Origin of the sequence: Pantoea sp. paga (assembly GCF_007558755.1) — a bacterium.
Lineage (GTDB): Bacteria > Pseudomonadota > Gammaproteobacteria > Enterobacterales > Enterobacteriaceae > Pantoea > Pantoea agglomerans.
This window is the reverse complement of sequence record NZ_VLTF01000011.1, coordinates 1-57,452: the sequence shown is the minus strand read 5'-3', so window position 1 is coordinate 57,452 and position 57,452 is coordinate 1. Positions and strand designations below refer to the sequence as shown.

General features: G+C 54.3%; 53 protein-coding genes, 1 pseudogene and 1 riboswitch (1 of these 55 running past the window's edge). Of the genes and pseudogenes, 30 read left to right on the top strand and 24 right to left on the bottom strand.

All coding sequences use genetic code 11. The features are described 5' to 3' along the window. Positions 1–999: the 5' portion of a murein hydrolase activator EnvC gene (gene envC / locus FOV68_RS21670; protein ID WP_064703044.1), read on the bottom strand. The gene continues 303 nt to the left of window position 1, outside the view; 999 of the gene's 1,302 nt are visible here — the first part of the coding sequence; it begins with the start codon at positions 997–999; its stop codon lies off the left edge, out of view. Between the two features lie 252 nt (positions 1,000–1,251). Here envC and FOV68_RS21665 point away from each other — a divergent pair, with 252 nt between their 5' ends. The 5 genes from FOV68_RS21665 (at position 1,252) to cysE (ending at position 4,372) form a co-directional block, all read left to right on the top strand. Next, on the top strand, positions 1,252–1,683 hold the full coding sequence (locus tag FOV68_RS21665; protein WP_010258234.1) for a rhodanese-like domain-containing protein: 432 nt from the start codon (positions 1,252–1,254) through the stop codon (positions 1,681–1,683). A gap of 19 nt (positions 1,684–1,702) precedes the next feature. Continuing rightward, a complete protein-coding gene (grxC, locus tag FOV68_RS21660) occupies positions 1,703–1,957 on the top strand; it encodes a glutaredoxin 3 (protein WP_010258231.1) in 255 nt (84 codons plus the stop codon). A 38-nt stretch (positions 1,958–1,995) separates the two neighbouring features. Then, complete coding sequence (gene secB, locus FOV68_RS21655) at positions 1,996–2,466, top strand: protein-export chaperone SecB (RefSeq protein WP_010258229.1); 471 nt, start codon at positions 1,996–1,998, stop codon at positions 2,464–2,466. Further along, positions 2,466–3,482 (top strand): NAD(P)H-dependent glycerol-3-phosphate dehydrogenase, encoded by a 1,017-nt coding sequence (gene gpsA / locus FOV68_RS21650; RefSeq protein WP_031591863.1) that lies wholly within the window; start codon positions 2,466–2,468, stop codon positions 3,480–3,482. Before secB ends, gpsA begins: the two co-directional genes overlap by 1 nt. Before the next feature lie 68 nt (positions 3,483–3,550). Beyond that, positions 3,551–4,372 carry a serine O-acetyltransferase gene (gene cysE / locus FOV68_RS21645; RefSeq protein ID WP_010258225.1) on the top strand — a complete coding sequence of 274 codons (822 nt, stop codon included), beginning with the start codon at positions 3,551–3,553 and terminating at the stop codon, positions 4,370–4,372. Between the two features lie 104 nt (positions 4,373–4,476). Here the strand turns inward: cysE and FOV68_RS21640 are convergent. From FOV68_RS21640 to cpxR, 3 genes and pseudogenes are all read right to left on the bottom strand, one after another. Next, positions 4,477–4,841, bottom strand: a pseudogene (locus tag FOV68_RS21640) (TrmH family RNA methyltransferase); the annotation flags it as partial. 35 nt (positions 4,842–4,876) lie between these two features. After that, positions 4,877–6,256 carry an envelope stress sensor histidine kinase CpxA gene (gene cpxA / locus FOV68_RS21635; RefSeq protein WP_010258221.1) on the bottom strand — a complete coding sequence of 460 codons (1,380 nt, stop codon included), beginning with the start codon at positions 6,254–6,256 and terminating at the stop codon, positions 4,877–4,879. Next, a complete protein-coding gene (gene cpxR / locus FOV68_RS21630; RefSeq protein ID WP_009088062.1) occupies positions 6,253–6,951 on the bottom strand; it encodes an envelope stress response regulator transcription factor CpxR in 699 nt (232 codons plus the stop codon). The genes cpxA and cpxR overlap by 4 nt, the downstream gene beginning before the upstream one ends. A 148-nt stretch (positions 6,952–7,099) precedes the next feature. On the opposite strand from cpxR, the gene cpxP reads away from it, so the two are divergent. The 7 genes from cpxP to FOV68_RS21595 all read left to right on the top strand — a co-directional run bounded on the left by cpxP (position 7,100) and on the right by FOV68_RS21595 (position 13,548). Further along, positions 7,100–7,609, top strand: coding sequence for a cell-envelope stress modulator CpxP (gene cpxP / locus FOV68_RS21625; RefSeq protein ID WP_010258214.1), 510 nt, complete (start codon positions 7,100–7,102; stop codon positions 7,607–7,609). Between the two features lie 669 nt (positions 7,610–8,278). Then, positions 8,279–8,581, top strand: coding sequence for a TM2 domain-containing protein (locus tag FOV68_RS21620; protein WP_031591859.1), 303 nt, complete (start codon positions 8,279–8,281; stop codon positions 8,579–8,581). Between the two features lie 431 nt (positions 8,582–9,012). After that, positions 9,013–9,168 carry a general stress protein gene (locus tag FOV68_RS21615; protein ID WP_010258211.1) on the top strand — a complete coding sequence of 52 codons (156 nt, stop codon included), beginning with the start codon at positions 9,013–9,015 and terminating at the stop codon, positions 9,166–9,168. Between the two features lie 239 nt (positions 9,169–9,407). Further along, positions 9,408–10,310, top strand: coding sequence for a CDF family cation-efflux transporter FieF (fieF, locus tag FOV68_RS21610; RefSeq protein WP_031591856.1), 903 nt, complete (start codon positions 9,408–9,410; stop codon positions 10,308–10,310). 207 nt (positions 10,311–10,517) lie between these two features. Further along, complete coding sequence (gene pfkA, locus FOV68_RS21605) at positions 10,518–11,480, top strand: 6-phosphofructokinase (protein WP_003851263.1); 963 nt, start codon at positions 10,518–10,520, stop codon at positions 11,478–11,480. Positions 11,481–11,623: 143 nt separating this feature from the next. Continuing rightward, entirely contained in the window at positions 11,624–12,613 is a 990-nt protein-coding gene (locus FOV68_RS21600) for a sulfate ABC transporter substrate-binding protein (RefSeq protein ID WP_069025519.1), read from the top strand. Between the two features lie 161 nt (positions 12,614–12,774). Next, complete coding sequence (locus tag FOV68_RS21595) at positions 12,775–13,548, top strand: CDP-diacylglycerol diphosphatase (protein ID WP_143991529.1); 774 nt, start codon at positions 12,775–12,777, stop codon at positions 13,546–13,548. 27 nt (positions 13,549–13,575) lie between these two features. Here the strand turns inward: FOV68_RS21595 and tpiA are convergent, their stop codons facing one another. After that, positions 13,576–14,343, bottom strand: coding sequence for a triose-phosphate isomerase (tpiA, locus tag FOV68_RS21590; RefSeq protein ID WP_010258199.1), 768 nt, complete (start codon positions 14,341–14,343; stop codon positions 13,576–13,578). A 120-nt stretch (positions 14,344–14,463) separates the two neighbouring features. Continuing rightward, entirely contained in the window at positions 14,464–15,054 is a 591-nt protein-coding gene (locus FOV68_RS21585; protein ID WP_022624917.1) for a DUF1454 family protein, read from the bottom strand. Between the two features lie 98 nt (positions 15,055–15,152). Between FOV68_RS21585 and FOV68_RS21580 the strand changes: the two genes are divergently transcribed. Beyond that, positions 15,153–15,587: a DUF805 domain-containing protein gene (locus FOV68_RS21580; RefSeq protein WP_010258192.1), complete on the top strand. Its 435-nt coding sequence runs from the start codon at positions 15,153–15,155 to the stop codon at positions 15,585–15,587. Here the strand turns inward: FOV68_RS21580 and fpr are convergent. Further along, positions 15,578–16,324 carry a ferredoxin--NADP(+) reductase gene (fpr, locus tag FOV68_RS21575; protein ID WP_033773140.1) on the bottom strand — a complete coding sequence of 249 codons (747 nt, stop codon included), beginning with the start codon at positions 16,322–16,324 and terminating at the stop codon, positions 15,578–15,580. The two genes, FOV68_RS21580 and fpr, sit on opposite strands and share 10 nt — an antisense overlap. A gap of 273 nt (positions 16,325–16,597) precedes the next feature. On the opposite strand from fpr, the gene emrD reads away from it, so the two are divergent. After that, on the top strand, positions 16,598–17,791 hold the full coding sequence (emrD, locus tag FOV68_RS21570; RefSeq protein ID WP_022624918.1) for a multidrug efflux MFS transporter EmrD: 1,194 nt from the start codon (positions 16,598–16,600) through the stop codon (positions 17,789–17,791). On the opposite strand, the gene glpX is transcribed toward emrD, so the two are convergent. The 3 genes from glpX to FOV68_RS21555 all read right to left on the bottom strand — a co-directional run bounded on the left by glpX (position 17,781) and on the right by FOV68_RS21555 (position 21,284). Beyond that, on the bottom strand, positions 17,781–18,791 hold the full coding sequence (gene glpX, locus FOV68_RS21565) for a class II fructose-bisphosphatase (RefSeq protein WP_143991528.1): 1,011 nt from the start codon (positions 18,789–18,791) through the stop codon (positions 17,781–17,783). The two genes, emrD and glpX, sit on opposite strands and share 11 nt — an antisense overlap. Positions 18,792–18,887: 96 nt before the next feature. Continuing rightward, positions 18,888–20,399, bottom strand: a complete 1,512-nt coding sequence (glpK, locus tag FOV68_RS21560) for a glycerol kinase GlpK (protein WP_010258184.1) — start codon at positions 20,397–20,399, stop codon at positions 18,888–18,890. 30 nt (positions 20,400–20,429) lie between these two features. Beyond that, positions 20,430–21,284, bottom strand: a complete 855-nt coding sequence (locus tag FOV68_RS21555) for an MIP/aquaporin family protein (RefSeq protein WP_010258182.1) — start codon at positions 21,282–21,284, stop codon at positions 20,430–20,432. A 405-nt stretch (positions 21,285–21,689) separates the two neighbouring features. Here FOV68_RS21555 and zapB point away from each other — a divergent pair, with 405 nt between their 5' ends. Continuing rightward, positions 21,690–21,929: a cell division protein ZapB gene (gene zapB / locus FOV68_RS21550; protein WP_003851242.1), complete on the top strand. Its 240-nt coding sequence runs from the start codon at positions 21,690–21,692 to the stop codon at positions 21,927–21,929. A 53-nt stretch (positions 21,930–21,982) separates the two neighbouring features. On the opposite strand, the gene rraA is transcribed toward zapB, so the two are convergent. The 6 genes from rraA to priA form a co-directional block, all read right to left on the bottom strand. Continuing rightward, entirely contained in the window at positions 21,983–22,468 is a 486-nt protein-coding gene (gene rraA / locus FOV68_RS21545; RefSeq protein ID WP_009088032.1) for a ribonuclease E activity regulator RraA, read from the bottom strand. Between the two features lie 158 nt (positions 22,469–22,626). Next, on the bottom strand, positions 22,627–23,964 hold the full coding sequence (gene hslU / locus FOV68_RS21540) for an HslU--HslV peptidase ATPase subunit (RefSeq protein WP_031591847.1): 1,338 nt from the start codon (positions 23,962–23,964) through the stop codon (positions 22,627–22,629). A 10-nt stretch (positions 23,965–23,974) separates the two neighbouring features. Then, positions 23,975–24,505, bottom strand: a complete 531-nt coding sequence (gene hslV / locus FOV68_RS21535; RefSeq protein ID WP_010258174.1) for an ATP-dependent protease subunit HslV — start codon at positions 24,503–24,505, stop codon at positions 23,975–23,977. Positions 24,506–24,593: 88 nt separating this feature from the next. Continuing rightward, positions 24,594–25,604 (bottom strand): cell division protein FtsN, encoded by a 1,011-nt coding sequence (gene ftsN, locus FOV68_RS21530; RefSeq protein WP_033766547.1) that lies wholly within the window; start codon positions 25,602–25,604, stop codon positions 24,594–24,596. 152 nt (positions 25,605–25,756) lie between these two features. Then, a complete protein-coding gene (gene cytR / locus FOV68_RS21525) occupies positions 25,757–26,794 on the bottom strand; it encodes a DNA-binding transcriptional regulator CytR (RefSeq protein WP_010672069.1) in 1,038 nt (345 codons plus the stop codon). Between the two features lie 164 nt (positions 26,795–26,958). Continuing rightward, complete coding sequence (gene priA, locus FOV68_RS21520) at positions 26,959–29,154, bottom strand: primosomal protein N' (protein ID WP_122889933.1); 2,196 nt, start codon at positions 29,152–29,154, stop codon at positions 26,959–26,961. 225 nt (positions 29,155–29,379) lie between these two features. Between priA and rpmE the strand changes: the two genes are divergently transcribed. Beyond that, positions 29,380–29,595, top strand: coding sequence for a 50S ribosomal protein L31 (rpmE, locus tag FOV68_RS21515; protein WP_003851227.1), 216 nt, complete (start codon positions 29,380–29,382; stop codon positions 29,593–29,595). 76 nt (positions 29,596–29,671) lie between these two features. Here the strand turns inward: rpmE and FOV68_RS21510 are convergent, their stop codons facing one another. The 3 genes from FOV68_RS21510 to metJ all read right to left on the bottom strand — a co-directional run bounded on the left by FOV68_RS21510 (position 29,672) and on the right by metJ (position 33,667). Further along, positions 29,672–31,273 (bottom strand): filamentous hemagglutinin N-terminal domain-containing protein, encoded by a 1,602-nt coding sequence (locus tag FOV68_RS21510; RefSeq protein ID WP_143991527.1) that lies wholly within the window; start codon positions 31,271–31,273, stop codon positions 29,672–29,674. 72 nt (positions 31,274–31,345) lie between these two features. Then, complete coding sequence (locus tag FOV68_RS21505; protein ID WP_143991526.1) at positions 31,346–33,061, bottom strand: ShlB/FhaC/HecB family hemolysin secretion/activation protein; 1,716 nt, start codon at positions 33,059–33,061, stop codon at positions 31,346–31,348. Positions 33,062–33,349: 288 nt separating this feature from the next. Then, on the bottom strand, positions 33,350–33,667 hold the full coding sequence (gene metJ / locus FOV68_RS21500; protein WP_009088019.1) for a met regulon transcriptional regulator MetJ: 318 nt from the start codon (positions 33,665–33,667) through the stop codon (positions 33,350–33,352). Positions 33,668–33,940: 273 nt separating this feature from the next. On the opposite strand from metJ, the gene metB reads away from it, so the two are divergent. The 3 genes from metB (at position 33,941) to metF (ending at position 38,641) form a co-directional block, all read left to right on the top strand. Continuing rightward, complete coding sequence (gene metB / locus FOV68_RS21495) at positions 33,941–35,101, top strand: cystathionine gamma-synthase (protein WP_031591842.1); 1,161 nt, start codon at positions 33,941–33,943, stop codon at positions 35,099–35,101. 2 nt (positions 35,102–35,103) lie between these two features. Continuing rightward, on the top strand, positions 35,104–37,539 hold the full coding sequence (locus FOV68_RS21490; RefSeq protein ID WP_031591841.1) for a bifunctional aspartate kinase/homoserine dehydrogenase II: 2,436 nt from the start codon (positions 35,104–35,106) through the stop codon (positions 37,537–37,539). Positions 37,540–37,741: 202 nt separating this feature from the next. After that, the gene (gene metF, locus FOV68_RS21485; RefSeq protein ID WP_010258148.1) at positions 37,742–38,641 is read left to right on the top strand and encodes a methylenetetrahydrofolate reductase; all 900 of its coding nucleotides are present in this window, start codon (positions 37,742–37,744) and stop codon (positions 38,639–38,641) included. 67 nt (positions 38,642–38,708) lie between these two features. Here metF and ppc read toward each other — a convergent pair whose 3' ends face one another. Next, entirely contained in the window at positions 38,709–41,360 is a 2,652-nt protein-coding gene (gene ppc / locus FOV68_RS21480) for a phosphoenolpyruvate carboxylase (RefSeq protein ID WP_143991525.1), read from the bottom strand. Positions 41,361–41,714: 354 nt separating this feature from the next. Further along, entirely contained in the window at positions 41,715–42,863 is a 1,149-nt protein-coding gene (argE, locus tag FOV68_RS21475) for an acetylornithine deacetylase (RefSeq protein WP_031591839.1), read from the bottom strand. Between the two features lie 167 nt (positions 42,864–43,030). On the opposite strand from argE, the gene argC reads away from it, so the two are divergent. The 6 genes from argC to FOV68_RS21445 all read left to right on the top strand — a co-directional run bounded on the left by argC (position 43,031) and on the right by FOV68_RS21445 (position 48,527). Continuing rightward, positions 43,031–44,035, top strand: coding sequence for an N-acetyl-gamma-glutamyl-phosphate reductase (argC, locus tag FOV68_RS21470; RefSeq protein ID WP_010672063.1), 1,005 nt, complete (start codon positions 43,031–43,033; stop codon positions 44,033–44,035). 14 nt (positions 44,036–44,049) lie between these two features. After that, positions 44,050–44,826, top strand: coding sequence for an acetylglutamate kinase (gene argB / locus FOV68_RS21465; RefSeq protein ID WP_010258140.1), 777 nt, complete (start codon positions 44,050–44,052; stop codon positions 44,824–44,826). Between the two features lie 24 nt (positions 44,827–44,850). Further along, on the top strand, positions 44,851–46,068 hold the full coding sequence (locus FOV68_RS21460) for an argininosuccinate synthase (RefSeq protein ID WP_143991524.1): 1,218 nt from the start codon (positions 44,851–44,853) through the stop codon (positions 46,066–46,068). Positions 46,069–46,158: 90 nt separating this feature from the next. Next, positions 46,159–47,532 (top strand): argininosuccinate lyase, encoded by a 1,374-nt coding sequence (gene argH, locus FOV68_RS21455; RefSeq protein WP_143991523.1) that lies wholly within the window; start codon positions 46,159–46,161, stop codon positions 47,530–47,532. A 278-nt stretch (positions 47,533–47,810) separates the two neighbouring features. Further along, complete coding sequence (locus tag FOV68_RS21450) at positions 47,811–48,143, top strand: hypothetical protein (protein ID WP_064703057.1); 333 nt, start codon at positions 47,811–47,813, stop codon at positions 48,141–48,143. Positions 48,144–48,194: 51 nt separating this feature from the next. Beyond that, a complete protein-coding gene (locus tag FOV68_RS21445; protein ID WP_167861863.1) occupies positions 48,195–48,527 on the top strand; it encodes a colicin V synthesis protein in 333 nt (110 codons plus the stop codon). 138 nt (positions 48,528–48,665) lie between these two features. Here FOV68_RS21445 and FOV68_RS21440 read toward each other — a convergent pair whose 3' ends face one another. Continuing rightward, complete coding sequence (locus FOV68_RS21440) at positions 48,666–49,400, bottom strand: glutathione peroxidase (RefSeq protein WP_010672060.1); 735 nt, start codon at positions 49,398–49,400, stop codon at positions 48,666–48,668. Between the two features lie 124 nt (positions 49,401–49,524). On the opposite strand from FOV68_RS21440, the gene oxyR reads away from it, so the two are divergent. Further along, entirely contained in the window at positions 49,525–50,442 is a 918-nt protein-coding gene (gene oxyR / locus FOV68_RS21435; protein ID WP_010258132.1) for a DNA-binding transcriptional regulator OxyR, read from the top strand. Here oxyR and sthA read toward each other — a convergent pair. After that, entirely contained in the window at positions 50,425–51,825 is a 1,401-nt protein-coding gene (sthA, locus tag FOV68_RS21430) for a Si-specific NAD(P)(+) transhydrogenase (protein WP_010258130.1), read from the bottom strand. The genes oxyR and sthA overlap by 18 nt on opposite strands. Before the next feature lie 192 nt (positions 51,826–52,017). On the opposite strand from sthA, the gene fabR reads away from it, so the two are divergent. Continuing rightward, positions 52,018–52,665, top strand: a complete 648-nt coding sequence (gene fabR / locus FOV68_RS21425) for an HTH-type transcriptional repressor FabR (protein WP_010258128.1) — start codon at positions 52,018–52,020, stop codon at positions 52,663–52,665. A gap of 14 nt (positions 52,666–52,679) precedes the next feature. Continuing rightward, positions 52,680–53,033, top strand: coding sequence for a YijD family membrane protein (locus tag FOV68_RS21420; RefSeq protein ID WP_010258126.1), 354 nt, complete (start codon positions 52,680–52,682; stop codon positions 53,031–53,033). Positions 53,034–53,071: 38 nt separating this feature from the next. Here FOV68_RS21420 and trmA read toward each other — a convergent pair whose 3' ends face one another. After that, positions 53,072–54,175, bottom strand: a complete 1,104-nt coding sequence (gene trmA, locus FOV68_RS21415) for a tRNA (uridine(54)-C5)-methyltransferase TrmA (RefSeq protein WP_109653795.1) — start codon at positions 54,173–54,175, stop codon at positions 53,072–53,074. Between the two features lie 110 nt (positions 54,176–54,285). Further along, a riboswitch (cobalamin riboswitch) is annotated at positions 54,286–54,469 on the top strand. 68 nt (positions 54,470–54,537) lie between these two features. Here trmA and btuB point away from each other — a divergent pair. Next, positions 54,538–56,415, top strand: a complete 1,878-nt coding sequence (gene btuB, locus FOV68_RS21410) for a TonB-dependent vitamin B12 receptor BtuB (RefSeq protein ID WP_143991522.1) — start codon at positions 54,538–54,540, stop codon at positions 56,413–56,415. Next, a complete protein-coding gene (murI, locus tag FOV68_RS21405; RefSeq protein WP_064703060.1) occupies positions 56,360–57,211 on the top strand; it encodes a glutamate racemase in 852 nt (283 codons plus the stop codon). Before btuB ends, murI begins: the two co-directional genes overlap by 56 nt. Positions 57,212–57,452 lie beyond the last annotated feature (241 nt).

Below are 57,452 nucleotides of genomic sequence, written 5' to 3'. Positions count from 1 at the left end.
GCGCAGTTCACCCTGCAGCTGTTCACCAAAGCGATGTTCAATGCGTCCGCGTACCGGCCACAAGGCCTGCCCGCCGGCACGACCAAGTCCACCGGTGCGCGCCACCAGTTCGCGTTCGCTCTGGGTCGGCTGATAGCTGGAGCCTTTGGCTTTCGCCTGCGCCTGACGCTGACGCACTTTTTCCGCCTCACGCGCTTCACGGGCGGCGCGCTCGCGCGCCTCGCGTTCCGCACGGGCAATCTTATCCTGCAGACGGCTTTCGTTCTGACGCATCTCGACCAGATCGGCCTGATCTTTTTCCAGCGCGCTTTCCAGTTTCGTCAGGGTTTTTTTCCGCGCTTCGCTCGCCTGTTGCAGCTTCTGCTGCTGGCCCTGCTGCTGCGCTAATAAGCCTTTCTGCTGCTGTTGCTTCTGCTCCAGCGTGGCGCGTTGCTGAGCCAAATCCTGACGCGTCTGTTGCAGCGATTCGATATTTTTCTGGCGCGCAGCATTCAGATAGCCGAAATAGGCCAGAATACGCTCGCTGCGCTGGCTCTCTTCACCGCCCATCAACAGCTGTACACCGTTGTGCTTACCCTGACGAAACGCCGCATCAAGCTGCTCTGAAAGCAGGTTTTCCTGTTGGGTTTGCTGTTTTTCAAGGCGGGCGATGGAGGTGGCAAGCTGTTTGATTTCGTCATTCAGGGCGTTGAGGCTATTGCGGGTGTCACGCAACTGACGGCTCGCCTGAGCGATGATTTTTTCCTGACTCTGCAACTGATCCAGTAATTTGCTGCGCTGAAGCTTTTGCGCTTTAACGCTTTTCTCTTTTTCAGCGATGTTTTGCTGAATAGATTGCAACTGAGATTTGCTGTCTTCTGCACTAACGGCGGCGGCAGGCAATAACAGTGCCCCCGCACAAAGCAGGCTAAGGGAGAGGCTGGACAAGTGTGTGAACAACGGCAGGTTATCGCCGTTGGGACGGGTCCTTGTGTGCGAAACGGTTGTTTTTCCCTTCATAGGCCAATGATTATTCCACGATGAACCGCCGCTTACCAGTGCTCCCCACTGGCATTTGCTTTTCCAGTTATGTCCACTTTCACAATGACATGGATTAAGCCTTACGCCATTTTTGCTATTCAGCCACTTTTTTTGGAAAATGAAGCACAAATCGATACTCTGGCCGCATAGCATCTGTACATGCGAAGTGGCGCAGGTATACTCAGAACCCTTGTTTTAGCTTATTAGCCCGGTCTGGAGTCGTTACCCCTCATGCAAGAAATTATGCAGTTTGCAAGCAATCACCCCATCCTGAGTCTGGCATGGGTCGTTTTACTCGTTCTGGTGATTGTGACTACCGTTAAAGGAATGTTCTCTAAGGTAAAAACGATCAGTCGCGGTGAAGCAACCCGCCTGATTAATAAAGAGGACGCGGTAGTTGTAGACGTGCGTTCGCGCGACGATTTCCGCAGAGGTCATATTTCAGGTGCGCTTAATGTCGCAGCCGCTGAGATTAAAAAAGGCAACATCGACGAACTGGCAAAGCATAAAGCGCAGCCCATAATTGTGGTGTGTGCAACCGGACAAAGCGCGGGTGATTCTGCTGCGCATCTCAGCGCGGCCGGCTTTGAGCGGGTTTCAGTGCTGAAAGATGGTATCAGTGGCTGGAGCGGCGAAAATCTGCCGTTAGTTCGCGGCAAATAATCTTACAGAGGTGCTGATCATGGCAAATGTTGAAGTGTATACCAAGGCGACTTGCCCTTACTGCCATCGGGCGAAGGCGCTGTTAACGCAAAAAGGCGTATCGTTTCAGGAGATCCCCATTGATGGAGACATGGCGAAACGCGAAGAGATGATCAAGCGTAGCGGCCGCACCACCGTGCCTCAGATTTTTATTGATGCGCAGCACATTGGTGGCTGCGACGACTTATTCGCACTCGATAATCGCGAAGGTTTAGATCCCTTACTGCAGGCGTAATTTTACGCCGGACAATCTCATACATAGGATTTGGTCACATGTCAGAACATAATACCAACGAAATGCAATTCCAGATTCAGCGCGTATTCACCAAAGACATCTCTTTTGAAGCGCCAAATGCACCACAGGTTTTCCAGAAAGAGTGGGAACCGGACGTTAAACTGGATCTGGACACTGCATCTTCTCAGCTGGCTGACGAAGTTTACGAAGTGGTACTTCGTGTGACTGTAACCGCCACCGTGGGCGAAGAAACCGCTTTCCTGTGTGAAGTTCAGCAGGCCGGTATTTTCACCATCAGCGGTATCGAAGGAACGCAGATGGCACACTGCCTGGGCGCATACTGCCCGAACATCCTGTTCCCGTACGCACGCGAATGCATTACCAGCCTGGTATCACGTGGTACCTTCCCGCAGCTGAACCTGGCACCGGTTAACTTTGATGCGCTGTTCATGAACTACCTGCAGCAGCAGCAAGGTGAAGAAGGTGCTGAACCACATCAGGATGCCTGATGACAACTCACGCTTCGATTAGCGTCATCGGTGCCGGTTCATACGGCACCGCTTTGGCGATTACGCTGGCCCGCAACGGCCATCCGGTGCTGTTGTGGGGACATAACCCGGCGCATCTGGCGCAACTTCAGAGTGACCGCTGCAACACCGCTTTCCTGCCTGATGTCCCGTTCCCCGACAATCTTTCCCTTGAACCTGATCTGACCAAAGCTATTGCTGCCAGCCGCGATTTATTGGTTGTGGTGCCGAGTCATGTCTTTGGCGAGGTACTGCAGCAGATCAAGCCTCATCTGCGATCCGACTCGCGTATTGTCTGGGCGACCAAAGGGCTGGAAAAAGAGACCGGCCGTCTGCTGCAGGATGTGGCGCGGGAAATTGTCGGCGATGACATTCCGCTGGCTGTAATCTCCGGACCGACCTTTGCGAAAGAGCTGGCAGCCGGATTACCGACGGCTATCGCGCTGGCCGCAACGGATGCGCAGTTTGCTGAGGATCTGCAGCAGAAGCTGCACTGCGGTAAGAGCTTCCGCGTTTATAACAACCCTGACTTCATCGGCGTACAGCTGGGCGGCGCGGTAAAAAACGTGATTGCTATCGGTGCCGGGATCTCTGACGGGATTGGTTTTGGCGCGAATGCACGTACCGCACTGATCACCCGTGGTCTGGCTGAAATGAGCCGGCTGGGCGCCGCGCTGGGTGCCGATCCCACCACCTTTATGGGGATGGCGGGTCTGGGCGATCTGGTGCTGACCTGTACCGATAATCAGTCACGTAACCGTCGTTTTGGCATGATGCTGGGCCAGGGCGAGGATGTAGATAGCGCGCAACGCATTATCGGACAAGTTGTAGAAGGCTACAGAAACACCAAAGAAGTCAAAGCATTGGCTGCCCGTTTTGGTGTGGAAATGCCGATCACCGAGCAGATTTATCAGGTGCTGTATTGCGAAAAGCCGGCGAGAGATGCAGCATTGAGTCTGCTGGGACGAACAAGGAAGGACGAAAACAGCACTGGCTAACGCAGGACGCGTAGCATCATCACCTGCAGCGCCCATTCAGGCGCTTTTTTTATCGGGAGAAAACAGCAATGTCGTCTGATGAGTTAGAACTGGTCTGGAATAATATCAAAGCAGAAGCGCGCGCCCTGGCTGATTGTGAGCCGATGCTGGCCAGCTTCTTCCACGCGACATTGCTCAAGCATGAAAATCTCGGTAGCGCACTGAGTTATATGCTGGCCAACAAGCTGGCTAACCCGATTATGCCCGCCATCGCCATTCGTGAAATCGTTGAAGAAGCCTACCGTGAAGATCCGTCGATGATTATGTCAGCGGCGTACGATATTCAGGCGGTGCGCCAGCGTGACCCGGCAGTCGATAAATACTCCACGCCGCTGCTCTACCTCAAAGGTTTTCACGCCTTACAGGCCTACCGCATTGGCCACTGGCTGTGGAATGAAGGCCGGCGCGCGCTGGCGGTTTATCTGCAGAATGAAATCTCCGTCTCCTTTGCCGTCGATATTCATCCCGCCGCCAACATAGGCCACGGCATCATGCTCGACCATGCCACAGGCATTGTGATTGGTGAAACCGCCGTGGTTGAGAATGATGTCTCGATCCTGCAATCGGTTACGCTGGGCGGAACCGGCAAAACCAGCGGTGATCGTCACCCGAAAATCCGTGAAGGGGTGATGATTGGTGCCGGTGCGAAAGTCCTGGGCAATATTGAAGTTGGCAAGGGAGCCAAAATCGGTGCCGGATCCGTGGTGTTACAGCCCGTGCCGCCGCACACCACCGCAGCAGGCGTACCCGCGCGAATCGTTGGTAAGCCAGGCAGTGAAAAGCCGTCGATGGATATGGATCAGCACTTTAATGGCAGCCTGGCGGGTTTTCAGTTTGGCGACGGCATCTAGTCTTTAATCAGCGCGCCCGCATAATCAAGCTGGCGCCACGCTTCATAGACCACCACCGATACGGCGTTCGACAAATTCATACTACGGCTTTCCGCTTTCATCGGGATACGGATTTTCTGCTGAGCCGGTAGCGCCGCTAAGATCTCAGCCGGAAGTCCACGGCTCTCCGGGCCAAACAGCAGATAATCGCCAGCCTGGTACGCTACGGCACTGTGTGCGGGCGACCTTTGGTCGTCAGCGCAAACAGACGCTCAGGCGACTCTGAGGCGATAAATGCCTGATAGTCGGCGTGGAATTTAATGGCAGTGAATTCGTGGTAATCCAGCCCGGCGCGGCGTAAACGCTTGTCATCCCAGGCAAAACCAAGCGGCTGAATCAGATGAAGCTGAAAGCCAGTATTGGCACACAGGCGGATGATATTGCCGGTATTCGGCGGAATTTCTGGTTCAAACAAGACAATGTTAAGCATAAGGCCCCCGATGACAGGGGCCGAAGCATAACAAATTATTGACGAGCGGAGGAGTAGAGCGGCAACCAGAGGGTCAGACGCAGGCCGCCCAATGGGCTGTCATCCGCTTTAACCCAGCCGCGATGTTGCTGCACTGCCGTTTCAACAATCGCCAGGCCAAGACCGGTGCCGCCGGATTCGCGATCGCGTGCTTCATCGGTACGGTAGAACGGCCGGAAAATCTGTTCACGATCTTCCGGACTCACGCCAGGACCATCGTCATCAACGTGTACCGTGATGCCGGAAATATCGACGGAGAAGCTGACGCTGATATGGGTGTGTGAATAGCGCAGCGCATTGCGTACGATATTTTCCAGCGCACTCTCCAGCGCATGGGGGTTACCATAAAGCGGCCACGGGCCAGGCGGATAGGGAATATCCATCTTCTTGCCCATCTGCTCCGCTTCGAAGCGGGCATCTTCCAGCACCCCATTCCACAACTGATTCGCCTTCATCGCTTCGCTGACCAGCGCATTTTTATGCTGGGTGCGCGACAGCACCAGCAGATCGTTAATCATGCCATCAAGACGCTGTGCTTCCATCTCAATGCGGCCCAGCTCTTTGCCTTCACCCTGGCGCCGACGCAGCAGCGCGGTAGCCAGTTGCAAGCGGGTGAGCGGGGTACGAAGCTCATGGCTGATATCCGACAACAGACGTTGCTGACCGGTCATCATCCGCTCCAGCGCACTGACCATCTGGTTAAAGCTGGAACCCGCCGCCAGAAACTCCTGTGGGCCCGATTCCAGTTCCGGATGCTGACGCAGGTTTCCGCTTGCGACTTCGTCGGCAGCATATTTCAGCTTACGTGCCGGACGAGCCAGGCTCCAGGCCAGCCAGAGCAGCAGTGGTGAGCTGATGAGCATGGTGACGATAAGCAGTAACAGGGGACGGTCAAACAGCAGATTGACGAAATCGAGCTGGGAACTGTTGGCGGGACGAATCATGTAAAGCTGGTAGTTATCTTCACCATCCCGAACGGCGAAAGGCCCTACCAGCTCAACACGACCATATTTCTTCTTCTGCGGATGATCGGCATTGTCAGACTGGCCGATAAAATTGCGGATAACCTGCATTTCGTTATGTTGCGCGCCGATCACCCGACCTTCACTGGTCACTAACAGCAGCCGCTGACCCGGCGGTGCCCACTTCTCCACTGCCCGAAACAGACGACGCCACCACATCAGATCGTTAGGGGGATCCTGTGACAGCTCTGCTTCGACGTGTTGCTCAATCATGATTCCCTGCCGCTGTTCACTTTCCAGCAGCGAGGTCATCTGTCGTGAATCGAGCTTGGGCACCATTAGCACCAGCATCAACACCAGCGCCAGCGTCAACCAGAAGATGGCGAAGATACGGGTGGTCAGACTTCCAATCATGATGCCGAAACCATCAGATAGCCGCGGCCACGTAAGGTTTTGAACCAGGGATGGCCGTCACGGCGTTCAGGCAGCTTGCGACGCAGATTGGAGATATGCATATCAATAGCGCGGTCAAAAGGCGTCAGGCGTTTGCCCAGCACTTCCTGACTCAGATGCTCACGCGACACCACCTGGCCCAGATGCTGCGCCAGCAGATAGAGCAGGGTGAATTCCGTGCCGGTCAAATCCAGCGTGACATCATCGAAACTGGCCTCCTGACGGCCGGGATTGAGACGCAGGCAGTCCACTTCCAGCGTGGGCGAGCTATTGTCGTGTTGCTGCTGCTGTTCACTCCAGTTTGAGCGCCGCAGAATAGCGCGGATACGCGCCACCAGTTCACGATCGTTAAACGGCTTAGGCAGATAGTCATCTGCACCCAGTTCGAGGCCCAGTACGCGATCCAGCTCGCTGCCGCGCGCCGTTAGCATGATGACGGGGGTTTGATGTTGCTGACGCAGTTCTTTCAGGGTGTCGATACCGTTTTTCTTCGGCATCATGACATCAAGTAAAAGCAGATCAATTGAGTTATCGAGCAGGTTCAGCGCTTGTTCACCATCGCTGGCTACCACCACTTCAAACCCTTCCATTTCTAACAGTTCTTTTAAAAGCGAAGTTAATTCGCGATCGTCATCTACCAACAGGATTTTATTCATTTTTGTAGCCCTCCGCAGGCAAAATACCGTGTTCCTGGCGCACCTATCCATCGCTTTACGTAGTTTTACACCCCCTGACGGATGTTTGCAGCTGTCGCCGTACACTGGCTCTCGTTGAATCGCAAAACGGAACGAACTGGAGTACACGATGCGCAAATTAACCGCCGTCGTCCTTGCCTCAGCGATGGCTCTGAGTGTCGCCAGCGCAGGTGCTAAAGATGCGACGACGATTGACGAGATGCATCATGGCGGATTGCCGACAGGCAGTATGACGCAAAATCCGCAAAGCCACATGTTCGATGGCATCGAGCTGACTGAAGAGCAACGTCAGCAGATGCGTGACCTGATGCAACAGGCCCGACATGAGCGCCCGGTCGTCCATATTGACGATATCGCAGCACTACATGAGTTAGTGACTGCAGACCAGTTTAACGAAGCGGCCATCCGCGAGAAGGCGGAAGTGATCGCCAGAGTTCAGGTTGAACAGCAAGTCGAGATGGCGCGCGTACAGAATCAAATGTTTCAGCTGCTAACGCCAGCCCAGCAGTCGGCGTTACAACAGAATTACCAGCGGCGACTTAATGAGCTGCGACAGTTTTCGAATTTGCAGTCAGCGTCATCGCTGCAGGCAGTGAGTAGTACCAGCAGTAACCAGTAACATAGTATCCCTGTTTTCCTTGCCATAGACACATCCCTGTCTTCCCCCGCCATGATGGTGGGGGTTTTTTTTATCTGCCGTGTAACAACCTTCTATTATTAATCAGATGTTTAAGGATTTTATAAAGCGAGATCAAGCTTTATGAATTAATCCGAGTGTGGGCGACAGAGAGAGACTTATGGCTTCAGTTTTCCTGCGGGCAGGGTTAACATCATTTTTTTTGAGAAGAGCCAGGCACTGAGTGCGCAGAAATGGTTCAGGAGTAGTGTGAATAACACGAGTGGTGGAAGTGTTTTATCACAGCTTCTGAGTGTAATGCAGGCTTAAGAAATGAGAATGCTGCTCCAATAATCCGTGCCAGCCTGATGCTCATTAAAGGAATTGTGCGTACCAATCATAAGTGCAGCAATATGCTACGAGTTCAGGTGTTATCTTTGCTTAGGATTGCAGAAAATTGAATGGATAAAGTAACGCTTGTCGCCAGTGCGTGGATGACGTGCGGCGGACCTCTTTCTACATTCTGACGGAACGGATATGCATATCAGTCAGTTCTGGCTGCCTGATTGGATACATGTCGTTGAGATGTCTGAGTTGAAACGATTTTTTGTAAGGTTTGGCTCTGGCCTGCCGATAGTTTTGGGACTAAAGCAATTTAATTAAGGAGTGATTATGTCTGGGATGGTTTTTTGTCGTGGATGTGGCAAAGAAATTCATGAATCAGCCAGGGCTTGCCCTAATTGTGGTGCGACTCAATCAGGGTCAGGTCAGGGCAATAAGAACCGAATTGCTGCTGCTCTGCTGGCGCTTTTCCTTGGGGGGTTTGGGGTTCATAAATTTTACCTTGGAAAAATTGGTCAGGGATTTTTGTACCTGATTTTTTGCTGGACATTCATTCCAGCTTTTATCGCTTTTATTGAATTCATTTTGTATCTTTGCCAGTCTGACGACGACTTCGCAAGGAAGTACGGTTAACTTGAAGCGTGAATAAAAAGAAACCTGCCGTAATGGCGGGTTTTTTTTATCTTTTTTTCACTTTTTTTATTTTGACTGGAATCATCACCACGCAATAAAACCCCTGTTTGATTAGCGCTTGTTGAGCTTTAATGGATAAGTCTCGCCGATTCTTTACTATTCAGGTCATGACTTAAATTTAAGCGTACCGGTAAGGGTTTTACCACCTGTTAAATATTATAACTCACTGAAAGTGAATGAATTACAGGCAGGCATAGAAAACTTTAATTATATTTTTCAATGAGATAAATCCCCCGCGTTACGCTTGCCGGTTCAGGCGCACCCTCTACACTTAATCCTGTCACTGCAGGGAAGTTAAGTGTCTTTGCGAAGTCTCAGGGAGCAGCAACCACATTATGTAGTCCTGAATGAATCTATTAACGGAGTAAGTTATGGCAGAGCATCGTGGTGGTTCAGGTAATTTCGCAGATAATCCGCAAAAAGCGTCTGAAGCCGGTAAGAAAGGCGGTCAGAGTAGCGGCGGCGGAAATTTCAAAAACGATCGTGAAAAAGCATCAGAAGCCGGGAAAAAAGGCGGCAAAAAGTAGTCGTCGTCCCTTTCTCAGCCCAGATCAGGGCCTGAATGTGGCCTGGTACTGATGTGTATGACACTTTGCCCCGTCCTCCCACAGAGGCCGGGGCTTGTTTTTTTGTGCCTGTCGCGCTTTTCCAAAAGAGTCCGATCCGTTGAACGACTCGCTAAGCAGTGCCCGCCTCCCGATGTTAAACTTGAGCCATTCATTCATTTTGGTGCGCATCATCACTGATGCCGCACAGGGAATCTGGCATGCAACCCTCTTATGGCAGACTGGTAAAGCGTGCTGCGCTCGGCGCGACCATTCTTGCGTCTGTGCTGTTGCTCGTGAAAATTTTTGCCTGGTGGTACACCGGTTCGGTGAGTTTACTGGCCTCTCTGGTGGATTCACTGGTGGATATCGCCGCCTCGCTGACCAATCTGCTGGTGGTGCGTTATGCGCTGCAGCCTGCCGACGAGGATCATACTTTCGGGCACGGCAAAGCGGAGTCGCTGGCAGCGCTGGCGCAAAGTATGTTTATTTCTGGCTCGGCGCTGTTTCTGTTTCTGACCGGCCTGCAGCATCTGGCGACGCCCAATGAGTTGCGGGCGCCCGGCGTCGGTATTGTAGTAACCGTGGTGGCGCTGAGCTCAACGCTGGTACTGGTGGCCTTTCAGCGATGGGTGGTTCGTAAAACCCGCAGCCAGGCGATCCGGGCTGACATGCTGCACTATCAGTCCGATGTCATCATGAATGGCGCTATTTTGATTGCGCTGGTGCTGAGCAGCTACGGCTTTGCCCGCGCGGATGCCCTGTTCGCGCTGGGCATTGGTATTTTTATTCTCTACAGCGCACTGCGTATGGGCTACGAGGCGGTTCAGTCATTGCTGGATCGCGCGTTACCGGAAGAGGAACGGCAGCAAATCCTGACGCTTGCGACAAACTGGCCGCAGGTGCAGGGCGTTCACGATCTGCGAACCCGTCAGTCCGGGCCGACCAAATTTATTCAGCTGCATCTGGAACTGGAAGATCAGCTGCCACTGGTGCAGGCGCATCGGGTAGCCGATCAGGTTGAGAAGGCGTTACGCAAAGAATTTCCCGGGTCAGACGTAATTATCCATCAGGATCCCTGTTCTGTGGTACCGTTCGAGAGAAAGGATTCTTTAGGTTTTTAACTTAAATGAATCAAATCGATACGGCAGGGATGACGTAACGCTAACATTGCTGCAAAAAATAGTGAAAAGTTGTCTGACCTGAATCAATTCAGCAGCAAGCCTTTGATATACTATCTGCCATCACGTGTCGCGCGAGTCGTAAAATGAGCTTCAGCAGCGATCGACAGGCAGGATTAACCCTTAGTTTTGAACAATCCAGAGGTTGTCATGATCAAAAAAATTGGTGTATTAACCAGCGGCGGTGACGCCCCAGGCATGAACGCAGCTATTCGTGGCGTGGTGCGTTCCGCGCTGAGTGAAGGACTGGAAGTTTTTGGGATCTATGACGGTTACCTGGGATTGTACGAAGATCGCATGATCAATCTTGATCGCTACAGCGTTTCAGACATGATTAACCGCGGCGGCACTTTCCTGGGCTCAGCTCGCTTCCCTGAGTTCCGTAATGAAGATGTGCGTCAGGTTGCCATTGAGAACATGAAAAAGCGCGGCATCGATGCGCTGGTTGTTATTGGTGGTGACGGTTCCTACATGGGGGCTAAGCGCCTGACTGAAATGGGCTTCCCGTGCATTGGTCTGCCAGGCACCATCGATAACGACGTTGCCGGAACGGATTACACTATCGGTTATTTCACTGCGCTGGAAACTGTGGTTGAAGCGATTGACCGCCTGCGTGATACCTCTTCATCGCATCAGCGTATTTCGATTGTGGAAGTGATGGGTCGCTACTGTGGCGATCTGACACTGGCGGCCGCCATTGCCGGTGGCTGTGAGTTCATCGTACTGCCTGAGTTCCCGTATACCCGTGAAGAGCTGGTAGCGGAAATCAAAGCGGGCATCGCCAAAGGTAAAAAGCACGCTATCGTGGCGATTACTGAGCACATCTGCGATATCGACGATCTGGCGCGTTTCATCGAAACAGAAACCAAGCGTGAAACCCGTTCTACCGTTCTGGGCCACATTCAGCGTGGCGGTGCACCTTGTGCGTATGACCGTATTCTGGCTTCACGCATGGGTGCCTACTCCATTGAACTGCTGATGCAGGGTTACGGCGGCCGTTGCGTCGGTATTCAGAACGAGAAGATGGTGCATCACGACATCGTCGACGCCATTGAGAATATGAAGCGTCCGTTCAAACGCGACTGGCTCGACACCGCGAAAAAACTCTATTAATTCCTCTTCGGGGTGTGCGACCTGGCGCGCCCCGGCATCCCGCCTCTATATTCCCCATGGTTATAACAGCTTATTTTTAATTCTTTTAGCTCTGTATTGGTTTATGTCACGCTTAGCCCATAACGACATTGGGAGAGTGCGTAATGAACAAGTGGAGTATCGGCGTTACCCTGTTGCTGGCCTCAACCAGCGTTCTGGCGAAAGACATTCAGCTGTTAAACGTTTCCTACGATCCAACGCGTGAGTTGTACGAACAGTACAACAAAGCGTTCAGTGCGCACTACAAACAGGAAACCGGCGATAATGTCGTGGTCCGTCAGTCGCATGGCGGTTCCGGTAAGCAGGCGACCTCCGTGATTAACGGCATTCGGGCGGATGTGGTCACACTGGCGTTGCAATCGGATATTGATGCCATTGCAGAACGCGGTCGTATTGATAAAAACTGGATTCAGCGTCTGCCGGACAACTCTGCGCCCTACACCTCGACCATTGTCTTCCTGGTTCGTAAAGATAACCCTAAAGGCATCCATGACTGGAGCGACCTGACGAAGCCAGGCGTATCTGTTATTACCCCTAACCCGAAAACGTCCGGCGGCGCACGCTGGAACTATCTGGCGGCCTGGGGCTGGGCGCTGGATCATAACAACGGCGATCAGGCCAAAGCGCTGGCTTACGTCAGAGCGCTGTTTAAAAACGTTGAAGTGCAGGATTCCGGCGCACGCGGCGCAACCAATACCTTCGTTGAGCGCGGGATTGGTGATGTGTTGATCGCCTGGGAAAACGAAGCGTATCTGGCGGTTAACAAGCTGGGCAAAGACAAGTTCGAGATTGTCACCCCGAGCGAATCGATTCTGGCTGAACCGACCGTGTCGGTGGTCGATAAAGTGGTAGATGAAAAGGGGACGCGTAAAGTCGCCGATGCTTATCTGAAATACCTCTACTCGCCAGAAGGCCAGACTATCGCTGCACAGAACTACTACCGTCCGCGTGATGCTGAAATTGCGAAGAAATTCGCCAGCACCTTTGCGCCAGTGAAGCTGTTTACCATTCAGGACAAGTTTGGTGGCTGGACACAGGCTCAGAAAGCTCACTTCGCCGATGGCGGCAGCTATGACCAGGTCATGAAACCGTAATGCGTTGCGGTCAGCGCATCCCTGCGCTGACCGCTTATCCTCTACCATCCCGGTTTTTCTCTTCTCCGCCCAGCCGCTGGGTTATCTGCCAGAATTCCCCGTGACATTTTTTTCTCGCCAGGCGAGGATGCAGGCTGCTAAGCCATTCAGGAAGCGTTGTTATGCCGACACATCGTCGTGCAACCCGCCTGGTTGCGGTTCTGCTCGTACTGGTCATTGCGGGGATGCTGGCTGCCGCACTGCATTTCAAAAAGAACAGTGATGCGTTGTGGCAGATCGTCAGCGAGAAATGTCTGCCTCACCAGCAGAGTGGTGGAGAACCTGCGCCCTGTCAGCGCGTCGATCAGCGGCATCGCTATGCTATGCTAAAAGATATGCACGGGCCGTTGCAGTATCTGCTGATCCCGCTCGACAGGATCACCGGCATCGAAAGCCCGGGGTTACTGCAATCCGCTACACCCAACTACTTTGCCCTTGCCTGGAATGAGCGGACTCTGCTTGCGCAGCGACGCGGCTCACCTATTGATGATCGTGTCCTGTCACTGGCTATCAATTCACAGTATGGCCGCACGCAGAACCAGCTCCATATTCATATCTCCTGCCTGCGACCCGATGTGCGTCAGCAGCTTGATCAGCTGACGCCACAGCTTAGCGGGCGGTGGCAGAGCATCACGCTGCGTAAGCACCGCTACTGGCTGCGTGCATTGACCCTGGACGAGCTGACCCGGCAGAGTGCGTTTATCCGGCTGGCCGATGAGCGGCCAGAGGCACGCAGCGAGATGGGGAAATATGGGCTGGCACTGGCTGAATTAAGTGATGGACGACTGGTGCTGATGGCGATAGAGCGAAACTGGCTGCTGCTGAACAGCGGTTCAGCGGAGGAGGTACAGGATCACGCCTGTCAGCTGATAGCGCCCATAAAAAAGGCGGCTTAAGCCGCCTTTAATCGGTACGTTTACTGCTTAAGCGCTTTTTGCAGCCGCTGCAGCTTTAACGATCACAGCGAAAGCGTCCGCTTTCAGTGAGGCACCGCCAACCAGCGCGCCATCGATGTCGGGCTGGGTGAAGAGCTCAGCTGCATTTTTATCGTTAACTGAGCCGCCGTACTGAATGATGACCTGTTCTGCGATAGCCGCATCTTTCTTCGCGATATGATCACGAATGAATTTATGAACGGCCTGTGCCTGAGCAGGGGTGGCAGATTTGCCGGTACCGATGGCCCAGACTGGCTCATACGCGATGACCGCATCTTTAAACGCTTCGGCGCCCTGAGTTTCCAGAACGGCATCCAGCTGACGAGCGCAGACTTCTTCGGTTTTACCCGCTTCGTTTTCCGCTTCGGTTTCACCAATGCACAGCACCGGTACCAGGCCCACTGACTTCAGCACCGCGTATTTCTTAGCGATGAATTCGTCGCTCTCTTTGTGGTAAGTGCGGCGCTCTGAGTGACCGATAATGATATATTTCGCGCCAATATCTTTCAGCATCTCTGCGGAAACTTCACCGGTAAACGCACCAGACAGGTTAACGTCTACGTTCTGCGCACCCAGTGCGATGTGGCTACCGGAGATGGCGTGTTTTGCCTGCTCGAGATAGAGAGCTGGCGGTGCAATGGCGACGCCACAACCCTCAACGCCAGACAGTTCCTTGCGCAGACCGGCGATCAGTTCAGCTGTGATCTGCTTGCTGCCATTCAACTTCCAGTTACCCATAACCAGTGGATGTCGCATTCTATCCTCCGCATAAAGCGATACATGAAAAATCGCTGCCAGCTGGCAGCGTTGTCTGCCAGACAGTATAGAGATCAAATGTAGCGATGGCTTTGCTTTTCGTCATTTTCGGCCTCATCATCAGGGGCTGGCGAGCGCCAGTTTGACCGGCTCAACGGCGAAGGTCAGCCCCTTGTCGCCGTTGTCAGCCACCACAAAACGCAACGCGCCCTCGACCTGCGCAAAGTAGGGTAAATCCTTACCTTGCTTCAGCAAACCCTCCAGCTTTTTACGTCCCTCATCGGCGCTCAGTCCCGGTACAAAGAAGCGCAACATGGCGGTCATGTAGGCCAGCGCTTTTTGCTGTGAGGCGTTCTGATCCGGGCCTGGCAACGGTAGCCAGGTAATCTGCAGCGTCTTAATTTTGCCGGTACCGGGCTCCAGCGCGGTAGACGCATAGAGAGTTTCATTGATTTTGCTGGCGGCGCGCGTCAGGGTGCTTTTGTCACCCCGATTATCAATGGCGCGATATTCCGGCAGCATCAGCGCCCCGTTGGCCTGATTATACTTTTCGCGGAACTGGCCGATAGTCATATCAAAAGTGGGGGCGCCCGCCAGCAGATAGGGGGCGGTGGGCAACGCATCGGCCCGATCCTGCGGTGGCGGATCGGCGGCAAAGACCGGAACCGTCAGCGCAAACGATAACAGCAGTGCGCCAGGCAAATTCTTCATTTTGTCGATCCTAACCCGTAAACTCAGGCGCAAATTAAAACGGTTTTTATCCGCGAGGTCAAAACCGCAGCGGTTCTCTTCTCTCTGGATGATAATGCATGACGTTACAACAATGGTGTTTTTCCTGGCGCGGCCGGCTGGGACGACGTGATTTCTGGATCTGGCAGGCGGTCTGGTTGCTGACAACAACCCTGTTATTCGCGTTAGCGGCTAACGACTGGCTTGATACTCAGATGGCGGCCTTTGGCGTTGTCTGCCTGCTATGGCCCGCCAGCGCGGTTATCGTTAAACGATTGCACGATCGTAATCGCCGCGGCTACTGGGGATTTCTGGTGATTGTTGCCTGGCTGCTGGTGGCAGGGAACTGGAGCATGCTGGACGGCATACTGCCCTGGCTGTTGGGTCGCGCCATTCCATTTGTGTTACTGGCTGGCCTGCTGCTCGATCTCGGTCTCTTTCGCGGTACCCCCGGCGCTAACCGGTTTGGTACCGCGACTCAGCCGGTGCGATACCGGCAAACGGCTCACCAGTAATGTTCGCTGGTGATATGGCCCGGCTTGCGCTTCAGGTGCTTGCGCATCTCGCGAGTCTCTTTCAGTAATTGCTGGGTATCACGCACCATCTGCGGGTTGCCGCACAGCATCACATGGCTGCTGTCAGCATCCAGGCTTAACCCGGTGGCGCGCTCCAGCTCACCGTTTTCGATCAGCGCCGGGACCCGGCCAGTCAGCGAACCGGCGATCTCTTCGCGACTCACCACCGTCTGGATGTGCAGCTTGCCTTGATAATGTTGTTGCAGCTGCTGCATCAGCGGCAAAAAGCTCAGGTCGGCTGCATAGCGTGCAGCATGAACCAGCACGATGTTTTCAAAGCGATCCAGACCTTCGCCCTGCTGTAGCATCGACAGGTAGGGGCCAATAGCGGTGCCGGTTGCCAGCATCCATAAGGTTTTGCACTCAGGGACTTCATCCAGCACAAAGAATCCTGCCGCTTCTTTGGTGACCATCACCTGATCGCCAGGCTGAAGTGCCTGCAGATGCGGACTCAGTTTGCCCTCTGGCACGGTGACCAGGTAAAACTCCAGCAGATCATCTTTCGGCGCATTGACGTAAGAGTAAGCGCGCTGTACCCGCTCACCGTCGATTTCCAGTGCCAGCTTGGCAAATTGCCCGGCGATAAAGGGATCGATGGGCGCTTTTACCCGGAGACTGAACAGCGCATCCGTCCAGTTTTTTACTTCCTTTACTTCAGCATTGACCCACTCAGCCATAATCACTCCCTGGTTGTTGATTATTCAGGCAGGTCACTATTTTCGCGGCTGCCCGGTGAGATTGCCAGCCTGCGCCGGGGCAAAGGCTCTAATCGACAAACTGTTGCTTTGTCTTTACAGGCTGGCCCATAAACTTGACAGGCGCAAGCCGGGACCTTTTCGCTCACCTCTCGCTTTGTCATCTAATCCTGATATTTTGCCCGCCATAATAAGATGACTGGCGGGTGAACCGCTGTTTTAACCTCCTTTCACAGAAAGAAATTTTGCATAATCATGATGACTAAACTCGAAAATCGCCCGCTGCTGGTGATGCTCATTGTGCTGGTGGCAGTAGGGCAGATGGCACAGACTATCTATGTCCCGGCGATGTCGGTGATGGCGGATGCTCTGAATGTGCGTGATGGCGCGCTGCAGCGCGTGATGGCGGCCTATCTGATGACCTATGGCGGATCCCAGCTGATCTATGGCCCGCTGTCAGACAGCATAGGCCGTCGCCCGGTGATCCTGGCGGGCATGATGATCTTTATGATCGGCGCAATCACGGCACTGATGGCGACATCGCTCGATATGCTGGTGTTCGGCAGCGCTGTTCAGGGACTGGGCACCGGCGTAGCTGGCGTGATGGCCCGCACCATGCCGCGCGATCTCTACGAGGGGCATGCACTGCGCCGCGCTAACAGCCTGCTTAATATGGGCATTCTGGTCAGCCCGCTGCTGGCACCGGTAATTGGTGCACTGCTGACTCAGCTCTTTGGCTGGCACGCCTGCTTTGCCTTTCTGCTGCTGCTCTGTCTGGCGGTAACCGTCTCAATGGCACGCTGGCTACCGGAGACCCGACCGCAAAGCGCGGAAGTGACACCTTTCTTTAAACGCTACGCCCGCCTGCTCAGCGACGCGAATTTCGTTCGCTACATTGTGCTGCTGATTGGCGCGCTGGCCGGGATTGCGGTATTTGAGTCGAGCTGTGGCGTTCTGCTGGGCGGCGTGCTCGGCCTGCATAGCCTGACCGTCAGCATCCTGTTCATCCTGCCGATTCCGGCAGCATTTTTTGGTGCCTGGTTTGCCGGTCGCGAGCAGGGTTCATGGCACAGTCTGATGTGGTGGGGCGTAAATAGCTGCCTGCTGGCGGGCATCCTGATGTGGATCCCGGCATGGTTCGGCGTGATGAATATCTGGACGCTGCTGGTTCCGGCTGCGCTGTTCTTCTTTGGGGCTGGCATGCTGTTCCCGCTGGCGACTTCAGGCGCGATGGAACCTTATGCCTGGCTGGCGGGTAGCGCGGGCGCGCTGATTGGCGGGATGCAGAACCTGGGATCGGGCCTGGTGGCGTGGCTGTCAGCCATGATGCCGCAGCGCGATCAGTTCAGCCTTGGCATGCTGATGTTCTTTACGGCGCTGGTGATGCTGCTCTGCTGGTTACCGCTCTCACGTCAGCCGGAGCGCGGCAACCAGCCGGTTACAGGATAAAGGGATGGAGCGCCGGATCTTTACGGTCGAGATAGTGAATCGACTGAATACGGCGGATGGTGCGTGATTTACCGCGAATCAGCAGGGTCTCGCTGGTGGCGATATTGCCCTGACGCGTAATGCCTTTCAGGAGTTCGCCACTGGTAATGCCGGTGGCGGCAAACACCACGTTGTCATTGCGTGCCATCTCATTCAGCGTCAGCTTTTTGCCCGCTTCGATCCCCATCTCTGCACAGCGCTGCAGCTCCTGTTCACCCAGCAGACGGTTTTCAGCGCTGTCGCCTTTCACGTGGTGACGCGCCAGCAACCGGCCCTGCATATCCCCATCCAGCGCGCGGATCACCGCCGCAGAGACCACGCCTTCCGGTGCGCCGCCGATGCCATACATCACATCGACTTCGCTGTCCGGCATGCAGGTCAGAATGGAGGCGGCGACATCGCCATCCGGGAAGGTAAACACCCGCACGCCCAGCTGCTGCAACTGGCCGATCACTGCGTCATGACGCGGCTTTGCCAGAATCGACACGGTTAGCTGCGACAGCGGCTTATTCATCGCGATGGCGATGTTACGCAGGTTGGTTTCCAGCGGCAGGTCGAGATCGATCTCTCCACGCGCTGTGGGGCCAACAATCAGTTTTTCCATGTACATGTCGGGTGCGTGCAGAAAGCTGCCCTTATCGCCTACGGCCATCACCGCCAGCGCATTAGCCTGGCCAAGCGCCGTCATGCGGGTGCCTTCAATCGGATCGACCGCAATGTCGACCGCATCGCCGCGACCGGTACCGACTTTTTCATCGATATAGAGCATCGGAGCTTCGTCGATTTCGCCTTCACCGATCACAATCTGACCGTCGATTTCAATGGAGTTCAGGACATGACGCATGGCATGGACAGCCGCGCCGTCAGCCGCATTTTTGTCGCCGCGTCCTAACCAGTGATAGCCTGCCAGGGCGGCAGCTTCGGTTACGCGGGAAAATTCAATGGCAAGTTCTCGTTTCATGGCATCTACCTGACAAAAAACAGGCAGGCAGTGTAACACAGCGGGGCAGTGGAGCGGGGAAAAGGCCCGCGACAGCAACGGTCGCGGGCATTGATATTACTCTTGTTCTTCCCACGCCTGGGCGCGGGCTACGGCTTTTTTCCAGCCAGCATAACGGAAGTTACGCTCGGTGGTTTCCAGGCTTGGACGGAATTCACGCTCAATAACCGCTTTAGAGCGGACTTCATCCAGATCCTGCCAGAAGCCGACGGCCAGACCTGCCAGATAAGCAGAACCCAGCGCGGTGACTTCACGCACTTCCGGACGCTCAACACGGGTGCCGAGGATGTCCGACTGGAACTGCATCAGGAAGTTGTTGGAAACCGCGCCACCATCAACACGCAGCGCCTGCAGGCGGGTGTTGGCATCGTTCTGCATCGCTTCCAGCACGTCGCGCGTCTGATAAGCGATAGACTCCAGCGTCGCACGGATGATGTGGTTAGCATTAGCACCACGGGTCAGGCCGAAGATGGCACCACGGGCATACGGGTCCCAGTAAGGGGCGCCCAGGCCGGTGAAAGCAGGCACCATGTAAACGCCGTTGGTGTCTTTCACTTTCATCGCAAAGTATTCAGAGTCAGCAGCTTCACTGATCAGCTTCATCTCATCGCGCAGCCACTGAATAGAGGCGCCACCGATAAATACAGCCCCTTCCAATGCATAGTTCACTTCACCGCGCGGGCCACAGGCGATTGTGGTCAGCAGGCCGTGCGTTGAGGTTACCGCTTCAGTACCGGTGTTCATCAGCATAAAGCAGCCGGTGCCGTAGGTGTTTTTCGCCATGCCAGGCTGAACACAGAGCTGGCCATACAGCGCAGCCTGCTGGTCACCGGCAATACCAGCGATTGGAATACGTGTACCGCCTTTACCGCCGATGTTGGTCTGACCATAAACTTCAGAAGAGGATTTCACTTCTGGCAGCATTTCACGCGGGATATCCAGGATATCCAGCATACGCTGATCCCACTCCAGCTTATGGATGTTAAACATCATGGTACGGGAGGCGTTGGTATAGTCGGTGATATGCACCCGGCCCTGGGTCATTTTCCAGACCAGCCAGGTATCGACGGTACCAAACAGCAGCTCGCCACGTTTTGCACGCTCACGTGAGCCTTCAACGTGATCCAGAATCCACTTCACTTTGGTTCCGGAGAAGTAAGGGTTAATCACCAGACCGGTGGTGTGCTGGATATACTCTTCCAGACCCTCTTTCTTCAGTTTGTGACAGTAGTCGGCGGTGCGGGGATCCTGCCAGACGATGGCGTTATAGATCGGCTTGCCGGTCTCTTTTTCCCAGACGATAGCGGTTTCGCGCTGGTTGGTGATACCGATTGCCGCAATCTCATCAGAGCGGATGTCGGCATGTGCCAGGACTTCAACCAGCGTTGAGCTTTGTGAAGCCCAGATATCCATTGGATCATGTTCAACCCAGCCCGCTTTCGGATAGATCTGGGTGAATTCGCGCTGCGATACCGCGACGATATTAGAGTCGTGGTCGAGAATGACAGCGCGTGAACTGGTTGTGCCCTGATCGAGCGCGACAATATATTTTTTATCTGTGGTAGTCATAAATTCTGTCCTGATGATAAAAGGTGAAACTTACGCTTTACGCTGCTGAGCGCGTGCAACCGGTTTGTCTGCTGGAACGCTTGCAGGTTCCTGGGCGGTACCTGGCAGGTAGCGACCAATCAGTGTGCGATAACCTACTGCACCCAGGCAGGCACCGACCAGCGGGCCAAAAATCGGCACGAGGAAGTAAGGGATGTCACGACCACCGGTAAAGGCAACGTTACCCCAGCCTGCCAGCCATGCGAAGATCTTCGGTCCGAAATCACGAGCCGGGTTAAGGGCGAAGCCGGTCAGAGGACCCATGGAGCCACCGATAACCGCAACCAGCAGGCCAATCAGCAGTGGAGCCAGTGGGCCACGCGGAATGCCGTTGCCGTCATCCGTCAGACCCATAATGACCGCCATTAATACTGCCGTGATGACCATCTCAACCAGGAAGGCCTGGCCGACACCGATATGTGGATTAGGGTAGGTTGAGAAGATGCCTGCCAGGTCGAGACTTTCAACCGTGCCGCGCACCATCTGGTGGCTCTGCTCATAATCAAAAAACAGGCTGTAGTAGAGACCGTATACCAGCGCCGCGGCACAAAAGGCACCGGCAATCTGCGATACGATATAAGGCAGAACTTTACGTCCTTCAAAATTAGCAAACAGGCAGAGCGCAACGGTAATTGCCGGGTTCAGGTGCGCGCCCGAAATGCCTGCGGTGAGGTAGGCGGCCATGGAAACGCCAAGACCCCAGATGATGCAGATTTCCCACTGACCGAAGGCGGCACCGGCGAGTTTCAGTGCAGCCACACAGCCTGCGCCAAAGAAAATAATCAAGCCTGTCCCCAGAAATTCGGCAATACACTGACCTTTGAGCGTGTTAGTTGTCTGACTCATAATAGTGGTTCCTGAAGCGAGGTTAAATTTTATCAGTTTTTGTTCTCATTCCATGAGGCACCCAGCTTTAATGTAGGGCTGGTGTGAATTTATCGTTAACGAACATAAACGAGAAATAGCGAAATCGTTTTTTGTGTACTGCGTCATAAAAATGCGCGTTTTCGCGTATTCTGGCTTTCCTTAGCCAATATTCGCGCCTGATGACGGAGATAACGGACCCGTACCAGAAAGCAGTCGCAGTAAGCGCAGCGTAAATTCAGGGATTGGCTGAAAAGTGTTACAGACTACGCCCGCAGCGGCCGCGTTGCTGGACTTGCGGGGTGAGGCTACATACAATCGGGACAACGTTGCTGGCTTAAGCTGGCATCATCAACGCCTTGCAGGAATTTAGGAGAGGTCAGAAAGATGTCATTTGAAGTGTTTGAGAAACTGGAAGCGAAAGTACAGCAGGCGATTGATACCATCACCCTGTTGCAGATGGAAATCGAAGAGCTGAAAGAGCAGAACAACTCACTGCGTAACGATGCGCAACAAGTCGCGGGCAACCACGATGCGCTGATGCGTGAAAATCAGCACCTGAAAGAAGAGCAACACGTGTGGCAGGAACGTCTGCGTGCATTGCTGGGAAAAATGGAAGAGGTTTGAAGCCTCAGCTGATGTGAAAAACGGGTGCTCAGGCACCCGTTTTCATGTCTGGCCTATTCGAGGTCCAGCGCATCCTCTGACAGAATAATACCGGTGTTGTCGGCATAGAGATGGTCGCCGGAGAAGAAGGTGACGCCGCCGAAATTGACGCGCACATCGCTTTCGCCAATTCCTTCACCCGCAGCGCCTGCCGGAATTGCGGCAATCGCCTGAATGCCAATCTCCAGCTCTTCCAGTTCATCAACCTGGCGTACCGAACCGTAAATCACCAGACCTTCCCACTCGTTGGTTGCCGCCAGACGTGCCAGCTGCGCATCCACCAGTGCACGGCGCACTGAGCCGCCGCCATCAATCACCAGTACCCGACCCCGGCCATTCTCTTCCAGCAGATCGTAGAGTAAGCCGTTGTCTTCAAAGCATTTCACTGTGGTAATCTGACCACCGAATGAAGTGCGCCCACCAAAATTTGAAAAAAGCGGTTCAACAACATTCACTTCTTCATGGTAGATATCGCAGAGTTCAGATGTATCGTATTTCATAAGGGTTTCGTCTGTTTGCCACAGGAAGGGTAAGTATATCGCTATATGCAGATTGTTGGCAAAATCATCAGTATGAAAAAAGCACCGTTCGATCAAGAACATGCATAAAAAAGCCCAGCCGGGTGGGCTGGGCTTCTGAAAAGCGCTGAATCAGTGGATCAGAGAATGAAGCGGCTAAGGTCTTCGTCAGCCACCAGTTCATCCAGATGTTTACCAACATAGTCAGCATCGATGGTAACGGATTCACCGTGACGATCGCTGGCGTCATACGAGATATCTTCCATCAGACGCTCCAGCACCGTGTGCAGACGGCGCGCACCGATGTTTTCGGTGGTTTCGTTGACCTGCCATGCGGCTTCAGCGATCCGGCGAATACCCTCTTCGGTGAACTCAATGTTCACGCCCTCAGTATTCATCAGGGCTTTGTACTGCACGGTAATCGAGGCATTCGGCTCGGTCAGGATGCGCTGGAAATCGTTCACGGTCAGCGCCTGCAGTTCAACACGGATGGGCAGACGACCCTGCAGCTCCGGGATCAGATCGGAAGGGCTGGCAACCTGGAACGCGCCTGAGGCGATAAAGAGAATGTGGTCCGTTTTCACCATACCATGCTTGGTGGAGACGGTGCAGCCTTCAACCAGCGGCAGCAGGTCGCGCTGAACGCCTTCGCGTGAGACATCCGGGCCGCCGGCATTCTGGCCGCCGCGCTTACAGATTTTGTCGATCTCATCGATAAACACGATACCGTGCTGCTCAACGGCATCAATGGCGTCCTGCTTAAGCTCTTCCGGGTTAACCAGTTTGGCCGCTTCTTCTTCGATCAGCAGCTTCATCGCTTCTTTGATCTTCAGCTTGCGGGCTTTCTGCTTCTGGCCGCCGAGGTTCTGGAACATCGACTGCAGCTGGCTGGTCATCTCTTCCATGCCCGGAGGGGCCATGATTTCGACGCCAGGGCTGCTGGCGGCCAGGTCGATCTCAATCTCTTTATCGTCCAGCTGGCCTTCGCGCAGCTTTTTGCGGAACGACTGGCGTGCTGCAGAGGGTTCAGCGCTCTGCTCTGACTGGCCCCAGTTGTTTTTTGCTGGTGGAATCAGCACATCAAGAATGCGCTCTTCCGCCATCTCTTCGGCACGATATTTGTTCTTTTCAATCGCCTGACTGCGCACCATCTTAATGGCCGAATCGGTCAGGTCACGAATGATAGAGTCCACTTCCTTACCGACATAACCGACTTCGGTAAATTTGGTCGCCTCTACTTTGATAAACGGCGCATTGGCCAGCTTAGCCAGACGACGCGCGATCTCGGTTTTACCGACACCGGTCGGACCGATCATCAGGATATTTTTAGGGGTCACTTCATGGCGCAGCTCTTCGTCGAGCTGCATGCGGCGCCAGCGGTTACGCAGTGCAATAGCCACGGCGCGCTTAGCGCTGTCCTGGCCGATGATAAAGCGGTTCAGTTCGCTGACGATTTCGCGAGGAGTCATCTCAGACATATTTATACCCTTACGACTTAGACGTTAATTCTTCGAAATTAACGTTGTGGTTAGTGTAGATGCAGATATCACCCGCGATATTCAGCGACTTTTCGACGATGTCGCGTGCGCCCATCTCGGTATTCTCCAGCAGCGCACGTGCCGCTGCCTGGGCAAAAGGCCCACCGGAGCCGATGGCGATCAGATCGTTTTCAGGCTGGATGACGTCACCGTTACCGCTGATGATCAGTGAAGCTGATTCATCTGCGACGGCCAGTAAGGCTTCAAGGCGACGCAGCATACGGTCAGTACGCCAGTCTTTGGCCAGTTCCACCGCAGCTTTCACCAGATGGCCCTGATGCATTTCCAGTTTACGTTCGAAAAGTTCAAACAGGGTGAAGGCGTCTGCGGTGCCGCCAGCAAATCCGGCAATCACTTTATCGTTGTATAAACGACGCACTTTTTTAACGTTGCCTTTCATCACGGTATTGCCGAGCGTAGCCTGGCCATCACCGCCAATCACTACCTGGCCGTTGCGTCGTACACTTACTATTGTTGTCACGGGCAGACCCCTTGTTGCAGTCGGAAAAGGACTCCGCGCACCGGGCGCGGAGTATCATGCAACAGATATGGGGCGGGTTTGACGGGTTTCAACCCCCGACGGAGAGCGGAATACAGCTGGAGTGTCCGGAACTGCGCAGGCGCTTCAGGGTACTGTCAGCGGAGGCGCGGTCTTTATAAGGACCGATAACCACACGATTCCAGCCGCCACCGGTGGTAATACGGCTTTCAAATCCTTCAAAGGCTAAGCCGGCGCGCACCGATTCAGCCTGGTCAGTGCCTTTAAATGAACCACACTGCACCATCCAGCGCTGCGAAGAGGCTTTTTCTGCCGGTTTCGCCTTCGCGGTCTCCTGCGGTTTTGGCTGCACTTCCGGTTCACGCGTAACAGGTGCTGGCTGCGTCTGGCGCTGTACGTTTTGCTGCTGCTGCTGCTGCTGCTGCTGCTGCTGCTGACGTTGCTGTTGTTGTAATTGCTGCTGTTGCTGGCGCTGTTGTTGTTGCTGCAACTGCTGCTGGCGTTGCTGTTGCTGCTGAGCCTGCAACTGCTGACGTTGCTGCTGAACCTGTTGCTGCTGCTGTTGTTGCTGAACCTGCTGCTGCTGACGTTGCAGTTGTTGCAACTGCTGCTGATGCTGCAGTGTCTGCTGACGTTGCGCCGGCGTCTGTTCGTTCCACGGCACTTCGTTGAGCTGCGTCGGCTGCTGACGCATATCCGCCTGCATCTGCTCCAGCAACTGGCGCTGCTCGTCGGTCAGCTGTGTCTGCGACTTCACTTCGCCACCGGAAGAGGGTTCGATAGGTGTCGGCACGGTGACCTGACGGTTCTCCAGCTCTTTAATATATTTCCAGCGCTCTTCTGGCTTCGGCGGCAGGCCATTGCCGTTGGCTTTATGATCCGTAATGACCGGCACGTCCTCTTTTTTGTGATGCGCCAGGAACCATAAACCACCGGCAAAGGTCACCAACACTGCGACCGCCAGTACAATCATCAGTTTAGATGTTCCCGAACCGCCTTTGCTCTTCTTGCCACGGCTGGGGCTTTTTTTGCGACGCGTCCCTGTTGAACGCCCGCGGCCTACGTAATCTTTTTGTGCCACTCTCGTTCTTATACCCTTCAAAAATAGTGCCAGATGGGCGAAATGATGATTTTTACGCGCCCGGCAAGGAGTCCGCCATGTTACTTAAGGGTCGGAACTTTGACCAGCAGTGTTCGCCTTAAGAATCTACTGAAAAAATCAGACAAATACGCTTATTTTTCACGCTTTTTTGCTCGCGCCGTGCTGCCACGAATGGTTAAACCGGCATCCAGCAGCCGCGATCCGCTGATGACCCGTTTACCATTTAACTCATCCAGCAGCAGCAGCATCGCTTCCCGGCCTATCTGGTAACGTGGCTGCGTGACCGTGGTCAGCGGCGGCTCGCAGTAACGTGATAGCTCAATGTCATCGAATCCGACCACAGAGAGGTCCTCCGGTATCCGCAGTCCGCAGCGCCGGGCCTGATTCATCGCCCCAAGTGCCATAATATCGCTGTGGCAGAAGAGCGCGCGCGGCGGTTGCGGCAGGGTCATCAGCTGATTCATGGCGGCAACGCCCGCTTCAAATGTGAAGTCACCGCGCACAATATAGGTGGGATCGACCGTCAGTCCGCTGCGACGCATCGCCTGGACATACCCCTGCAAACGATACTGGCAGAGCGGCATCTCTTCCGGCCCGGCGATACAGGCGATATGTGTGTGACCCAACTGCAGTAAATGATTTACCGCTTCAAATGCGGCGGTCAGGTTATCGATGTGGACAGTGGGCAGTGACATTTCCGGCGCAAACTCATTCGCCATTACCATAGGCGGCAAGTTGCGTTGCTCATCAATGCTGGCATCAAAAGGCAACTTTGAGCCGAGCAGCACCATGCCATCGATCTGTCGCGTCACCATCAGGTTGAGAAAGGTTCTCTCCTGCTGATTCTGATGCGCGCAGTCACCAATCAGTACCAGATAGCCCTCTTCGGCTGCCGTAACTTCAACGCCTCGGATGATTTCACTAAAGAAGGGATCGCAGATGTCAGGGACAATGACCAGGATGGTACGCGTCTCATTACGACGGGCGTTACGCGTGGGGCCATGTGCCGCGTAGCCGACGGCGGCAACCGCCTGCTCGACTTTCTGGCGGGTGGCCGCAGAAACCTTCTCCGGATTCATCAGCGCACGCGATACGGTGGCGGTTGAGACGCCCGCATGTTCCGCTACATCTTTCATCGTGGCGGCGGGCGGTTGTTGATTCTGCTCCAACACATGCTCCTGACGCGTTATGGCGCGTTCAATTCTGTTTCTGCCTGACCTGAAGGCAAACCGGGCAACATTGTTAACGATTGCCCGGCTGGTTGTTACTTAATTTGCATAAAAATTGTGACTTATGCGACATTTTTCGATCTGGCTCGCAGTGTCAGCTTAAATCAGCTCTCGGTAGGGTCGATATCCAGCGTCCATTTCACTTTGCGCGCCGCGGGTAGTGTTGAAACCAGCGGCAACGAACTGCTCAGCAACTGTTGCAGACGCTGCCGGGAAGGATGCTGTAGCAGGAGTTGCCAGCGCCAGCGTCCACTGCGTTTTGGCTGCAGGGCAGGCAACGGACCCATAAACCACATCGCCTTATCGTTCAGCGGGCTTGCCTCCAGCAAATTACGGAGTTGTTGCAGGAATTCCGCCGCCTGCTGGTTATCCATATCTTCAGCGCGGAACAGCGCATGGCGGCTCCAGGGCGGCAGATGGACTGCCTGTCGCTCCAGCAAGGCCTGCTGGGCGAACGCCGAATAGCCCTGGTGCAACAGCGTCTGTAGCAGCGGATGTTCCGGATGGTGAGTCTGCAGCAACACCTCGCCCTGTTTGCCAGCACGCCCAGCACGCCCGGCGACCTGGGTGTAGAGCTGAGCAAAGCGTTCCGCCGCACGAAAATCGGCTGAGAACAGCGCACCATCGACATCCAGCAGCGACACCAGCGTAACATCGGGGAAGTGGTGGCCTTTGGCCAGCATCTGGGTGCCGACCAGGATTCGTGCGCCTCCGCGATGGACGTCAGCCAGATGCTGCTCCAGCGCACCTTTGCGGCTGGTGGTATCACGATCGATTCGCGACACCGGCACGCCAGGGAAAAGTGTGCCGAGTTGCTGCTCCAGTTGCTCAGTCCCGACGCCTACCGGCAGCAAATGGGTTGAACCACACTGCGGGCATTGATTAGGCAGCGGACGCTGGCTGTCGCAATGGTGGCAGCGTAGCTGACGATGGTGCTGATGCAGCGTGTAGTAGCGGTCACAGCGGGTACACTCAGCAATCCAGCCGCAATCGTGACAGAGCAGGGCGGGCGAAAAGCCGCGGCGGTTAAGAAACAGCAGCACCTGATTATCGGCCTGCAGATGCTGGCGCATTTTACCAATCAGGCCCGGTGCCAGACCGCCGATCAGCTGCACGCCTTTTAAGTCGATAAGCTGTTGCAGTGCCGGTCTGGCATTGCCGGCGCGTTTTGTCAGGTCGAGCTGGCGATACTTGCCGCTGCGGACATTGTGCAGCGTCTCCAGAGCGGGTGTCGCCGATCCCATAACAATCGGGATATTCTCTTCATGTGCGCGGAAGACGGCCAGATCGCGCGCCTGATAGCGCCAGCCCTCCTGCTGTTTATAGGAGCTGTCATGCTCTTCATCGATAATAATTACGCCAGGACGGGCCAGTGGCGTAAACAGCGCCGATCGGGTGCCAATCACAATCGCCGTTTCGCCGCGCCGCGCACGTAACCAGACCGCCAGCCGCTCACTGTCATTTAATGCGGAGTGCAGCACATCGATGGGCGCATCAAAACGTTCGCGAAAACGGGCGATAGTTTGCGGGGTCAGGCCAATCTCCGGCACCAGCACCAGCGCCTGTTTACCGCGTGCCAGCACATTTTCCAGCACGCTGAGGTAAACCTCGGTTTTGCCTGAACCCGTGATGCCCGCCAGCAGCCAGGCTGCGTAATGTTCATCATCTGCCCGAATCGCACCCACGGCCATCGCCTGATCGGTATTCAGTCGCAGACGTTCGCCTTTTACGGCATAAGTGGTACGCCAGTCGTGCATCTGCGGCTGATGCTCATGCAGTTCGCATAACCCTTTGGCGCGTAGCGCCTGCAGCGTCGCATCCGTGAGGTCATGTTCACTGACCTGATGACGATAGAGCGGTTGCTGACGCAGTGCAGCCAGCGCCTGCTGCTGTTTCGGTGCCCGCTTTAAACTCTCCGGCGCAGTCGCCCGACCCTGCTCGGTGATTTCCCAGCGCCATAAGGGATTGTCCTGCGCCGCTTTCCCCTGACGCAGCAGTACCGGAATAGCGTGACTCAGTACCTCTCCCTGCGGCGAATGATAATAGCTGGCGGCCCAGTTAAGGATGCGCCACAGCGACGCTGGATAGAGGGATTCACTATCCAGCACCTCAATCACGCGCTTGAGTTGTGCTTCCGGCAGATCGCTGCTCTCACGAAAGGCGACCACAATCCCGATCATCCTGCGATTGCCAAAGGGCACACTCACGCGACCACCAATGACCGGCTGCGCGCCCTGTGGCGGCAGATAATCAAACAGGCGGGGCAAGGGGACGGGCAGGGCGACCTGGACTACGGGCATAACTCTCTCTTTCCGGCTCAATGATCGGGGAAGCTAGTGTACACGCTGACCCTGATGGCGGGTATCTCAGCAGATATTTGCAGCAATCGAAACTTACCTGTATAATATGCCGCCTTCGGTGAGAAATATCTGGCCGGAGTACACCCTATAATGTTCAATCGCGTGTGGTGCTGTGCAGGTTAAAGCCTGGCACGGAGAGCGACACGGCCTTCAATGAGGTTTCCCATGAAACAAGGTATTCACCCGAAATACGAAGCAGTTACTATCAAATGTACCTGCGGCAACGAGATCCACACCCGTTCAACACTGACTCACGAACTGAACCTGGACGTTTGTGGCAAATGCCACCCGTTCTATACCGGTAAGCAGCGTGAAGTGGCAACTGGTGGCCGTGTTGACCGCTTTAACAAGCGTTTCAGCGTGCCAGGCGCTAAAAAATAAGATTAAAAGGCACCTGAACCTGCGGGTTCGGCGGCAAGAAAAAACCCAGCTTCGGCTGGGTTTTTTTATATCTCAATTACAGGCTGGTGTCTGATGCCACCGCCGCAGGCTTATTCAGTTCAAGTACCTGTGTAGTATAGGTACCATCTAAATCACCAATGGCAGCGATCTTCGGCGCTGTAATGGTGATCTTATCTGCTGACAGGGTGCCTTTACTGCACAATATCCACAATAAGCAGGATGAGTTGCTGATTTTCTCGTCCGTTGCCAGCGTCAGTGTGCCCGCCTTCATGGTGCCCGTATTAGAGATGCCGTTTTTCCCCGACACATTTAACAGTCCACTCGTTTGAATGACACCCTGATTGCTGACCTCGTTAGCCACGACAGACGCATTCTGAGCGGTCAGTGTCGCACCATTAGAGACCTTCGTCGCAGAAACATAGGTTGTACCTTGCGAGATAACGTTTCCGCCAGATAAGAGGCTGACCTCTTTAACGGCGTTCATGCTGAGGTTACCTGCCTGAATTGAACCTGAATTGAGCAGGCTGGTGTTGGCGACAGCCGTGACGACGCCGTCAATGGTGTTATAGCCGGTTTGCATTGCCAGGGTTTTTGGCGTCGTGATTGTTCCTTTATTCTCAATATTACCTGCCAGAGAAACGATGTTTACGGTACCTGCAGCATTAATTTGCGCTTTATCGCTGTTAGAGAATTTGCCCAGGCTGACGATGGTGGCGTAATCAGTGGTTTTAATCGTGCCGTTATTCGTGAACGCGTCTGTTGTCTGCAGGACGGCCTGACTGGCAGAAAGCGTTCCTCTGTTAGTGATGCTGCCGCCAGCAGTGGCGCTCATCAGTCCGGTTTGAATGGTGCCGCTGTTGGTTAACGCGCCATTAGATGCAATATAAAGATTAGTCGCGTTCAGGACGCCGCTATTATTAACGCCCGCACCCGCTTCAGTCGTTTGCAGCTGAATAATACCCGCTGTTGCTCCTCCCAGTGCGCTGACATCAATGCTGTTGCTGCGAAGCTGGCTGGTTCCGGTAGCCGTTGCCTGACCGGAGGCAAGATCATAGGTATAGCTACCCGCAATCGCCTTCAGTTGAGTCGTATCAATCTGCCCCTGGATATTGATTTTCTGTGCCAGCAGGTCGGTGTAATCAGCCCCTTTCAGGCCATTACCACTTACAGTAAGCGTGCCTTTCGCCACATTAAAGCCAGTAAGTGCACCATCGGTAAAAGTAGGCGTACCGGTAGTAAGTGTGGCCCGGCCGGTATTAATGAAGCCACAGCCAGAGCAGGTAATACCATTCGGGTTGGCGATAATGACATCTGCTTTTTGACCGGCTACTTCAATATAACCGTTCAGTGAAGAGGGGCTTCTTGATATAACCTCATTCAGGATAAGGCTGGCTGACTTATCCAGATTGCCGTTTCGCGCAATATTACCATTTTCACGTATTAAATCTGTGGTGCTGTTATTGAGGACCATCCCATCACTGGTAACGTTAAAGCTCTGATACATATTGTGGGAAAGACCATTCGCATCAGCCTGATTAATATTAACAACAGTCGATCCGTTTGCATGGGTGTAACTGTTGAGTGCCGCAAGAGCAGACTGACTGCACAGCGTGGCCACTGTGGCCAGAAATAGTAGCTTAAACTTATGCTTCTTCATTATTTTAATCCTTTAAATGTGTGTGTACGTTTGTCATGTAAACTGCGTTTTTATTAAATTATTTCCTCCTTTTTAATATTTCCATTGCAATGAAAATCCCAGCGTAAGGGGATCGGTATGAAAGGCTTGTGGTTTTTTAAGAGGGGAGCCAGCAAAAAAATCAAAGCGCGTTTTCAGAAGATTTCCCCGCAGGCCGACAACGCTGCCTATGACGGTTTTGCCGTTATAATCCTGCGTCTTGTTATTGCCATAGACCTGGCCTGCATCAACACCGATATAAGGCTGAACCGGTTTGCCGGGGAATATCCAGCTAATATCGTTGCGCCAGTACCACCCTTTATTGTCCTGAAGGGCGTATTCGCCATCGAAACCGCGCACCGTCCAGCGGTTTGCCAGCGAAAATCGGTTCAATGATGAGAGCGTATCAGGCGAGTATTGCAGGCTGAAATGGGGAGAATAGTTCAGCCAGTTATCATAGACACGGAAGTTGACTGAACCCTGCAGATCGAAAGTGATGATCCGGCCTTGCTTATCAATGAGTCCATACGCCTGCTCAACGGTATTGCTGCTGTTAAACCAGGGTATCTTTCTCTGATAACTCAGCGTTGTCGCCAGGCCTGCATTATCGTAATTGAGTTGATGTTGCAATACCGCTTTCCAGCCCGCACTTTTTTTATGCATGCTGACAAGCTCAAAGTCATCCAGAGAGTAACGCGATTCCGCATCGAAAATTTGCAGGCCGACCGTGCTGGTCTGATGCACAGTTCGTGAAATCAGTCGATTGAGCTGCGCACTGTAATAACTGTTCTTGTTATTCAGCGTCCATTTAGCCCAGTTTCCGGTCATATATTGCCGGTAATCACTGCGGCTGGCGTAGAGATCGAGCCACCAGTAGCCCCAGGGGATCGAATAACCTATCGATTTATTACTGTTACCTTTTATGGTGTGCTTCGGCGCGATGTCGTGGCCATAAGAGACAAAGAGGGTGTCGCTCAATGATGTAATATTATTTAAGTAGAGCGCTGCGCCACCCTGATAGCGGCCGGTTGCAACCGAGCCAGCATCATTGAGCCATGCACCGACCTGCCAGTATTTATCCTGTTCGCGCTGAATATAAATGTCGCTTTCGCCTTTGCCACTGCCAGGCACCAGATTGACTTTAACCTGTGATCCCGGTACTCGCTGAAGATTAAGACTCCCCTGTTCCAGATCGCTGAGTTCAAGTACATCACCTGCTTTGAACGGTAACGTGCTGGTCAGATTAATATAATCACCACCTGCTTTATTAAGAACGATTTTCCCCACTTTTCCGGCGTTAATCTCAAATTTTAATTCCCGAACTGAAAGATTCTGTTCGGGTAAATTAACGCGCGTGGTGATATATCCTGCCCGGATGATTTCATTCTGCAGGTTTTTTGCCAGCAATCTTATGCCTGCGATGCCCAGACACTTCCCTTCTGCCTGAGACGTAAAATACCTTAATCTTTCGAGGTGGAGTTCTTTGCTATCCTGACTTAAAACAACCTTGTCTATGAAATAGCAGTTTTCTTCATGGGGGAACGGAATCTCTTCTGGCCTGAATCGCTGTTTTTCAGACGTCGCTCGCTGCGGTTCGGGCATTAATTGCTCTTTGCGGACCCGATCCTGTTGCAGCGCATTGATATTGTCACTTTGCTCTGTGAGAGCGGATGCCGCTATCACTTGGGCAGAAGAGAAAATGATTGTAATGGTGATAAAGATAATAAAAAAAGAGGATGCAGATGATTTTATTTTATATTCAATGCTCATTTTCTTTCCGTGAAATAGTCGCTCTGACAAATTTTACGGAGGCAGGTAATTGTGGACAATAGTAATTATTCTATTGTCTGATTGAAAAAAACACTCTTATTGCAACAGAAATAGCGGAATAATATGAGAATAGGGTGGATTTTTATGAGAATTCTGAACGGCAATATTCAGGAGAGTGAATCAGGCTGCGTAAATCAGGATAACCAGGTGCAAATGGATCAGGAAAGCGGCTCCCTGAGCGGAGCCTGCTTCCTTTGAAGCGGGGTTAAGCGAAACCGGCCTGAGGAATTAATACTCCCAGGTATCCGGATCGACACCCATCTGGCGCATGATTGCTTTTGCTTCTTCCGGAATCTCATCACTACGCTCTTTGCGCAGGTCGACGTCATCCGGCAGCGGTTGGCCCGTAAAGGCATGTAAAAAGGCTTCGCAAAGCAGCTCGCTGTTGGTGGCGTGACGCAGGTTGTTCACCTGACGACGGGTGCGCTCATCCGTTAAAATCTTCAGCACGCTCAATGGGATAGATACTGTGATCTTCTTGACCTGCTCGCTCTTCTTACCGTGCTCAGCGTACGGGCTGATATATTCGCCGTTCCATTCAGCCATGAGTTACCTTAATTAATAAACGTTAAATGTGAGGAAATCAGCGGATTATGCCTGATTTTTTCCTGCCTGACCCCTGATATGGCGGGTTTTCTTCGCTCACTGCCTCTGTCTCACAGAGGGGAACGCCAGGCGATGACGCATAATTTTAGCGGTTATTGCGGTTTTGCTCAATCTATACGCAAAGACATTTAGATGTCCAGATGTATTGACGTCTAATTAGAGGGTGATATCCTGTGGCCTACATTTTATTCACTCTTCAGGAACAATTCGCTCATGACGCGTAAACCGGCAACCATCGCAGTGCGCAGCGGTTTGAATGATGACGAGCAATATGGCTGCGTTGTCCCGCCAATCCACCTCTCTACCACCTATAACTTCCTGGATTTCAATGAGCCTCGTGCGCATGACTACTCCCGTCGTGGCAACCCCACTCGTGATGTCGTACAGCGTACGCTGGCAGAACTGGAAGGGGGAGCAGGCGCGGTATTAACCAATACCGGGATGTCGGCGATTCACCTGGTCACGACGGTGTTTCTGAAGCCTGGCGATCTGCTGGTCGCGCCACATGACTGTTATGGCGGCAGCTATCGGCTGTTTGACAGCCTTAGCAAGCGCGGCGCCTATCGGGTGAAATTTGTCGATCAGGGTGATCCGGTAGCGCTGCAGGCAGCTCTGGATGAAAACCCAAAACTGGTGCTGATTGAAAGCCCCAGCAATCCGCTGCTGCGCGTGGTAGATATCAGCGCAATTTGCGCCGCTGCGCGTGCTGCGGGTGCCATCAGCGTGGTGGACAACACCTTTATGAGTCCTGCGCTGCAGAACCCTCTGGCGCTGGGTGCGGACCTGGTTATCCACTCCTGTACCAAATACCTCAATGGCCACTCCGATGTCGTGGCGGGCGCGGTCATCGCCAAAGATCCGCAACTCGCTACCGACCTGGCCTGGTGGGCGAATAACATTGGTGTGACCGGTGCAGCGTTTGACAGTTATCTGCTGCTGCGCGGAATTCGTACACTTTCGCCGCGGATTGCAGCCGCACAACGCAACGCACTCGCGATTGTAGAGTATCTGAAGCAGCAGAAACTGGTGAAAAAGTTGTATCATCCTTCGCTGCCGGAAAACGCCGGACACGAACATGCCGTACGTCAGCAGCGCGGCTTTGGCGCCATGCTGAGTTTCGAGCTCGACGGTGATGAGGCGCTGCTGCGTCGCTTCCTGAAAGCACTGCAGCTATTTACGCTGGCGGAATCGCTGGGCGGAGTAGAGAGTCTGATCTCCCATACCGCCACCATGACGCACGCGGGGATGTCGGCAGAAGCACGCGCGGCAGCGGGCATTTCCGATACGCTGCTACGGGTTTCTGTCGGTATTGAAGATCACGAAGATTTAATTGCCGATCTGGATAATGCATTCCGGGTCGCAGCCGAGGGTTAAGCATGACGATTTCAGCAGGCGCGGGAACGCCGAACATCAGGCAGTTGCATAAGTTTGGCGGCAGCAGCCTGGCCGATGCGCGCTGCTATCAGCGCGTTGCCGGTATTATGGCGGACTACAGCCAGCCGGGCGACCTGATGGTGGTCTCTGCGGCAGGCTCAACCACCAACCAGCTGATTAGCTGGCTGAAGCTGAGCCAGAGCGATCGGCTCTCTGCGCATCAGGTGCAACAGGCTTTACGGCGCTACCAGAGCGAACTGATCAGTGCGCTGCTGCCTGCTGAGGTCGCAGAACCTTTAATCACCGCGTTTATCCGTGACCTGGAAAAGCTGGCCGCACTGCTGGATGCGCCGATTACCGATGCGGTCTATGCCGAAGTGGTCGGTCACGGTGAAGTCTGGTCGGCACGCCTGATGTCAGCGGTACTGAGCCAGCGTGACCTTCAGGCTTGCTGGCTGGATGCGCGTGAGTTTCTGCGCGCTGAACGTGCCGCACAACCGCAGGTAGATGAAGGGAAGTCCTGGCCACTGCTACAGACTTTACTGGCGCAGCATCCGCACAAGCGCATCGTGGTGACCGGATTTATCAGCCGCAACGACGCCGGTGAAACCGTCCTGCTTGGCCGCAACGGCTCCGACTATTCTGCCACGCAGATTGGCGCACTGGCGGGTGTCGGACGGGTGACCATCTGGAGCGATGTGGCGGGTGTCTACAGTGCCGATCCCCGCAAAGTCTCTGATGCCTGCCTGCTGCCGCTGTTAAGGCTGGATGAAGCCAGCGAACTGGCGCGCCTGGCTGCACCGGTTCTCCACACCCGGACTCTGCAGCCGGTTTCAGGCAGCGATATCGACCTGCAACTGCGCTGCAGTTATCAGCCGGAGCAGGGATCAACCCGCATTGAGCGCGTGCTGGCCTCCGGGACGGGCGCGCGTATCGTCACCAGCCATGATGATGTTTGCCTGATTGAGATTCAGCTGCCAGAGCAGCATGACTTCGCCATCCTGCACAAAGAGATAGACCTGTTGCTGAAGCGCGCGCAGCTGCGTCCGCTGGCGTTTGGCGTTCATCCCGATCGTCAATTGCTGCAGCTCTGTTACACCGCTGAAGTGGTTAACAGCGCTTTTACGCTGCTTCAGGATGCCGGTTTACCGGGCCATCTGCAGCTGCGCGACGGCCTGGCGCTGGTGGCGCTGGTTGGCGCAGGCGTTACCCGCAATCCGCTGCATACCCATCGCTTCTGGCAGCAGTTAAAGGATCAGCCAATTGAGTTCATCTGGCAGTCAGAAGAGCACATCAGCGTGGTCGCAGTGTTGCGCGTCGGTCCGACTCAGCATCTGATTCAGGGATTGCATCAGTCGCTGTTCCGGGCAGAAAAGCGCATCGGTCTGATGCTGTTTGGCAAAGGCAATATCGGTTCACGCTGGCTGGAGCTGTTTGCCCGCGATCAGGAAACGCTGTCAGCGCGTACTGGCTTTGAATTTGTGCTGGCGGGCGTCGCGGACAGCCGTCGCAGCCTGCTGAGCTATGAAGGGCTGGAAGCCAGCCGGGCACTCGCCTTCTTTGATGATGAAGCGGTAGAGCGCGATGAAGAGTCGCTGTTCCTGTGGATGCGTGCTCACCCGTTTGATGACCTGGTGGTGCTGGATGTCACTGCCAGCACACCGCTGGCGCAGCAGTATCTCGACTTTGCCAGTCACGGTTTTCACGTTATCAGCGCCAATAAGGTCGCGGGAGCGTCTGACAGTCAGACCTGGCGCCAGATCCGCGATGCCTTTACCAAAACCGGGCGTCACTGGCTCTATAACGCCACTGTTGGCGCAGGTCTGCCGATCAATTACACGGTGCGCGATCTGCGCGACAGCGGCGATACCATCCTGGCGATCAGCGGGATCTTCTCCGGCACGCTGTCGTGGCTGTTCCTGCAGTTTGATGGCACGGTGCCCTTTACCGAGCTGGTGGATCAGGCCTGGCAGCAGGGTTTAACTGAGCCCGATCCGCGCGCCGATCTCTCGGGTCAGGATGTGATGCGCAAGCTGGTTATCCTGGCGCGTGAGGCAGGCTACAACATCGAGCCGGATCAGGTGCGGGTGGAATCGCTGGTGCCCAATAATTGTCAGCAGGGATCTGTCGACCACTTCTTTGAAAATGGCGAAGAGCTGAATGAGCAGATGCTGCAGCGGCTCGAAGCCGCGCAGGAGATGGACCTGGTGCTGCGTTACGTTGCCCGCTTTGATGCCAACGGCAAGGCGCGCGTGGGTGTTGAAGCGGTGCGTCCGGAGCATCCGCTGGCCTCACTGCTGCCATGTGACAACGTCTTTGCGATTGAGAGCCGCTGGTACCGCGATAATCCGCTGGTGATCCGCGGACCGGGCGCAGGCCGGGATGTCACCGCAGGCGCTATCCAGTCAGATATTAATCGTCTCGCACAACTGCTGTAACTCCTCCTCCTCAGGCGCTTCGGCGCCTGTTTTCAATATGTTATCTCCCCCCTGTTGAATCGCCTTCATGTTGATTGAAAATTGATCACGACTGTTGACCATTTTTAAGTTGACGGCACAGTCAGATTACGTCATTTTGAACATCTGGACGTCTAAACGTGTAGATGTTCACAGGCCGATTGTTAATCGATGAGGGTGCAGGATGAGTTTTTTTCATGCCAATCAGCGCGAAGCGCTAAACCAGAGCCTGGCTGAGCTGAACGGGCAAATTAATGTTTCATTTGAGTTCTTCCCGCCTCGTACCAGCGACATGGAAGAGACCCTGTGGACCTCCATCGATCGCCTGAGCAGCCTGAAACCGAAATTCGTTTCTGTGACCTACGGTGCAAACTCAGGTGAACGCGATCGCACCCACAGCATTATCAAAGGCATTAAAGATCGCACCGGTCTGGAAGCTGCTCCCCATCTGACCTGTGTCGATGCCACGCGCGATGAACTGCGCACCATCGCTCAGGATTACTGGAACAACGGCATCCGTCATATTGTGGCGCTGCGCGGCGATCTGCCTCCAGGCAGTGGTAAGCCAGAAATGTACGGCAGCGATCTGGTTTCGCTGCTGAAAGAGGTGGGTGATTTTGATATTTCGGTTGCGGCCTATCCGGAAGTTCATCCCGAAGCGAAAAGCGCCCAGGCCGATCTGATTAACCTGAAGCGAAAAATCGATGCAGGCGCCAACCGGGCCATTACTCAGTTTTTCTTCGACGTTGAAAGTTATCTGCGTTTCCGCGATCGCTGTGTCGCGACCGGCATTGACGTGGAAATTGTGCCGGGCATTCTGCCGGTCTCTAACTTTAAACAGCTGCAACGCTTTGCCACGCTGACCAATGTGCGCGTGCCGGGCTGGATGAGCGCGATGTTCGCCGGTCTGGATGATGATCCGGAAACGCGGAAAATGGTGGGAGCCAATATCGCGATGGATATGGTGAAAATCCTGTCACGCGAAGGGGTGAAGGATTTCCATTTCTACACACTGAACCGTGCCGAAATGAGTTACGCCATTTGTCACACCCTGGGCGTGCGTCCTGCTGCTGCAGCGGCTTAACCGCTCTGCTTCAGCCAATAAAAAAGTCGGGAGAGTCCCGACTTTTTTTGTTTTTACTGCACCACCGTTAACCGGTATTGCGCATGCCTGCCGCGACACCGGCAATGGTCACCATCAGCGCCTGCTCAACGCGGGCATCCGGTTCATCGCCATTCGCTTCCCGCGCGCGCGAACGATGCAGCAGTTCGGCCTGGAGTACGTTGAGCGGATCGGTATAGACGTTACGCAGTGCAATTGACTCGGCAATCCACGGCTGATCGGCCATCAGGTGTGAGTCATTGGCAATGGTCAGTACCGCTTTGATATCCGCATCAAGCTGATCGCGCAGCTGTTTGCCCAGCGGCCAGAGTGATTTCTCGACCAGACGCTGATCGTAATATTCCGCCAGCCACAGGTCCGCTTTTGAGAATACCATCTCCAGCATACCCAGACGGGTAGAGAAGAATGGCCAGTCGTGGCACATCGCTTCCAGCTGATCCTGATGACCGGCTGCCATCGCCTGTTGCAGGGCCGCACCGGCACCCAGCCACGCAGGCAGCATCAGACGGTTCTGCGTCCAGGCGAAAATCCATGGAATCGCACGCAGTGACTCTACGCCGCCGGTAGGTCGGCGTTTGGCGGGACGTGAGCCCAGCGGTAATTTACCCAGCTCCTGCTCCGGCGTCGCTGAGCGGAAATAGGGCACAAAGTCAGCATTTTCACGTACATAACCGCGATACATCGCACAGGAGTCGGCGGAGAGCTGATCCATAATGTCGCGCCATTCGCGTTTTGGCTCCGGCGGCGGCATCAGGTTCGCTTCCAGAATTGCGCCGGTGTAAAGCGACAGGCTGGCGATGGTGACGGCGGGTAAACCATATTTAAAGCGAATCATCTCGCCCTGTTCGGTCACACGAAGACCGCCGCGCAGGCTACCTGGCGGTTGCGACAGCAGCGCTGCATGGGCGGGTGCGCCGCCACGGCCAATACTGCCACCGCGTCCGTGGAACAGCGTCAGTGAAATCCCGGCCTTCTCACAGGTTTTAATCAGGGCATCCTGTGCCTGATATTGCGCCCAGCTGGCGGCCATCACACCGGCATCTTTCGCCGAGTCAGAATAGCCAATCATCACCATCTGTTTGCCCTGAATTAAGCCGCGATACCAGTCGATGCTCAGCAGCTGGCTCATCACGTCATTGGCGTTATTCAGGTCATCAAGCGTTTCAAACAGCGGTGCAACCGGCATGGCATAGCCGATGCCTGCTTCTTTCAGCAGCAGATGCACGGCCAGCACGTCAGAAGGGGTTTTCGCCATCGAGATAACATAGGCGGCGATAGAACCCTGTGGCGCTTCAGCCGCGACGCGACAGGTCTCCAGCACTTCACGCGTTTCATCGCTGGGTTCCCAGCTGCGAGGCAGCAGCGGACGCTTTGAGTTCAGTTCACGGATCAGGAAGGCCTGCTTGTCCGCTTCGGACCAGCTTTCATAATCGCCGAGACCCAGATAGCGGGTCACTTCAGCAATCGCTTCGGTGTGACGGGTACTCTCCTGACGCAGATCGATCCGCACCAGCGGCACGCCGAAGCATTTCACGCGGCGCAGCGTATCAAGCAACTGACCGTTGGCGATAATGCCCATGCCGCACTTTTGCAGTGACTGATAGATGGCAAACAGCGGATCCCACAGCTGAGCGTTGGAGACCAGCAGATCGGCCGGGCGCGGCAGACGTTCACCTTTCAGGCGACGTTCCAGGAATGACTGGGTAGTCATTAACTGGCTGCGCAGGCGTTTCAGGATCATACGATAAGGTTCAAGCGCTTCCGGATCGCCGCTGAGTTCCCGGATCTCTTCAGTGCACTCTGACATCGACAACTCAGAGATCAATACGCCGATATCGCGCAGGAACAGGTCAGTGGCTTTCCAGCGACTCAGCTGCATAACGTGGCGGGTAATCGCCGCCGTAACGTTAGGGTTACCGTCGCGGTCGCCACCCATCCATGAGGTGAACTGAACCGGCACGAAATCGACCGGCAGCTTAATGCCGAACGCCTCTTCTACCTGCTCGTTCAGCTCACGCAGGAAGGCGGGTACGCCTTCCCACAGGCTGTTTTCCACTACGGCAAAGCCCCATTTGGCTTCGTCGATAGGGGTCGGACGATATTTGCGGATCTCATCGGTGTGCCACGCCTGTGCCACCAGCTGACGCAGACGGCGCATAATCTGGTTACGTTCGTAGTCGGAGACGTCGCTGTGATCGAGCTGTTTCAGGCAGCTGTTAACTTCGACCAGCTTGTGAATCAGCGTACGGCGGGTGATTTCAGTCGGGTGAGCCGTCAGCACCAGTTCCAGCGACAGCGACTCAATGGCCGCAAGGATGTCGCTTTCGCTGATATCTTTCTGCTGCTTCAGGGTATCAAAGGTCTTTTTCAGCAGTTCGGGATGGTTCTCACCCTCGCCACTTTGCGAGATGGTCTGATACTGCTCAGCCACGTTGGTGAGGTTCAGAAACTGGCTAAAAGCGCGTGCAACCGGCAAAAGCTCCTCGTTGGAGAGGTTCTGCAGCGTATTGAGCAGTTCTTTACGATGAGTGTCATTTCCTGCACGGGATGACTTGGAGAGCTTACGGATGGTTTCCACCTGGTCGAGGATGTTCTCTCCCAGTGCATCCTTAATCGTATCCCCGAGCAGTTTGCCGAGCATACTGACATTACTTCGCATTGCGGAATATTGTTCGTTCATTGGACCCTGACACCCTTATCGTCTTGAAAAACTTCTACACCCGACCTTTCAGGCAGCAGAAAAATCAGCAACGCCATGTTCCCCCCTAATCTACAGGGAACCGGCTCCGTTGCCGCCTGTCCACATTCTGAAACGCTCTGGATAATCACCCGGTGGGCATAACATCGTCTTTTATCTAGCCACGTAATGTTGCGTTCGTCAAATGCGTTAAAGTGCGCTGAAGATGTGGCTAAATAACGGAAATTCGTAGAATTTATCGGGAACGAAGCGGGATAAGTTATTCTTATCGCTAAATCCCGCACAATGAAGGGGCATTTTACTGTTAATGCAGTGAAATGCCCCATTTGCTGTTAATCAGTAGCAAAAATGCTGCACAACCTGACTGATAAGCGCCCTTGTCGGCTTAATAAATGCAGTATCAATAAATTCGTCTGGCTGATGTGCCTGCTCAATCGACCCCGGACCCAGTACCAGCGTCGGGCAGAGCTGCTGAATAAAAGGCGCTTCGGTGCAGTAGTTCACCACCTCAGTAGGTATACCCAGTAATTTCTCGACCACATTGACCAGTTCATGATCTGCCGGGCACTCGTACCCAGGAATCGGCGGATGCAGTTCAGCCACCGTGACACGGCCCGGCCAGCGCGCACTGACCGGTGCCAGCGCCTCATTCAGTAGCCCATCGAGATCGTTCAGCGACAGGCCCGGCAGTGGACGAATATCCATATGCAGTTCACAGCAGGCGCAGATACGGTTAGCGGCGTCACCGCCATGAATATGGCCGAAGTTCATGGTGGGGTAGGGGATGGCAAAACCGTCATGGTGATAACGCTGCTGCAGCGTATTACGCAGTTGCATCAGATGGGTGATCGACTCATGCATCAGTTCAATGGCGTTGACGCCACGTGCGGGATCGCTGGAATGGCCCGATTTCCCCTCAATGCGGATCACATTGGACAGGTGACCTTTGTGCGCACGTACCGGTTTAAGCGAGGTTGGTTCACCGATGATGGCGCAGTCGGGACGCAGCTGCGTCGATTCAGAAAAATATTTGGCGCCAGCCATGGTGGTCTCTTCATCGGCCGTAGCGAGGATATAGAGCGGTTTGCTCAGCGTGCTGACATCCACATCGCGCAGTGTATCGAGAATAAAGGCGAAGAAGCCTTTCATGTCTGCCGTACCCAGGCCATAGAGCTTGTTGTCGTGCTCGGTCAGGGTAAAGGGATCGCGTGTCCAGCGGCCATCGTCAAAAGGAACGGTATCGGTGTGACCCGCTAACAGCAGGCCGCCCGCACCGCTTCCGGTGCGCGCCAGCATATTAAATTTATTGCGGGTGCCGGGCACCGGCTGCACTTCAACGCTGAAGCCGAGGTCGCGGAACCAGCCGGCCAGCAAATTGATTAAAGTTTCATTACTCTGATCCAGTGCGGCATCGGTTGCGCTGATCGACGGTGTGGCGATTAACTGGCGGTACAGTTCAATAAAAGGCGGTAATTTTGTCTTCACTGTTGGCGGTCCTTGGGTTAGGATGTATCCATATTCATGCAGTAATAGTGAATAAAAATACATTAACGTCCTCTGCAAGGGAACCTTAAATCACTGCAGATGACAGGGCGGGTAACGGGGCAAGGCCGCGACCCGGAACGTGCGACTGTAAAAAGGGTTACAGCCTGATGTTGAATACGCTGATCGTTGGTGCCAGTGGTTATGCTGGTACAGAGCTTGCCACCTTCCTGAATCGCCATCCACATATCAACATAACCGCTTTGGCGGTTTCGGCGCAAAGCCCTGATGCCGGCAAGCGCCTCTCCGATCTTCATCCGCAGCTGAAAGGTGTGGTGGATTTGCCGCTGCAGCCGCTGAGCAGCGCGGCCGAGTGGGCAGACAAGGTGGATGTGGTGTTCCTGGCGACGGCCCACGAAGTCAGCCATGATCTGGCGCCGGAATTTCTCAAGGCTGGCTGTGTGGTGTTCGACCTGTCGGGCGCGTTCCGCGTTAATGACGCTGATTTTTATACCCGCTTTTATGGCTTCACCCATCAGCATGGCGACTGGCTGGACAAAGCCGTTTACGGCCTTGCCGAATATCAGCATGAGAAAATCCAGCAGGCGCAGCTGGTGGCTGTGCCAGGTTGCTACCCAACCGCTGCGCAGCTGGCGCTGAAGCCCCTGGTGGATGCCGGACTGTTAAACGAGGCGCAGTGGCCGGTTATCAACGCCACCAGCGGCGTGAGCGGTGCCGGACGTAAAGCCAATGTCGGCACCAGCTTCTGCGAAGTGAGCCTGCAGCCTTACGGCCTGTTCAATCATCGTCATCACCCGGAAATCGTCGCGCACCTTGGTACGCCGGTGATCTTCACTCCGCATCTGGGTAACTTCCCGCGCGGGATCCTTGCGACGATTACCTGCCGTCTGAAAGCGGGTGTCAGCCGTGAAGATATCGCCGCAGTTTTCCATCGCGCCTATGACAACAAGCCACTGGTGCGGCTCTACGAGCAGGGCGTACCGGCGCTGAAAGCCGTTGTGGGTCTGCCTTACTGCGATATCGGTTTTGAAGTGCAGGGTGAGCATCTGATTGTCGTGGCAGCCGAAGATAATCTGCTGAAAGGCGCGGCATCGCAGGCGGTACAGTGCCTGAACATCCGGTTCGGCTTCCCTGAAACGCAGTCACTGATTTAACGGATAAATAAACCATGACCAATCCATTGATTATCAAGCTGGGCGGTGTGTTGTTAGACAGCGAAGAAGCGCTGGCCCGCCTGTTTGAAGCGCTGCTGACCTACCGCAGCGCCCATCAGCGTCCGCTGATCATTGTCCACGGCGGCGGTTGCCTGGTGGATGAACTGATGAAAAAGCTGGCGCTGCCGGTGAAGAAGAAAAATGGCCTGCGTGTCACGCCAGCCGATCAGATCGACATTATTACCGGTGCGCTGGCGGGAACCGCGAATAAAACGCTGCTGGCCTGGGCAAAAAAATCGGGCATCAACGCGGTAGGCCTCTGCCTGGGCGATGCGGGCATCGTGAATGTCACACCGTTTGATGAAGAACTCGGCCATGTTGGCCACGCAATGCCGGGCGATCCGGCATTGCTGAACACCCTGCTGGCGGCCGGTTATATGCCGGTGGTGAGCTCAATTGGTATTACTGACAGCGGCGACCTGATGAACGTCAACGCTGATCAGGCGGCGACCGCACTGGCCTCGACGCTGGGCGCTGATCTGGTCCTGTTGTCAGACGTCAGTGGTATTCTCGACGGCAAAGGTCAGCGCATCGAAGAGATGACCGCCGACAAAGCTGAGCAGCTGATTACCCAGGGCATTATTACCGACGGCATGATTGTGAAAGTGCACGCTGCGCTTGATGCAGCGCGTACCCTGGGCCGCCCGGTGGATATTGCCAGCTGGCGTCACGCTGAGCGGCTGCCTGACCTGTTTAACGGCGTGTCGATTGGCACCCGGATTCTCGCTTAACGACTCTGATTCAAGGATTACGAAATGCAAACGCAAAACATCAAAAAAATCGTTCTGGCTTACTCCGGTGGTCTTGATACTTCGGCCATCATTCCATGGCTGAAAGAGAACTACGGCGGCTGTGAAGTCGTCGCTTTTGTCGCAGATATCGGTCAGGAGCGCGGCGATCTGGAAGGTGTAGAGAAGAAAGCCCTGCAGTCCGGCGCATCTGAATGCCACGTGGTTGACCTGCGTGAAGAGTTCATCAGCGACTATGTTTATCCGGTGCTGCAGACTGGCGCCCTCTATGAAGGCACTTATCTGCTGGGCACTTCAATGGCGCGTCCTATCATCGCTAAAGCACAGGTTGAGCTGGCGCTGAAAGTGGGTGCGGATGCGCTGTGTCACGGCGCAACCGGTAAAGGGAATGACCAGGTGCGTTTCGAAACCACCTACACCGCGCTGGCACCACAGCTGAAAGTGGTGGCCCCGTGGCGTGAATGGAACCTGCGTTCACGTGAAGCGCTGCTGGACTACCTGAAAGAGCGCAACATTCCGACCACCGCGTCACTGGAGAAAATCTACAGCCGCGACGAGAACGCCTGGCACATCTCCACCGAAGGTGGCGTGCTGGAAAGCCCGGCCAATGCACCGAATAAAGATTGCTGGGTCTGGACTGTCGATCCGCTGGAAGCGCCTGACCAGCCTGAAGAAGTGACCGTGACCGTGGAAAAAGGTCGGGTCGTGGCGGTTAACGGCGAAAAACTGAGTCCATTCCAGTGCCTGGAAAAACTTAACGTGCTAGGCGCAAAACATGGCGTCGGCCGTATCGATATCGTTGAGAACCGTCTGGTAGGGATTAAATCCCGCGGCTGCTACGAAACCCCTGGCGGCACCATCATGGTCAATGCGCTGCGTGCGGTTGAGCAGCTGGTGCTGGATCGCGATAGCTTCAAATGGCGTGAGCAGCTGGGCCACGAGATGTCCTATGTGGTTTATGACGGCCGCTGGTTCGCCCCGCTGCGTAAGTCGATTCAGGCTGCTGCCGAATCGCTGGCGGAAGAGATTAACGGTGAAGTGGTGCTGCAGCTCTACAAAGGTCAGGCGACAGCCACCCAGAAGCGTTCCGCGAACAGCCTTTACTCGGAAGAGTTCGCCACCTTCGGTGAAGATGAAGTGTACGATCACTGTCATGCGGGCGGCTTTATCCGTCTGTTCTCGCTCTCTTCGCGTATCCGCGCCCTGAACGAGCAGAAGAAGTAATTTTCAGGCGAGGTGCGCCTCGCCTCACAGTTTCATTTCAGGGGCGGCATTTATGCCGCCCCTTGTTTAACGATTCAGAGGAGTTTTCACATGGCACTTTGGGGTGGACGGTTTACTCAGGCAGCGGATCAACGTTTTAAACAGTTTAATGACTCGCTGCGCTTCGATTACCGCCTGGCAGAGCAGGACATTATTGGCTCTGTTGCCTGGTCCAAAGCGCTGGTGACGGTAAATGTCCTGACTCAGGATGAGCAGCAGCAGCTGGAAGCGGCCCTGAATACGTTACTGGATGTAGTCCGTGAGGATCCTGAGCAGATTCTGCAGAGCGACGCCGAAGATATCCACAGCTGGGTTGAAGGCCAGCTGATCGACAAGGTGGGCGCGCTGGGCAAAAAACTGCACACCGGACGTAGCCGTAACGATCAGGTCGCGACCGATCTCAAGCTGTGGTGCAAGGTGCAGATTGAGGCGCTGCTGGGCGCCACCCGTGATCTCCAGCAGGCGCTGGTGGTCACCGCCGAAGCCAATCAGGATGCGGTGATGCCGGGCTACACGCATCTGCAGCGTGCGCAGCCGGTGACGTTTGCGCACTGGTGCCTGGCCTACGTTGAAATGCTGGCGCGTGACGAGAGTCGTCTGCAGGATACGCTGAAGCGGCTCGATGTCAGTCCGCTGGGCTGTGGCGCACTGGCCGGTACCGCGTATGAGATCGATCGTCAGCAACTGGCAGGCTGGCTGGGCTTTGCCTCCGCCACGCGCAACAGTCTGGATACCGTATCAGACCGCGATCATGTGCTGGAGCTGCTCTCTGATGCTGCCATCGGCATGGTGCATCTGTCGCGCTTCGCCGAAGATATGATCTTCTTCAACACTGGTGAAGCGGGCTTTATCGAGCTGTCAGATAAAGTGACCTCCGGCTCATCGCTGATGCCGCAGAAGAAAAACCCGGATGCGCTGGAGCTGATTCGCGGCAAGTGTGGCCGGGTGCAGGGCGCGCTGACCGGCATGATGATGACGTTGAAAGGTCTGCCGCTGGCCTACAACAAAGATATGCAGGAAGACAAAGAGGGGCTGTTTGACGCGCTCGACACTTGGCTCGACTGTCTGCATATGTCAGTACTGGTGCTGGATGGCCTGCAGGTCAAACGTCCGCGCTGCCAGGAAGCGGCTGAACAGGGTTACGCAAACTCCACTGAACTGGCTGACTATCTGGTCGCCAAAGGCGTGCCGTTCCGTGAAGCTCACCATATCGTTGGCGAAGTAGTGGTTGCCGCCATCGGGCAGGGCGTGGCGCTGGAAGCGCTGTCGCTGGCACAGCTGCAGGAGTTCAGTGCAGTGATTGGCGAGGATGTCTATCCGATTCTGGCGCTGCAGTCCTGTCTGGATAAGCGTAATGCACAGGGCGGCGTCTCGCCACAGCAGGTTGCGCGTGCCATCGGTGACGCAAAGCAGCGTCTGGCGTAATGGTAAAGCTGGCAAAGCAAAGGCTTTGCCAGTCTTTTGTAACCGTCTTTTTAACCCCCTCCTGAATTATCCTTCCTTGTTGAATCATTTTTTTGACTATTGCCAGATTTTATATCTGAAACAAATTTCGGGAAATTTTTATTGTGGCATTTCAGTTTTTATAAAAATAATTTATGGATTTTTTGCGATTTTTTAAAGAGGTAAATACATTTAAATTGTCCCTGTAACAGAATGCGGTTACTTATTTTAAATGTTCTTGATTTGGGCCGGGAGGGCTTATGCGTGAATTAACATTAGATGAAGTTTCAGGCGTTTCAGGTGCTGCTATTACTCCTAATGATGCTGCATTATTTATCGGTGATCATTTGGCTAGCTCCGTCATTGGTGGTGTTGCTGCTGCTGTTGCGGGAGGCGCTATCGGTTATTTGCACGGTGGCGATGCAATGGGGATTTTAGGCCTGAGTGTAATTGGGCAATTGGTTGGAGCCGTTGGTGGTGCGATAATTGGCGGAATTGGAGGCGTAATCGGCGGCGCAATGGTATCGTTATCATATAGCCTGCCCTTGGTCGAGCAATTAGCACAAACTATTATTTCAGGTGGAATTCAGTAATTACTAACCATTCATTTAATAATGAATTTTTTTGCTATTCAAAAGGAATCGATGATGCGTACATTAAATAGTAATGAATTGAATTCAGTATCTGGAGCTTATGGCGAAAATTTACTGGCGAATGTTGCCGAAGGTATAGCATGTTCAATTGGCGGAGCTGTACTGGGTTCCTGGACGTTAGCTATTTTGGGCGGTCGTGGTGCCAGTTCTGCGGACGTCATTGGTATCGGCGGTGGTATTACCGCACTTGTCGGCATGATTGGTGGAGCGATCGCTGGAGCCGCAGCTGGTGCTGTTTATGGCCCTTACGTTGGTTGGGATGCCGGGCTTGTTGTGGCACAGGATTTAATAGGCGATTTGATGAAAGGCCTGCCTGGGGCATAACGTCAGCTCGTTATGTCTGAACTGCAGGCAAAAAAAAGCGGGCATATTAAATGCCCGCCAACCTCTAGCTTCAGAATTACTCATTTTTATAGGCACATCATCAAAGCGCCTGCTCTCCCGGCCGACGCTCAGATTCTCTTACGCTGACAGCAAATATTGTTGCAGATCCTCACTGCCGCCAATGTGACGACCCCCCATGAAGATCTGCGGTACCGTCGCCCGGCCTGAAACGGCGCGCAGACTCACGGTTGTTGCATCCTGTCCCAGCACGATCTCTTCGTACTGAATACCATGATCCATCAGCATCTGTTTTGCCTGGGTGCAGAAGGTGCAGCCAGGTTTAGTGAAGATTGAGACCGACTCCTGAGCTTTACACTCGGGCGCCAGATAGCGCAGCATGGTGTCGGCATCAGAGACCTCAAATGGGTCGCCTGGCTTGTTTGGCTCAACAAACATTTTCTCTACCACGCCGTTACGCACCAGCATCGAGTAGCGCCATGAACGTGGGCCAAAGCCGAGATCGGCTTTCTCAACCAGCATCTCCATGCCACGAGTAAACTCGCCGTTGCCATCAGGAATAAAGGTAATGTTGTCTGCGCGCTGTTCTGCTTTCCAGGCGTTCATCACAAACGTGTCATTCACCGAGACGCACAGAATGCTGTCCACACCCTGCTGGGCAAACAGACCCGCTAATTCGTTGTAACGCGGCAGATGGCTGGAGGAGCAGGTCGGTGTGAATGCACCCGGCAGTGAAAAAACGATGACCGTTTTGTCTTTAAACAGTGCTTCAGTGGTGACATCGACCCAGCGATCGCCCTGACGTGTGTGAAAAGTCACTGACGGAATAGCTTTACCTTCCTGACTTGCAAACATTTTTTTCTCCTGACATACCGCGTTCCATTTGATGTGCGCATTATTCCCAACCACCCTTGATAGGGCCAATCGTTCATTGCTATTCTATCTATCGCCACGGGCTATCGTGGCTTGGAGGGTAATAATGAATATTCGTGATCTTGAATATCTGGTTTCGCTTGCTGAACACCGTCATTTCCGCCGTGCCGCGGATGCGTGTCATGTCAGTCAGCCGACGTTAAGCGGGCAGATCCGTAAGCTGGAAGATGAGCTGGGTGTGATGCTGCTGGAGCGCACCAGCCGTAAAGTGCTGTTCACCCAGGCAGGTTTGCTGCTGGTGGATCAGGCGCGTACGGTGCTGCGTGAAGTGAAAGTGCTGAAAGAGATGGCCAGTCAGCAAGGGGAAGCGATGTCAGGTCCGCTGCATATCGGCCTCATCCCGACCACCGCGCCCTACTTATTGCCACAGATTATCCCGACGCTGCACCAGACATTCCCGAAACTGGAGATGTATCTGCACGAAGCGCAGACGCAGCAGCTGCTGGCACAGCTCGATAGCGGCAAGCTGGACTGCGCGATTATCGCGCTGGTCAAAGAGAGCCAGGCCTTTATCGAAGTGCCGTTGTTTGATGAGCCGATGAAGCTGGCAGTCTATGCCGATCATCCCTGGTGCGATCGCGACCGGGTGCCTATGTCCGATCTGGCAGGCGAGAAATTGCTGATGCTGGAAGATGGGCACTGTCTGCGTGACCAGGCGATGGGGTTCTGCTTTGAGGCGGGCGCTGATGAAGATACCCATTTCCGCGCGACCAGTCTTGAGACGCTGCGCAATATGGTGGCGGCAGGCAGCGGGATTACGCTGCTCCCGGCGCTGGCAGTCCCACCGGAGCGTATCCGCGACGGCGTCTGCTATCTCACCTGCTACAAACCGGTGCCACAGCGTACGATTGCGCTGGTCTATCGTCCGGGTTCACCTCTGCGCAGCCGTTATGAACAGCTGGCAGAGGCGATTAAAACCCACATGCAGCACTATTTCGACGCCGCGTTAAAACAGGCGGTTTAAGCCGTTTAACGCCGCAACGCGATAGGCTTCGGCCATGGTCGGATAGTTAAAGGTGGTATTCACGAAGTACTCAATCGTGTTGCCACCGTTTTTCTGCTCCATGATCGCCTGACCGATATGAATAATCTCGGCGGCACGTTCACCAAAGCAGTGAATTCCCAGAATCTCTTTGGTTTCCCGATGGAACAGAATCTTCAGGCTGCCAACGTTCATGCCAACGATCTGCGCTCGCGCCAGATGTTTGAACTGCGCGCGGCCCACTTCGTAAGGCACCTTCATTGCCGTCAGCTGCTGCTCGGTTTTACCCACGGAGCTGATTTCCGGAATGGTGTAAATCCCGGTTGGGATATCTTCAATCAGGTGCGCTGACGCTTCCCCTTTGATAATCGCCTGAGCGGCAATACGGCCCTGATCGTAGGCGGCTGAGGCCAGGCTTGGATAGCCAATCACGTCACCAACGGCATAAATGTGCGGCTGAGCCGTCTGATACATGCTGTTCACTTTCAGCAGGCCACGACCATCCGCTTCCAGACCCACATTTTCCAGCGACAGCGAATCGGTGTTGCCGGTACGGCCGTTGGCGTAAAGCAGGCAGTCGGCTTTTACTTTCTTACCCGACTTCAGATGCATGATGACGCCATCTTCCACCCCTTCGATCTTCTCAAACTCTTCGTTGTGACGAATCACCACGCCGCTGTTCCAGAAGTGGTAAGAGAGAGAGTCAGACATCTCCTGATCAAGAAACGCCAGCAGGCGATCGCGGGTATTAATCAGGTCAACTTTGACGTTCAGGCCACGGAAAATCGACGCATATTCACAGCCAATCACACCCGCGCCATAAATAATGACGTGGCCCGGTTCGTGGTGCAGATTGAGAATAGAGTCGGAGTCATAAACGCGTGGATGAGTAAAGTCGACATTGTCAGGATGGTAAGGTCGTGAACCACAGGCGATAACAAACTTCTCTGCCGTCAGCGTCTCACGCGTGCCATCCGGTTGCTCAATCTCAATGGTGTTGGCATCAACAAAATGCGCATCGCCCTGATAAAGTTCACAACGGTTACGCTCGTAGAAGCCCTGACGCATGGCTGTCTGCTGGCTGATCACGTTTTCAGTGTGATTGAGAATGTCGGCAAAAGAGGAGCGAAGCAGTCGGGTATGATCGCTGTAGAGCGGATTTTGGTTGAATTCAATAATGCGACTGACGGCGTGGCGAAGAGCTTTAGAAGGGATGGTGCCCCAGTGCGTACAACCGCCGCCGATGTTGTGGTAGCGTTCAATCACGGCGATGCGCGCTCCCTGTTTTACCAGCCCCATCGCCGCCCCTTCACCGCCGGGCCCTGAGCCAATCACAATGGCATCGTAATCGTAAGACTTTTGCATACCGATACGTCCTATTATTTATACATTTTTACAACGAGATTCTAACATCTCGTCGCGCACTTCTGAATTCTATCAGCGATTTTCATCACATTTTGACAAAGAGTGAGGTTCACAGGCGGTGACAAAGATTGCCAATCTGTACGCTGAAAATTTTGTTATAGTGCCTGCTTAACACCGCTAAAGGCAGAGAGAATGGGCGTCAGAGCGCAACAAAAAGAACGTACACGACGTACACTGATTGAAGCAGCGTTCAGTCAGCTCAGCGCCGAGCGCAGTTTTGCCAGTCTGAGTTTGCGGGAGGTTGCCCGTGAAGCAGGGATTGCACCTACCTCCTTTTATCGTCATTTCAAGGATGTTGATGAGCTTGGCCTGACGATGGTAGATGAAAGCGGGCTGATGCTGCGACAGCTGATGCGCCAGGCGCGCCAGCGTATTGCCAAAGGCGGCAGCATCATTAAAACGTCGGTGTCGACCTTTATGGAATTTATCGGCAACAATCCCAACGCTTTCCGCCTGTTACTGCGTGAACGTTCCGGCACCTCTGCCGCTTTTCGTGCCGCCGTGGCGCGTGAAATTCAGCACTTTATCGCTGAACTGGCCGATTATCTTGAGGTCGAAAATCGCATGCCGCGCAGTTTTACCGAAGCGCAGGCTGAAGCGATGGTGACCATTGTTTTCAGCGCCGGTGCAGAAGCACTGGATGTTGATGCTGAGCAGCGACGTAAGCTTGAGGATCGGCTGGTGTTACAGCTGCGTATGATCGCCAAAGGCGCTTATTACTGGTACCGCCGGGAGCAAGAGCGACTGGCGGCCACCCTGGAAAAACCCGAAGAGCAATGAGTAAGGATCAGTCCATGACCCACCCAGGTACTCGCGATAAAAGCACACTGGTACTGGCTTTTATTACCGGCTTAGCGATTAACGGCTCGTTTTCTGTGCTGTTCAGCGCCTTTGTTCCATTTTCGATTTTTCCGCTGATTGCGCTGGGTCTGGCGGCCTGGTGTCTGCATCAGCGTTACCTCAACACCAATATGCCGGATGGTATGCCCGGACTGGCAGCGGCGTTTTTCCTGCTGGGGATTCTGGTTTATAGCGCGCTGGTGCGGGCAGAATACCCGGATATTGGCTCAAACTTCGTTCCCACCGTTCTGATGGTAGCGCTGGTGTTCTGGATTGCGACGCGTTTTAAGCGCAAGCGTAATCAGTAGTGATAAAAAAACGGGAACCTCAGGGTTCCCGTTTTTGTTTACGCTTTACGTGTCAGCAGGACACCGCATTCCATATGGTGCGTATAGGGGAACTGATCAAACAGCGCCAGCCGCGTCACATCGTGCGTTTCCGCCAGCGTCTGCAGATTATCGCTCAGGGTCTGCGGATTGCAGGAGATATAAAGGATACGCGGATACGCCTGCACCATTTTCACCGTCTCTTCATCCAGTCCGCTGCGCGGCGGATCGACAAAAATCGTCTCGCATTCGTAGCTGGTCAGGTCAATTCCTTCCAGACGATTAAAGCTGCGCACGCCATTCATCGCCTGGGTAAACTCTTCCGCCGCCATACGAATGATCTGCACGTTATCAATCTGGTTCACGGCAATATTGTATTGTGCTGACGCAACAGAGGGCTTGGCGATCTCAGTCGCCAGAACGCGGCGGAAATTGCGTGCCAGCGCCAGCGAGAAGTTGCCATTACCGCAGTAGAGTTCCAGCAGGTCGCCCTGTGAATCCTGCGTCACATCCAGCGCCCACTCCAGCATCTGAATATTCATCGCCGCATTAGGCTGGGTAAAACTATTTTCGACCTGACGATAGATAATCTCGCGACCCGCCACCGGCAGACACTCATCAACGTAGTCGCGATCCAGACAGATTTTGGTCTTGGTGGCGCGACCAATCAGCTGCACATCCAGCCCTTCCGCGCGAAGCTGGTCACGCAGCGCCGCGGCTGCCTGCTGCCACTCATCATCCAGTTTGCGGTGATAGAGCAGCGAAATCACAATCTGATTGCTCAGGGTCGACAGATAGTCGATCTGGAACAGTTTATGACGCAGGGTACGGTTATCACGGATCGCGGCGATCATCTTTGGCATCAGCTGATTGATCAGCTGGCTGGCCGCCGGGAACTGATCAACACGGATCCGCTCGCGTGTCTGCTGATCAAAGATGATGTGATAGATATCATCACCGTCGTGCCACAGACGGAATTCGGCGCGCATCCGATAGTGGCTGACCGGCGAACGGAACACCTCCACGTCGGGCGCAGCAAACGGCGTCATCATCGTCTCTAAACGACTGACTTTTTCCGCCAGCTGTGCGTCATAGTCTTCAATGGGGAGATGTTCGGGTGTCATGAGCAATCCTGATTAATAGCTTACCAGCGGGCGATTGTAGGCATTCACTTGCTGATGTCCAGTCCTGCAGTGAGAAGATGTTTGGCAGTCTGGACTTCCGTATCTCCACTCCGTAGACTGCAGACGCCGGCCTCAAGCCCGAGTTAATAGGGAATCCAGTGTGAATCTGGAGCTGACGCGCAGCGGTAAGGAATGTCGTGATGAGTGCGATTGCAGACACTGTCCTGTGGGATGGGAAGTCATCATCACTTATGGTTCCCAGCCCGAAGACCTGCCGGTGTAACGTCGCTACTCGTACAATCATCGCGTGCTATTGATTGTCGGCCTGCGGCATCCTGCTTCGTCTTATGGATGCGATAAAAATGACAAAAAAAACTGCTTCGCTGTTCGCTCTGAGCGCAACGGCGATTTCTCTCTGGGCGCAATACGGTTTTGCTCAGGGGAATGATGATACGCAAATAGTGACCGCCAACCGTTTTGCTGAACCTGTTTCAGGTGTGCTGGCACCCACCACCGTTGTCACACGTGATGAGATTGATCGCTGGCAGGCCAAAAGCCTGACGGATGTGATGCGCCGCCTGCCGGGTGTCGATGTCGCGCAAAGTGGCGGGTTAGGGCAGCAGAGTTCGCTGTTTATCCGTGGCACCGAATCAAGACATGTACTGATCCTGATTGATGGTATCCGGCTTAATCAGGCGGGGATCACCGGTTCGTCTGACCTCAGCCAGATCCCGCTGTCACTGGTGCAGCGCATCGAATATATTCGCGGCGCGCGTTCTGCAGTCTACGGTTCCGATGCGATTGGCGGCGTGGTGAATATCATTACGGGCCGATCGCAACCGGGCACCACGCTGACGGCGGGCGTCGGGTCCAACGGCTATCAATCCTACGACGGCTCAACCCAGCAGATGCTGGGCGATGCGACAAAGCTCACCCTGGCAGGCAATTATACCTATACCAAAGGGTATGACGTGGTGGCGGGTTATCCCAATGACTTTAGCCCGGCGCAACACGATCGCGACGGCTTTATGAGCAAAACCCTGTATGGCAACCTTGAGCATCAGTTCAGCGATGAGCTCAGTGGTTTTGTGCGCGGCTACGGGTTTGATAACCGCACCGCCTACGACGGTTCATACACCTACGATAATAATTTCAATATTATCGGGCTGGCGGATACCCGCCAGCTCTACAGCCAGACCTGGGACACCGGGTTACGCTTCAATCGTGACTTCTACTCTACCCAGCTCATCGCCAGTTATGGCCATACCAAAGACATTAACTACGATCCGCGCAATGGCCGCTACGGTGCCGCGTCCACCTTTGATGATGTCACCCAGTACAATCTGCAGTGGGGCAACACCGTGCAGGTGGGGCAGGGGGCGATCAGCGCGGGTGTCGACTGGCAGAAAGAGACGACCGAGCCGGGCACGAACTATTTGTCAGATAGTTATGAGCAGCGTAATACCGCTCTCTACCTGACCGGCCAGCAGCAGTTTGGCAGCGTCACCCTTGAAGGTGCGGTACGCGGTGACGACAACAATCAGTTTGGCTGGCATAACACCTGGCAGACGGCGGCCTCATGGGAGTTTATCTCCGGCTACCGCGCGTTCGCCTCTTATGGCACCGCTTTTAAAGCACCTAATCTGTCGCAGGTTTACAGCCCGGTTTATGGCAATCGCGACCTCGATCCTGAAAAAAGTAAGCAGTGGGAAGGCGGTTTTGAAGGGCTGAGCGGACCGGTGAACTGGCGTGTGTCGGGCTATCGCAACGACATCGATAATCTGATTGATAGTGATCCGGCGACTTTCCGTTACTACAACATTAAGCAGGCTCGCATTAAAGGCGTTGAAGCGACCGCAGGATTCGACACCGGGCCGCTGGCGCATCAGCTCTCTTATGATTATGTCGACGCGCGGGATGGCAGCACCGATCAGCCGCTCGTACGCCGGGCTAAGCAGCAGGTGAAATATCAGCTCGACTGGACGCTGTATGAGTTTGACTGGTCCGTCACCTACCATTATCTGGGTGACCGTTATGATACGGACTTTAACCGCTCTCCCAGCCGTCGCGTGAAGTTAGGGGGCGTCAGCCTGTGGGATCTCGCCGTCTCATATCCTGTCACTTCACAACTCACGGTTCGTGGTAGAATTGCCAACCTGTTCGATAAAGATTACGAGACAGTGTATGGCTATCAGACACCAGGACGAGAGTATTACCTCAGCGGCAGCTACAACTTCTGATTTGCGTCCCACCGTGCTGGTGTTTGATTCCGGCGTCGGTGGGCTTTCTGTCTATGATGAGGTCCGTCAGCTGTTGCCGGATCTTCATTATCTCTATGCCTTCGATAACGCTGGCTTCCCTTACGGTGAGAAAAGCGAGACTTTCATTGTGGATCGGGTGGTCGCTATCGTTGAGGCCATTACCCGCAGCTATCCTCTCTCGTTAGTCATCATCGCCTGTAATACGGCCAGCACCGTTTCATTGCCCGCTTTACGTGAACGTTTTGCCTTTCCTGTCGTGGGGGTGGTTCCGGCGATTAAACCGGCCGCGCGCCTGACGCGAAATGGCGTAGTGGGCTTGCTGGCGACGCGTGCCACGGTGCGCCGTCCTTATACCCATGAGCTGGTGTCGCAGTTTGCCGGTTCCTGCAAGATAGAGATGCTGGGATCAGCGGAGCTGGTTGAACTGGCTGAAGCGAAGCTCCATGGTGCGGAAGTTGCTCTGGATGAGGTGCGCCGTATTGTTCAGCCGTGGCTGCGGATGGCGGAGCCACCGGATACGGTCGTTTTAGGCTGTACGCACTTTCCTTTACTGCGCGAAGAGTTGCAGCAGGTGTTACCGGAAGGGACGCGTCTGATTGATTCCGGTGCGGCAATTGCACGACGTACAGCCTGGCTGCTGGAGCATGAAGCACCTGAAGTGCATTCATCGCAGCAGAACGTTGCATTTTGTACGGAGCTGGATGGCGAAGCGGTACAATTATCACCCGTTTTACGGCGTTATGGCTTCTCGTTGCTGGAAAAACTGGCACTTTAGCGGCTTTTAGCTGAAAAAATCAGCACTCGGAATTTTATTTGAAATTAGCACTTGTCACCCTCCGAGAACTCCCTATAATGCGCCTCCACTGACACGGCACAACGGCTTACGAAGCGCCGGGTTGAGTAGGTTCGAAATCATACGAACCAGTGAGTTAAGCGAAAATAAATGCTTGACTGACAATGCGGAAAGCGTAATATACGCAGCCCGCGCCGCAGTAAATCGCGGCATGCTCTTTAAC

Bases quoted from the DNA above. Each gene is read 5' to 3' on its own strand.
- FOV68_RS21665 (WP_010258234.1), top strand. From the start codon at position 1,252: ATGCAAGAAATTATGCAGTTTGCAAGCAATCACCCCATCCTGAGTCTG.
- grxC (WP_010258231.1), top strand. From the start codon at position 1,703: ATGGCAAATGTTGAAGTGTATACCAAGGCGACTTGCCCTTACTGCCAT.
- secB (WP_010258229.1), top strand. From the start codon at position 1,996: ATGTCAGAACATAATACCAACGAAATGCAATTCCAGATTCAGCGCGTA.
- gpsA (WP_031591863.1), top strand. From the start codon at position 2,466: ATGACAACTCACGCTTCGATTAGCGTCATCGGTGCCGGTTCATACGGC.
- cysE (WP_010258225.1), top strand. From the start codon at position 3,551: ATGTCGTCTGATGAGTTAGAACTGGTCTGGAATAATATCAAAGCAGAA.
- cpxA (WP_010258221.1), bottom strand. From the start codon at position 6,256: ATGATTGGAAGTCTGACCACCCGTATCTTCGCCATCTTCTGGTTGACG.
- cpxR (WP_009088062.1), bottom strand. From the start codon at position 6,951: ATGAATAAAATCCTGTTGGTAGATGACGATCGCGAATTAACTTCGCTT.
- cpxP (WP_010258214.1), top strand. From the start codon at position 7,100: ATGCGCAAATTAACCGCCGTCGTCCTTGCCTCAGCGATGGCTCTGAGT.
- FOV68_RS21620 (WP_031591859.1), top strand. From the start codon at position 8,279: ATGTCTGGGATGGTTTTTTGTCGTGGATGTGGCAAAGAAATTCATGAA.
- FOV68_RS21615 (WP_010258211.1), top strand. From the start codon at position 9,013: ATGGCAGAGCATCGTGGTGGTTCAGGTAATTTCGCAGATAATCCGCAA.
- fieF (WP_031591856.1), top strand. From the start codon at position 9,408: ATGCAACCCTCTTATGGCAGACTGGTAAAGCGTGCTGCGCTCGGCGCG.
- pfkA (WP_003851263.1), top strand. From the start codon at position 10,518: ATGATCAAAAAAATTGGTGTATTAACCAGCGGCGGTGACGCCCCAGGC.
- FOV68_RS21600 (WP_069025519.1), top strand. From the start codon at position 11,624: ATGAACAAGTGGAGTATCGGCGTTACCCTGTTGCTGGCCTCAACCAGC.
- FOV68_RS21595 (WP_143991529.1), top strand. From the start codon at position 12,775: ATGCCGACACATCGTCGTGCAACCCGCCTGGTTGCGGTTCTGCTCGTA.
- tpiA (WP_010258199.1), bottom strand. From the start codon at position 14,343: ATGCGACATCCACTGGTTATGGGTAACTGGAAGTTGAATGGCAGCAAG.
- FOV68_RS21585 (WP_022624917.1), bottom strand. From the start codon at position 15,054: ATGAAGAATTTGCCTGGCGCACTGCTGTTATCGTTTGCGCTGACGGTT.
- FOV68_RS21580 (WP_010258192.1), top strand. From the start codon at position 15,153: ATGACGTTACAACAATGGTGTTTTTCCTGGCGCGGCCGGCTGGGACGA.
- fpr (WP_033773140.1), bottom strand. From the start codon at position 16,324: ATGGCTGAGTGGGTCAATGCTGAAGTAAAGGAAGTAAAAAACTGGACG.
- emrD (WP_022624918.1), top strand. From the start codon at position 16,598: ATGATGACTAAACTCGAAAATCGCCCGCTGCTGGTGATGCTCATTGTG.
- glpX (WP_143991528.1), bottom strand. From the start codon at position 18,791: ATGAAACGAGAACTTGCCATTGAATTTTCCCGCGTAACCGAAGCTGCC.
- glpK (WP_010258184.1), bottom strand. From the start codon at position 20,399: ATGACTACCACAGATAAAAAATATATTGTCGCGCTCGATCAGGGCACA.
- FOV68_RS21555 (WP_010258182.1), bottom strand. From the start codon at position 21,284: ATGAGTCAGACAACTAACACGCTCAAAGGTCAGTGTATTGCCGAATTT.
- zapB (WP_003851242.1), top strand. From the start codon at position 21,690: ATGTCATTTGAAGTGTTTGAGAAACTGGAAGCGAAAGTACAGCAGGCG.
- rraA (WP_009088032.1), bottom strand. From the start codon at position 22,468: ATGAAATACGATACATCTGAACTCTGCGATATCTACCATGAAGAAGTG.
- hslU (WP_031591847.1), bottom strand. From the start codon at position 23,964: ATGTCTGAGATGACTCCTCGCGAAATCGTCAGCGAACTGAACCGCTTT.
- priA (WP_122889933.1), bottom strand. From the start codon at position 29,154: ATGCCCGTAGTCCAGGTCGCCCTGCCCGTCCCCTTGCCCCGCCTGTTT.
- rpmE (WP_003851227.1), top strand. From the start codon at position 29,380: ATGAAACAAGGTATTCACCCGAAATACGAAGCAGTTACTATCAAATGT.
- FOV68_RS21510 (WP_143991527.1), bottom strand. From the start codon at position 31,273: ATGAAGAAGCATAAGTTTAAGCTACTATTTCTGGCCACAGTGGCCACG.
- FOV68_RS21505 (WP_143991526.1), bottom strand. From the start codon at position 33,061: ATGAGCATTGAATATAAAATAAAATCATCTGCATCCTCTTTTTTTATT.
- metJ (WP_009088019.1), bottom strand. From the start codon at position 33,667: ATGGCTGAATGGAACGGCGAATATATCAGCCCGTACGCTGAGCACGGT.
- metB (WP_031591842.1), top strand. From the start codon at position 33,941: ATGACGCGTAAACCGGCAACCATCGCAGTGCGCAGCGGTTTGAATGAT.
- FOV68_RS21490 (WP_031591841.1), top strand. From the start codon at position 35,104: ATGACGATTTCAGCAGGCGCGGGAACGCCGAACATCAGGCAGTTGCAT.
- metF (WP_010258148.1), top strand. From the start codon at position 37,742: ATGAGTTTTTTTCATGCCAATCAGCGCGAAGCGCTAAACCAGAGCCTG.
- ppc (WP_143991525.1), bottom strand. From the start codon at position 41,360: ATGAACGAACAATATTCCGCAATGCGAAGTAATGTCAGTATGCTCGGC.
- argC (WP_010672063.1), top strand. From the start codon at position 43,031: ATGTTGAATACGCTGATCGTTGGTGCCAGTGGTTATGCTGGTACAGAG.
- argB (WP_010258140.1), top strand. From the start codon at position 44,050: ATGACCAATCCATTGATTATCAAGCTGGGCGGTGTGTTGTTAGACAGC.
- FOV68_RS21460 (WP_143991524.1), top strand. From the start codon at position 44,851: ATGCAAACGCAAAACATCAAAAAAATCGTTCTGGCTTACTCCGGTGGT.
- argH (WP_143991523.1), top strand. From the start codon at position 46,159: ATGGCACTTTGGGGTGGACGGTTTACTCAGGCAGCGGATCAACGTTTT.
- FOV68_RS21450 (WP_064703057.1), top strand. From the start codon at position 47,811: ATGCGTGAATTAACATTAGATGAAGTTTCAGGCGTTTCAGGTGCTGCT.
- FOV68_RS21445 (WP_167861863.1), top strand. From the start codon at position 48,195: ATGATGCGTACATTAAATAGTAATGAATTGAATTCAGTATCTGGAGCT.
- FOV68_RS21440 (WP_010672060.1), bottom strand. From the start codon at position 49,400: ATGTTTGCAAGTCAGGAAGGTAAAGCTATTCCGTCAGTGACTTTTCAC.
- oxyR (WP_010258132.1), top strand. From the start codon at position 49,525: ATGAATATTCGTGATCTTGAATATCTGGTTTCGCTTGCTGAACACCGT.
- sthA (WP_010258130.1), bottom strand. From the start codon at position 51,825: ATGCAAAAGTCTTACGATTACGATGCCATTGTGATTGGCTCAGGGCCC.
- fabR (WP_010258128.1), top strand. From the start codon at position 52,018: ATGGGCGTCAGAGCGCAACAAAAAGAACGTACACGACGTACACTGATT.
- FOV68_RS21420 (WP_010258126.1), top strand. From the start codon at position 52,680: ATGACCCACCCAGGTACTCGCGATAAAAGCACACTGGTACTGGCTTTT.
- trmA (WP_109653795.1), bottom strand. From the start codon at position 54,175: ATGACACCCGAACATCTCCCCATTGAAGACTATGACGCACAGCTGGCG.
- btuB (WP_143991522.1), top strand. From the start codon at position 54,538: ATGACAAAAAAAACTGCTTCGCTGTTCGCTCTGAGCGCAACGGCGATT.
- murI (WP_064703060.1), top strand. From the start codon at position 56,360: ATGGCTATCAGACACCAGGACGAGAGTATTACCTCAGCGGCAGCTACA.